Genomic DNA, 55,451 nt, shown 5'->3' on the forward strand with positions numbered 1-55,451 from the left:
GATGAGGGTCGATCAGCATGCGGTGATCTTCTCAGCTCCGCCGGCGTGCAGCCCACCCGGTTTTCGCGGATCGGGGCACCTGCTGATGTGGCCAACTGGGCTATTGGCTCGTTCTCGGCAGGGCCTTGCTGAGGACTGCCCGGATGTGGCCGGGGTCGGCTTCGTGATCGTCGAGCAGGATTGCCGTACAGAGGCCGTCGGACAGGGCGACGAAGGCTTCTATGGCGTCGGGGTCGTCGGTCCGTGTCCGGGCGAGTTCCGCGACGTTGTCGCGCCAGCGTCGCGCTACCGGGCGTAGGGCGGGCCGGCGGGCCGCCAGGGTCGACAGTTCGCGCTCGGCGAGGGCGCGCTCACGGCCGGGTCCGGCAGATTCGGCGATGAGCTGGGCAAGCCCGTCGACCGGGTCGTCCTCGCTGTCGATGAGTTGCCGGATGCGCTGGGTGTAGGCGTCGGTGACGCTGGTCAAGGCGGCTACCAGCAGGTCGTCCAGGGTGGCGAAGTAATAGAGCGTCAGGCTGGTGGTGATGCCGGCCTCCTTGGCGACGGTCCGGTGGGTGACGCCGGTCGCACCGTCGCGGCGGACGATCGTGAGTGTCGCCTCGATGATCTGGGCGCGACGGCGTTGGCCGCGCAGTTTGCGCCCATCCACCGTGCCTTGTGCAGCCGCCATCGTCTCACCAGCCATCGCCGCTCCCGCGAGTCGAGGCTATCGGCTCCGCCTCAGCGCCCCCAAGGGGCCGCACGTGGCGCAGGCTCACGAAGCAGGCCACCGAAGCAGCCGCTATGGCGATTCCTGCTGCGATGGCGGCGGTGTTGAGCCCGCTGGTGAACGCGGCTCGCGCGTTTTCGAGAACCCCGGCTCGCAGTGGGGTCACGACGGACGATGCTCTGGAGAGACTGTCGCGGTACGCCTCGGCTGCGGATGGGGCCAGCCCGGACGGAACCTCGACCGTGGTCCGGTAGATCGCCGTGGTGAGGCTGCCAAGGAGCGCCACCCCCACAGCGATGCCGAGCTCTTGGACGGTCTCCGATAGCGCGGCGGCAGATCCGGACTTCTCTGCTGGTGCCGCACCCACGACAATGTCGGTGCCAAGTGCGGCGATGACACCGAGCCCGAGGTAGACGAACGCGAATCCAGCGACCACGATCACCTTGTTGTCTGTGCCGGCCAGGGCAAGAAAGACGTACCCGAGCAGCGACAGCGCCAAGGTGGCGGCCATGACGACGCCAGGCGATACACGACCGGCCACCAGCGGCGCACCAATTGCCCCGACGAGCATGGCCAGCGCGGGCGGTCCCATCCACAGCCCAGCCACCGTCGGTGAGAGGCCCTCGACGAGCTGCAGGTACTGAGTGACCAGGAACATCACTCCCCCAAAACCGACAAGGCCGACCAACAGGACCGTCAAGGCCGCCGAGAAGGCCCGGCTGGTGAACAGCTTCATATCCAGCAGCGGCTCTTTCAGGCGCAGCTGGCGACGGACGAAGGCGACTGCCGAGCCGGCACCGGCAAGGACGGCGGCCAACGCCTGGACGTCGAGACCATGGGCCGCGACATGCTTGATCGCGTACATGATCGGCAGCATCGCCGCCAGGGACAACCCCACGCTCAGCAGATCGAGCCGGCCGACACGGGTCTGAAACTCCGGTAGCAGCGCCGGTGCACCGGCCAGCACGAGCACAGCGACCGGCACCGCGATGAGAAAGGCCGCGCCCCACCAGAAGCCGGCCGCCAGCACACCGCCCACGACCGGGCCTGCGGCCATTCCCAGCGCGAACATCGTGGCCCACACGCCGATCGCCAGGGCTCGCTGCCGCGCGTCGGTGAACATGTTGCTGATCAGAGACAACGTCGAGGGCATCAGCGTTGCCCCGGCCACCCCGAGCAGGGCCCGCGCCAGTATCAGCCAGAGGGCGCTGGGTGCGAAGGCCGCGCAGACCGAGGCCGCAGCGAACGCAGCCATTCCGATCATCAGCTGGCGGCGCCGTCCGTGGCGGTCACCCAACGTCCCCATTGTGATCAGGAAGCCGGCGATGAAGAAGCCGTAGGCGTCCATGATCCACAACGTCTCCGTCGCGGTGGGGCCCAGGTCCGCGGCAAGACTCGGAACGACGAGGTAGAGCGCCGTCACGTCGAGGCCCAGCAGCATGGTCGGCAACGCCAACAGTGCGAGGCCGCCCCACTCTCGCCACCCGGCACGTGCGGACTGCCCCGCCTTCATCGCAGCTCCCTCTGACGATAATTGAACTATCGTACTACTTGTACCATAGTACAAATATATGCCCGCAAAGGAGCCGGGGATTGCGAGACAGGAACGCGCCCCTCAGCGTGGGGAAGTCGGCAGCCGGTGGGAAAGGCACACAGGACTCGGCTGATCGCCACGAGCTTGCCGAGCCAGCCCGCCAGCCGGACGTGGCCATCCGCCAGCCCGACGTAGCCATCCGCCAGCGAGGTCTACGGATCGGCCAGCGGGGCGTGGCGGTCCGCCAGCAACGTGTAGCGATCGGCCAGCGGGGCGTGGCGATCGGCCAGCGGGGCGGCCAGCGAGGTGTAGTGATCCGCCAGCGAGGTGTAGCGATCCGCCAGCGAGGTGTAGCGATCGGCCAGCGAGTGTGGCGCTCGGTCACCGGGGTGCGCGATCGCCAGCCGGATGTAGCGATCCGCGCGCTCGGCGGCCGGGATCGCCGCGTCGTCTCTGACACCTCGATCAGGGCCAGATCTCCCCGCGCGAGGCCGAGGTTTCGGCCACCCCGGTGAGTCCGAAGAATGCCTGGCGCCGCCTGCTGTGATCGCCACGGCTTGCCTTTGACGTACGGGTCAAGGGTTAACGTCGCGCAGTCGTACGGACGCCCCGGACGTCCCCGCCGCCCGTCCAGAATCGAGATGCGATCATGCCCGACCTGCCCCGTACCCACCGAGAAGTTCGACTCGCCGGCAAGCCCGCCGGTGGCCTGCCGAGGCCGGAACACTTCGAGATCGTCGAGGCGGCGCTGCCGATCCCCGGGGAGGGCGAGGTGCTGGTCCGCAACCGCTTCTTCCATGTCTTCGCCGCCCTGCGCACGCTGATCGGCGGCGGCCAGGAAGGCGCGCCGTTCCCGCCGCTGCTCCCGGGCGACACTCTCTTCGGGGCTGCGATCGGGGAGGTCGTCAGCGCGCCGGAGGGCGTCGCGTTCGAGCCCGGCGACCTGGTCTCGCACTGGCTGGGATGGCGCGAGTACGCGACCCCGGCCGCCGGCCAGTGCACACCGCTGCCCGACACGTTGCCCGATCCCGTCGCGTACCTGGCGCAGGGGGCCACGGCGTACGGGGCGCTGACCCGCGGGGCCGGCGTGCAGCCCGGCGACACCGTGTTCGTCTCCGGCGGGGCTGGCTCGGTCGGCTCGATGGCCGGGCAGATCGCCCGGCTGCTGGGCGCCGGACGCGTGATCGGCAGCACCGGCTCGCGGGAGAAGGGCGACCGGCTGGTCAACGAGCTCGGCTACGACGCCGCCGTGATCCGAGGCGCCGGGCCGATCACCGAGCAGCTCGCCAAGGCCACGCCCGACGGCATCGACGTCGTCCTCGACAACGTCGGCGGCCAGGAGCTGCAGGCAGCCGTGATCGCAGCCCGGAAGGGCGCCCGGTTCGTCCTCGTCGGCGCGCTGTCCGGGCAACTCTCGCCGTCCGGCACGGGCACGACATCGCCGGTCGAGTTGGACTCGTACATGCTCATCGGCAAGCAGATCACGATGCGCGGCTACAGCGGGGGCGGCGACGAGGAGATCCGGTCGCAGTGGCTCGACCGGTTCGCCGGCTGGCTGGGCTCCGGCGACATCACCTTCCCCTACGTCAGCGTCCCGGGCATCGAAGCCGCGCCACAGGCGTTGCACGACATGATGAGCGGCCAGCACCTGGGCACCGTCGTGGTCGCCCTCTAAAGACTCAGGAGGTCCGATGCGGATCGGCGACGCCGCGGCGGCAGCTGGCACCACCCCGCGCGCCCTGCGGTTCTACGAGCAGCAGGGTCTGCTGCCCCCGCCCCGGCGCACCGCCACCGGGCAACGCCGCTACGGCTCCGAGGAGGTCGCCCGCGTACGCGTCATTCGAGAGCTCCTCTCCCTCGGCCTGACAGTCGCCGACCTGCGAGGCTGCGCCGACCGCCTGGCCTTGCTGAACGGCGACGCACTTCCTGCATACGGCGCTCCGGAGGGCGCCTGCTCCCGCCCCTCCGGCATCGCCGAACGCCGCCTGGCCACCCTCAACGCCGAGATCGCCCGCCTGACCGACCTGCGCAACCGCCTGGCCGCCCAACTACCTGGACCCGCCCAGCTATCCGGACCCACCCGACCGCCTGGAGCCGCCCGGCCATCCGGAGCCGCCAACCACCGGCAGCCGACCAACTAACGGCAATCTGCGAACGGCAGTCCCGTACGTGGGGAGAACGAACTGGCCACTGCCAACGTCGGCACCACCCGACTCTGGCCGCAGACCTGGGTCACAGCCGGGTCACAGTCTTCGGCACCGTGCTGTGACCATCCGTTGGCTAGAAAGTTTGCGGGGCGGAAGGTGATCACAAAGGAGAAGGCCGTGGCTGATGACGGAGAATGGGACCGGCGTTCGCTGTTGCGGGGCACCGCCGTGGTGGCCGGTGCCGCCGCGACCACACCACTGCTGGGCAAGGCGGCCACGGCGCAAGCCGACAGCGGTGACGCGGACGCGTTGTTCAAGGCCGGGAAATTCGAACAGGCCGGCCGCGCGTACGAGGAGATCCTGAAGAAAGACCCCAGCAACGTGCACGCGGCCCGCCGGCGCGGCCATGTCGGGCTACTGGCCAACAAGTTCCCCGAGGCTGAGAAATACCTCACGATGGCCCTCAACCTGGCCCCCAGCGACAAGGAAACCAACCAGCTCCTGGGCGACTGCTACATGCGGCAGGACAAATTCTCCCTCGCCATACCACGCTGGCAAGCGGTCGGCGGCGACGTCCGCGCCAAATGGTTCGGGGCGGTCCGCGGCACGCCGTACCAGATCCACGGCGACATCTCGCGGCTGCCATGGCTGCAGACGGACCCGACGCCCCTGGTAGAGGCCTCGGTCAACGGCGGACCGCCGAAGCGCTTCATGTTCTACACCGGCGCCCCGTGGCTGGGCATGTCCGCGGAAGTAGCCAAGGAAGCCGGGCTGACCGCCGTGGCCAAGCAACAGATCGACTACCTGAACGGCACCGCGTGGCAGTACTTCGGGGTGCTGGACTCGTTCAAGCTAGGCGACATCGAACTGCGCAACATCCCCGTGGAATGGTCGGAGACCGACCAGCAAGACCCCGGGGGACCCAACGACGGCATCATCGGCACGTGGGTCTTCTACCACCTGCTGACCACCTTCGACTACGCGGGCCGGTCGCTGATCCTGCGCCGCCGGACCCCCGAAACGGCCAGGAAGGCACGCTCCGCCGCCGCCCGTGCGGGCGCCAAGCCCTTGCCACTGTGGCTGGCCAATGAGCATGGGGTGCACAGCACCGGCAGTGTCGCCGGCTCCGGCCCACAGGTGGTGGGCTTGTCCATCGGCGGAGTCAGCGAAGCCGCCGCGGTGATGTCCGAGGAAACGGCCAAGCGGTTGCGGGTCCGCATCGACTACGACCGCCCATTGGAGACTTTTGGCCACAGCCACCCAGTCGTCGTCTACCCCTGCTACCCGAAGGAGATCCGCCTCGGCGACGCCGCCGCCAAGGGGATCTACTGCAGCGCGAACCCCGTCAGCAGACCTTCTCGCTCCGGCTTCGACACGCTGGGCGCCTTCTTCCACCCCTTCTACAAGCCTTACAACGTCACCCTCGACTTCACCGACATGAACCTCTACATCGCCCGCGGCAAGGCCACCTGATCACCGCGACCGCACGGGCGTCATGGGAGCTACCTGGAGCTGCCGGCTCGTACGGCCCCCTGCGCAATGCGCTGCTGTGAGGGTGAGATCGAGCCGCCCAGGACAACGAGGGTTGAGCCGATCATGGGCGCTGGAGAGGCTACGTTCGAGCGTCGGTTCACTGCCAGCGTCGGCCGCAGCTTCCTGCAGGAACTGAAGGAGGATCCGGGTCCGCTGAGCACCGACACACTGCTAGCCGAAATAACCCAAAGCTGGAGCAGGTGACGCGGATCGGTCCGCCGCTGCTCCGGGGCAGATCCGGCTGACATTGCGGGTCGCCGAGGCTGGGCTGAAGCTGCCGGAGGGGATCGTCCGGCAGGCCATCGCCCCAATGGTGGGCAAGCGGACGCTGGCGGACGAGCGGTATTCGAAGTGCCACCACTCGTTGTCGTAGATGCGGTAGAGCCCGTATCGTCCGCCGTGCTGTTCGAGCCACCGTGCGCCTTCGGTCGGCCGGACGTCGAGTGCGAGTCCTCGTACGTGGCTGGATTCCTGTGGTGGCAGCACCCGGCGCCGTGCCGCGGTCACCGAGCCGGTGCGGCGCACTTCGGCGGTGAAGATCTGGTGCTGTTGTGCCGCGTCGCGATATCCGGAGGTGAGGCCGATCAGTTGCCGGTCGCGCCAGAACGCCTCGGCCCGCGCGTGGGTGAACGCCGCCAGCGTTTCCGGTGTCAGCCCGCGCAGATCCTCGGCGGGAAACCGCAGGCCAGGAAGCGAGCGCGGCCCGGCGCACGGCAGAAGGCAATCGGCACCAGCAGCACCGTGACGAGCCGGGTGACGGCCAGGACGCGCGCTTTGATCACGGCCTCCCCGGTCGACGATCCGTGTGCCGCGTCGAGTGACCGGAATTCGATGGCTCCGTACCAGATCCGCACCCGAGTGAGCAGTCCACGGGCGGCACCGCGATCGTGGAGGCCATGTCGACGATGCTGCGGTGCGCGACGGACTGCGCCTCGTGTTGAGCCCAGCAGGGCTACTCCGTGCATGCCGTCGCCAGCGGAGAGCGCTGGCCTCGGTCTGCTCTCCGGCTCCTAGGTGGTGGGTGCTCGACCACGGCCTGCCGATCATCATGCTGACTCGTGGCGAATCCACCCAGTTGGAGATCGCCAAGGGTGGATTCGCCTCGACTCACTGCGGAAGGGTCAGGCGGTACGTAGGGCCTCGGTTGGCGAGAGCCGGGCGGCGCGCAGCGCGGGCATCAGGCCGGCGATCGCGCCGATGACGATGGCCGAGCCGATACCGCCCGCCCATGCCTCGGCGGGAATGACGACCGTCCAGTCCTTGGCGCCGGCGTACACCGCGGTCGCCACGGCCCCGGCGGCCACGCCGACCACACCGCCGAGCACCGCCAGCATGATCGCCTCCGCCAGGAACTGCGTACGGATCTGTCCCCGCGTCGCCCCGAGCGCACGGCGCAAGCCGATCTCCGAGCGGCGTTCCAGGACGGAGATGATCATGATGTTGGCCACGCCGACCGCCCCTACGATCAGCGCCACCACGCCGAGTCCCAGGAACAGGCTGTTGAACGCTCCCTTCGCTGCGGCACGGGCGGTGAGCGCATCGGAGGGCTGGCTCACGTTGACCTCGTTCGAAGCCTCCGGGTTCGCGGTCTGCGCGAGCACCGACTGCACCTCTTCGACCGCGTCGGTCGTCGACCGTACGTAGAGCGTGCTCGGCGGGCCGTCCGCCGGCTTGCCGCGAGCCATGCTGATGTGGCCGAGGTAGCGCCGCGCCGCCGGATATCCGACCAGGGCGCTTGTGTCGATGTCCGGCGCGAGCGTCGCAGGGGTGAGGATCCCGGCGACATAGAACCACTGCCCGTCCAGCCACACTCGCTGCCCGGGATAGACGCGGCTGAACCCCAGTCGCTCGGCGGCTGCCGCGCCGAGCACGACGGCGGGCTGCGTCGCCGTCGCCTCGTTGAGCCAGCGGCCATGGGCGACACCGGTGCCGGCCACCTGCGGCAGGTTCAGACTCGCCGCCTGGACATTCAGCCCGTTGGTACTGATCGGAGGTATCAACGGGCTCCGGTACACCTTCGCGTCGCTGACCGTGCCGGTATGCGCCACCTCCTCGACGGACCCGAGCCGCGACACCCGGGCGGGCGCGGCGACCGGCATGACCGCTTCCTCCTGGGTGAAACTCTGGCCGGTCTTGGCGGTCAGCAGGTTCGTGCCGAGCCGGTCGATCTCCGCCAGCAGACCGGCCTGGGACGACGACGACAGCCCGAGGACCGCGACGATCGCCGTGGTGCCGATCGCGATTCCGAGCGCGGACAGCCCCGCCCGCAGCGGCCGGGCACGCAGCCCTGCGCTCGCCACCCGGGCCTGGTCTCCAGCGCGCAAGCGTGCCGGCACGAGATGGGATGGGATCCGCATGTCACTCCACCTCTCCTGGTCCGCTGTACGCACCCGCACCCGCGAAGGAGGTGGGGCTGTCGTCGGAGATGATCCGGCCGTCCAGGACGTGCATCCGGCGAGGCAATCGCGCGGCCAGGTCGCCGTCGTGCGTGATCATGATGATCGTCGCGCCATCGGCGTTGAGCTCTCGCAGCAGTTCGAGGATCGAGGCGCCCGTGGTGCTGTCGAGGTTGCCCGTCGGCTCGTCGGCGAGCACGATCGCCGGCTTGCCCACCAGTGCGCGGGCGATGGCCACGCGCTGGCGCTCACCTCCGGACATCTTCGTGGGACGGAAGTCGCGGCGATGCGCGAGCCCGACTCGATCGAGTGCGTCGGCGGCACGGCGCCGTCGCTCGCCGACCTCAACTCCCGCGTACAGGAGGCCGTTCGCGACGTTCTCCAGGGCAGTGGAGTGCTCAGCCAGGAAGAACTGCTGGAAGACGAACCCGATGCTGCGGGCGCGCAATGCCGCGAGCTGCCGGTCGCCGAGCCCCGCCGCGTCGACTCCGTCGATCCGGATCAACCCGTCGGTAGGCCGCTCCAGGGTCCCCATGACGTGCAGGAGCGTCGTCTTGCCTGACCCCGACGGCCCGACGATGGCGACCAGTTCGCCGTGGCGGACGGTGAAACTCACGCCCTGCAGCGCGGGCACGGGTGGCTGTCCTCCGTAGATCTTGGTGACGCCTTCCAGCTCGAGCGCGGGAGCCCGGCCGTCTTGATCGTGAGCCGTGCTCATGAGGCCGGCACCACCACTTGATCGCCGGCGGACAGGTCCCCGGACACCTGCACGAGCCCGTTGTCGTTGTCGAACATGCCGAGCGTCACGGGAACCAGACGGCGCAGCCGGCCACCCGCCGGGTCGGCCACCTCGACGACGTAGCCGCCTCCGGCCTTGCCCATGAGCGCGGTGACCGGAACGGTCAGCGCCTTCTTGACCCCGCCGGTCGTGATCTGCACCTGAACCGGGGCCTCGTCCAGCTTCCCCGCGTCCTTGGGGCGATTGAGCGTGATGTACACCGGGAGCGTGGAGCTCGACGAGTCCTTCTTGTCGTCAACGGATTTGGCGACCGTCCCGATGCGGCTCACCTTGCCCGGAGTCGTCCTGTTGTCCGGAAGCGTGATCTGGACACGGTCACCGACCTTGACCTGGGACTGCTGACCGGCGTCGAGTTCCACCGTCACCTGGCGCCTGGCCGAGGCTGCCTGGGCCACCTGGGCTCCCGCCGCCGCCCGCGTTCCGGCCTTGGCCATCGCCTTCGTCACCCGGAGCGGACCGGGCAGGAACACGGCCTCCCCGAGGCCCAGACTCCCGGTCTCGTCGACGCCCAGCTGATCCTGCAGTTCGGTGACCGCCTCCGCGGTCTCCGATCCGTAGTAGTCCGAGTCGGGATCGAGCTCGGACTTCTCGGCGTACCCGAGCTTCACGAGGTTCTCGTTGAGGTAGCGCACCTCGCGGCCCTCATCGCCTACTGACAGAGCGCGGTAAGCCGGTGTGCCGCCGCAGATCAGCACCACCGGCTTCTCGTCCACCCGGTAGAGGGTCTTGCCGCAGTCGATCTCCTTGCCCTCGCTGGGGACCCAGGTGTAGACGCCTTCGGCCTGGTTGACCACGGCGTACGGGGTCCCGTCACCACGGGCCGCGTACGAGAGCGTCCCGCTCTGCGTCACCTGCGTGGACAGCGGTCCTTCCCGTACGGCAGCCAGCGAAGTGCCTTGGGTCGAGGACGCGGGCTGGGTGTCCCCGTCATCGAAGGGATCCATGACTGCGGCGGCAACACCCGCGGCGACCAGCAGCACCAGGGCCCCCGTCCCGGCGAGCGCCTTCCGCCGTCTGCGCCGGCGCGGCTTCCGGCGGTCCGGGGCGGGGATACCGGGGGCGGTGTCCTCGGCACCGGGCACACCGGAAGGCGCCTCCTTGGCCCCGGGCATACCGGAAGGCGCCTCCTTGGCATCGGTGCTCATCCGCCGCCACCCGCCGGCCGCAACGACTGGCATTTCTGCGCCGCAGCCTTGAACTGTGGCGAGTGGGGATTGGCGTCACCGATGTCCTGTGCTCCGCCCTGGGGGTCGGGGAACTGGGGCACCCCGTTCTTGCGCATGCACTGCGCGTACTTCAGCGCTTGGGCCTGCGCGGCCGGGTTCTTCTGGGAGGTCCATCCCGGCGGCCGCAATGACTCGCATTTCTGCGCCGCAGCCTTGAACTGCGGCGACTTGGGGTTGATAACGGGTCGGCCATCGCTCCCCCTCGGAAGACGGAACTTCGTCCCGTCAATGGGGTCAGGCCACTCCGGGACTCCGTTCTGGCGCATGCATTGCGCGAACTTCAGATACTGGTCGTTGCCCTTGCCAGTGGCACCACTGCCCGCTGCCACACCCGAACCGCTGCCAGAAGCCGCACCCGAACCGCCGGAAGAGTCGTCCGATCCACCGCAGGCCGCGAGCACCGGCAGGAAGATCGCGAGCGCCACCAGCGGCAGCGCCAGGGGCCGTTTCGGCTTCGCTATGTACATGCGTGGTCTCCTTCACAACAGTGGACTGGAGGCCTTTCTAGACAACGGACGGTCACACCACGGTCAGAGCTCCTGTGACCCGGCTGTGACCGCGGCGGGGGCATCCTGATCACACGATGAGAGTGCTGGTGGCCGAGGATCACGCCGAGCTCGCGGCGTCCGTGGCGAGAGTCCTGCGCCGCGAGGGGATGGCCGTCGACGTGGTCCACGACGGCAGGGCGGCGGTCGAACGGACCTCGCTGCTGGACTACGACGTCGTCGTGCTCGACCGGGACCTGCCCGCCGTCCACGGCGACGAGGTGTGCCGCTTGCTGGTGAGCCGGACGCGCCGTACCCGTGTCCTGATGCTCACCGCCTCCGGCACGATCGCCGACCGGGTGTCGGGTCTGAGCCTCGGCGCCGACGACTATCTGCCGAAGCCGTTCGCCTACGCCGAGCTCGTAGCCCGGATCCGGGCCCTCGGCCGCCGGGCGCAGCCGGCGCTGCCGCCGGTCCTCGTCCGCGGTGATCTGCGGCTGGATCCGGCGCAGCGGATCGCGACCCGGGCGGGAATGCGCCTGGCGCTGAGCCCGAAGGAGTTCGCGGTTCTGGAGTACCTGCTCGGCGCCGACGGCCGTGTCGTGTCCGCCGAGGAACTGCTGGAACGGGTGTGGGACGAGGCGACCGACCCGTTCACGACCACCGTCAAGGCCACGATGAACCGGCTGCGGTCCAAGCTCGGCCCACCACCACTGATCGAAACCGTCCAGCAGGGCGGCTACCGGATAGGTGATGCCCATGCGCCTTCGTGACCTGCTCCGCCCGAGCGTCTCCCCTTCTCTGTCACTCCGGACCGTGCGCATGCGTCTCACGGCCTTGTACGGCGCACTGTTCATGATCTCCGGCGCGGTCCTTCTCACGATCACTTACTTGCTCCAGCGCCGCACCAGGTGGGTGGTCTTGGACAACACCGGCAATGCGCGGGAAATCCGCAAGCACCTGAATCAAATGAAGGAAGCACAGCTGCGCGACTTGCTGACGCAGTCCGGGATCGCTTTCGCGATCATGGTGGTGATCTCGATCGCGCTGGGCTGGCTGGTCGCCGGACGTGCCCTGCGGCCACTGCGCACGATGACCACCACGATCCAGCAGATCTCCGCCCGTAACCTGCACGAACGGCTCGCCGTCATAGGACCTCGCGACGAGATGAAAGACCTCGCCGACACGGTCGATGGCCTGCTCGGCCGTCTGGAGACCGCCCTCAACGCGCACAAGCGGTTCGTCGCCAACGCCGCACATGAACTGCGCACGCCGCTCACCCTGGAGCGTGCGCTCCTGGAGGAGACACTCACCGACCGTGAGGCCACACTGGAGTCCTACCGGGCGACCGCAGAGCGATTGCTCGCGATCAGCAAGGACCAGGGGCAGTTGCTGGAAGCCCTGCTCACGCTCGCCAGCAGCGAGCGTGGTCTCGACCGCCAGGAGCCCTTCGATCTGTCCGATCTCGCCCGTCAGGCCCTCGACTCATCAAGCCTTGAGGCGGACGCGCGCGACGTGCGCATCTATACCCGGATCGCGCCCGCCCCGTCCGCAGGCGACCCCGCGCTGGCCGGACGCCTCATCGCCAATCTCATCGAAAACGCCGTGCACCACAACGTGACCGGCGGCCACGTGGAAGTCGCGACCCAGACCAGGACCGGGCGGGCGTCCGTCTCGGTGGTCAACAGCGGACCGGTCATCCCCCCGCAGCAGGTCGGCCGGCTCTTCGAGCCCTTCCAGCGGCTCGGCGGACGGACGGCGCGCGGCGACGGCCACCACGGCCTCGGCCTTTCGATCGTCCACGCCATCGCGACGGCGCACGGCGCTGACATCACCGCACACGCCCGCCCGGGCGGCGGCCTCTCCGTCGAGATCAGCTTCCCCGCGAACAGCCGCACCCAGGTGCCAGTACACGCACACGCCTGACAACCTGCGGCGACGCGCGACCCAGGCTGATGTTTGGCTTCGGGTCAGCGAAGGGAGGTGATGATGTCGGCCACCTCGTTGGGCATCGAGAGGAACGGCGAGTGGGAGGCGCCGACCGTGGCGAGGTCAAGCCGCAGCGCGCCTAGCTGGGCCGGGTCGCCCTGCAACAACGGCGCGACCTGGTCATCGGCGGCCTCGGGCATCCGCGTGTATGCCGCCGCCGACACGTCGGATGCCGGCATGTACGCAGAAAGGTACGCCGCGTGCGCAACCAGTTCGGGCGTCTGCTGGGCCACTCGCGTCAGTACGGGGCCGGCGGCGCTATGGGCGACCACCGTCACCGGCTCGCCACCGCCAATCCGCTTGATCTGCGAAGTCAGCAACTCGGCCGCATCGTCGAGGCTCACGCCCGCAAGGGGCGAAACCTCCGTGCTGACTGCCTCTGGGTTGTACGGGTGTTCGGCGAACCACCGAGGACGGCGGGCGTACAGCCCGTGCCCCGCCATGTCCACCGCAACGGCCAGGCGACCGGCGGCTGCCACATGGGGGATGACTTCGCTCCAGCACCAGGAGCCGTGCCAAAAACCGTGAACGAATACCAGCGTGGACATTTATTCTCCCTGTGATGTCTACGTCAAAGCCCGGAGGGCCTGGCGGGCACCCAGATCTTCGCCCGCGACCCCGCGGCGACCGCGGCGGACTGACCCCTTCCTCCCACGCTCGGCCAGCCGCAACGCAAGGTCAGTGAGGGCGAACATCCCGATGCCGGGGGCTCCGCTTCCCCGTACCCCCCGTCGGGGGTGGTTCGATACGCCGCACCTGGCGCGGGTTCACAGGTGACCTAGGCGCCATAGCCCCCTGGGGCCATTCGGCGATGGACCTGCGGCACCTACCCCGGGCGACCTGCGGATCGGCATAGTGGCTCGCGCCATAAGCCGATTTTGCGCCGATCCCCAGGAGAACGCCGTGCGTCCGATCCAGCGTTACCTCGCTGCCGGAATGATGACCGCCGCCACCCTCGGCACAACCGCCGCGATCGCCCCCGCCGCCCAGGCCACCGAGGCCGCCCACGCCGCCGAGGCCGCCGCTGGACCGTGCAACCTGAAGAAGCCCTACAAGTCCATTCCGGTCCCGAAGAGCAGCGACCCGGCGGTGAAGCTCAGCGTGGGCTTGGCCAAGGTCGACCCCCTGGACCCCAAGGACGTGAAGCGGACGAGGTTCAGGGTCCTGTACTGCCCCAACAAGGCCGACAAGAAGCACCTCGACGGCAGGTCGAATAAGGTCGTGCTCAAGGTCACCCTCACCAAGGGCAAGAAGACCTACACCAACAAGTGCGAAGTGGCTCAGTACTTCCGCCGCGACCTCCGGATCAACGACGGACGGCCGCTGGGCCATAACTGCTACCAGGTCGCCCCCAAGAGCCCGAAGGGCTGGAAGGCCACCGGGGTGCTGACCTACGACGTCGTCACCGACAAGCGCGGGCCGTTCACCTACAAGGTGACCAACTCCAAGCTCAAGTGAACGCCTGGGGGCATGAATCTCCTGCGTGAGTCAGCCAGCCGCATCTGGCACCGACAGCGCTCGGGAGCTGGAGTGCTCATCCGCGCGAGAGGGATCTCTCGCCGTTCCCGCCGATGAGCACTCCGGCCCGTCGCGACAGGTGGGTACCGCAGGTGCGTTGTGACATGCGGACCGGGGTGAGCTGGTCTGGCCCGATCTCGACGTCGCCCAGTTCGGCGTGAGCCGCCGGAGGAACTACCGCGTCAGGATCTCGCCGGCCATTTTCGTCGCTGGCAGTTGCGAGGCCGGTTCCAGGCCGGGCTCGTCGGCCAGCGGGTACGCCAGGTCCGGCACAGCCGTCAGCCGGCTCCTCAACGGCGGCGGCGACTGTGTCGAGGTCGCTCTCGCCTGGCGTAAGAGCAGCTACAGCGGCCAGGGCGGCGGGGACTGTGTCGAGGTCGCAGCCCCAGAGACACTGCACCTTGCGCGTGACTCCAAGGATCCGAGCGGTACGGTTCTGGCGTTCGCGCCCGCGGAGTGGTCAGCCTTCGTCGCCCGCGTGAAGCAGAACGAGCACGAGCTTCCCTAGGCGGCCGACCGCGCAGCCTCAGGACCCTGGCGCTTCGCGCTAGGGTCTGTCGCGTTCTCGCAGCTCCACGTGACCCGCACATCCCGTTCAGCTTCCCCCACGCGATCATGTCTACCCGGACAGCCCGCAAGCCGATCAACCGCAGTCCATGATCAGCGGCGAAGCCGCTTCCCTCTATCTCATTGTCGTTTCTGCCCGGGGGCGACCCCCGGATACGCGACCGCCCCGCCGGGCGCTGGCTCGGCGGGGCGGAGACTGGGCGTTCAGATGGTCAGGTCATCGGGTGTCCTGAGCGCGGCAGGGGGGTCAGGCGCGGCAGGCGAGCTTGGTCTTGTGAAGGCGCCCGTTCCACTCCGGCTTCTGCCCGTTCGCCTCGGCGTCCTCGTAGAGGGCGAAGATGCTGATGCAGAGGCCCTTGCCCTTCCACTTGCCCTGCACCTTCACCGGACCGGCGTACCGCCGGAAGTTGCCCTGGTCGGTGTCGACGTTGTTCTTCTGGCGGTCCTCAGCCCAGCGCGAGTTCATGATCTGCAGGTACATCGGGACCTTGTCGTTGTACCGCGCGTGCCCGGGACGCTTGACCATGACGGCGCAGTTCCAGCCACTCGCCGCGGGAGAGACCGCGGAGGTGAGGCCCACGACGGTGGCCGCCGCGACGAGCACCGTGACAATGCGCTTGAACATCTGCGTTTCTCCTGGTGGAAGGCTCCGCACGGCCCGTATTGAGAGTGCGGACGCTCCGCGATGAATCGTCAGTGGCAGGTGACACACTGTGGCGCGGGAGGTGAGAAACGTGACTGCAAGCCGCCGGGGTCTCGGGCGAGAGAAGGTCCGTAAGCTGCTGGAACTCGCAGTCTGGGAGGTGGAGCTGGCAGTGGAGACCGGCCTGCTGCGGCGCCTTCCCGACCGTACGTTCGACCCCGTCAGCGTCAACGCCGCAATGGCCGATATCGAGTACTTCCGGCGTGTGCTGGCCGGTGAGCGCCGGTGCAACGCCACCGAATCGGCTGCCAGGCTCGGTATCCCCGTCGAGCGTTTCAAGAAGCTGGCACTCGTCACTGGCCTGTCCCCGGTGGTCACCGAAGAGCTCCGGAAGTACGGACGGATCCTCACCGTCCGCTACTACCGCGCACGCGATGTCGACGCCCTGGCCGACCACGTCCGTGCCGACGTCGAGCTTCGCAGCGCCGCACGGGCGGTCTCCCGCTCGCAAGCGGCCAAGAAGGCCGCACAGACCCGCAAGCGGAACCTCGCACAAGCTGCTGCGGCACGGGAGAGGTCCAGACCGCCATGCCCACCCCCGAGGACGAACCGCTCCAGATCCTTCTGTGGTGCATCGCGTTGATGAGTGTCGCGGACAAGCATCCGAAACCGCTGCGGCGTCTGAGCGGCATCGAGGACCAGCGCGTCAAGGCGCTGAGCGCACTGCTGTGCCGTGCCCGCTACTCCGACCAGGAGCTGGAGACGATGCTCACCGCGCTCACCGGCAGGGCGGCCGAGTTGGCCGACGGCCTGGTCCCGCCTCGGGATGTCGAGCGCGAGCTGGGCGTGCCCGTCACCATGATCCCCGCGGATTCTCCTCGGCTCGGTGACCACCTGTTCGCCGACGATCTTCGCCGTATGGCCGCTTCACCGCCGTCCTGGCTGCTGGCGGCAAGGGCTCAGGTGGAGTTGGAACGAGCGGCGTACACGCAGGCGCGGCACGCCGCCGAGGAGTCCGAGCGCAGGCGGCGAGCCGAACAGGAAGCCATCGCCACGGCCGCTCGTGCCGCCTCCCAGCTCTCCGACGAGTCCGTGGCGGAGCTCTTCGGCCTACCTCCCGACGTGATCAACGGTCTTCGCCCGCGCAGCGGCCGCTGGTCGGCCGAGCACATCGCCCAGCTGCTCCGCAACACTCCACCCTGGCTGCGTGACGTGACCGCGGCTCAGGAGGAGATCAGTCGTCGCCGCGCCGCCGCTCGCCGAAGGCGACGCACCTGACCCGCGTCGCGGCGGGCGGACGCATGCCGTCCGCCCGCCGCACGCGCCCGTCCTGACGTCGGCGTGGTGGTCAGGCCGTCCGTGCCGGGTCGACCTCGAAGAACTTCGCGAGGTCGTCCAGCATGGAGTGGGCGCCTTGCAGGCCTACCGCGGTCATCCAGGTGGCGTCGTTCACCTGGCGCTTCTCACCCTTCATCCGGCCCCACAGCGGGTTGTTCTTGAACTTGGTCTCGACCTGGCGGGCCTTGCCGGAGTCGTCGATGAAGGTGGTGATGAAGATCTGGTCGGCGTCCAGCTCCCTGATCCGCTCCTCGCTCATGTCGACCGCGATCTTGTCGCTGGTCGGCTGGCCCTTCGGGCGGGGGAAACCCACGTCCTTGAGGACGATCCCCGAGTAGCTGCCCTCGGTGTAGAGGCGCACGGTCGGCTCATCGGTGAAGCGCACTACCGAGATCGACGGGAGCTTGCCGTTCTTCTTCTTGATTGCGGCGCCGATGGCCTGGGCGCGGGTCTCGTACGCCTTGACCCGCTGGTCGGCGAGCTGCTCCTTGCCCAGGGCCTTGCCGACCAGCCGCACGTTGTCCTTCCAGGTCGCGCCGGTGGTCTCGGTGAAGACCGTCGGTGCGATCTGGGAGAGCCGGCCGTACAGCGCCTCGTGTCTGATCTTGGCCGAGAGGATCAGATCGGGCTTGAGTGCGCTGATCTTCTCCAGGCTGGGCTCGGCGAGCGTGCCGACCGGCTGCGCGCTTGAGGCGTGTTCGCGACCGGCCTCGCCGAGGTAGTCGGGCAGCTTCTCGGTGATGGTCCGGTAGGTGGTGTAGCCGTACACGTCGGCGTCCAGGCTGATCGCGGCGTCCAGGAAGGACTGGTCGAGCGCGACGATCCGCTTCGGCTCCTTGTAGATCTTGGTGGTGCCCATGGCGTGCTGGACGGTGCGCAGTGGTGTCCCGCCCTCGCCGTCGCCAGATGAACCGCAGGCCGTCAGGCCGAGGGTGGTGAGTGCGGCGACGGCGATCCCGGCGGCCGCGCGCCGGAGCGGCGACGTCCTCATTTGAGTATCCTTCTCGATTTAGGTCAGCCTGGCCTGTTTTAGGCGAGCCTTACCTAACCACATCGTGACCTGCGACGAAAGAGACAGCCGGTGCTGCAGTGCTGATTGAGGCGGTCCAGCGAGGGGTTTTCCGGCACCGGCCGACCGTGCTGCTCGTCCTGGCGATGCTGACCGCCCTGGCGGCGCTGGCGAGCGTCATGATCGGGGCCAGGCACGTCCCGGTGGCTGGAGTCTGGGACGCGATCTTCGCCCCCTCGGGGACCGAGGAGGACATCGTCGTACGATCCCTGCGGCTCCCGCGCACCGCGTTCGGGCTGCTGGCCGGGACCGCGCTCGGCGTGGCCGGCGCGCTGGTGCAGGGCCACACCCGCAACCCGCTGGCCGATCCCGGGCTGCTCGGCGTGACGCAGGGCGCGGCGTTCGCGATGGTGCTGAGCATCTTCACCTTCGGCGTCACGGGCGTGGGCACCTATATCTGGTTCGGGTTCGCGGGTGCACTGGCCGCCAGCGTGCTGGTCTTCGTGCTCGGCGGCGCCGGGCGCGGCGGTGCCACACCGCTCACCCTCGCGCTGGCGGGCGCCGCCGTGACCGCGTTCCTGCACGGCCTGGTCGCCGGGCTGGTACTGCTCGACGAGCAGGCCATGGACACCTACCGGTTCTGGCAGGCAGGGGCGCTGGCGGGCCGGGACGCGGACGTGCTGCCCTTGCTGTTGCCGTTCGTGCTGGTCGGGCTGGTCCTGGCGATGGCGAACGCGCCTGGACTCAACGCCCTCGCGCTGGGCGAGGACGTGGCCCGCTCGCTCGGACACCGGATCGGGCTCGCCCGCACCATCGGCATCACCGCGATCACGCTGCTGACAGGGGCCGCCGTGGCAGCTTGCGGCGCGCTGGCGTTCCTCGGGCTGATCGTCCCGCATCTGGCCCGTGCCCTGTCGGGTCCCGACCATCGCTGGTTGCTGCCGTTCTCCGGGCTGCTGGGCGCGACGCTGCTGCTGGCCGCGGATGTGACCGGGCGGCTGGTGGCCCGTCCCGGCGAGGTCGAGGTGGGCATCATGCTCGCCTTGCTCGGAGGGCCGTTCTTCATCGCGCTGGTCCGGCGCAGAAAGGCGATGCGGCTGTGACCACCGTGAAGGAGACCCCCAGCCCAGGGCCCCGAGACCCGAGACCCGGGCCGCGGGCACTGCGGGCGGGCCCGGTGTCGTTCCGGGTACGGACCCGTCCCCTCCTGCTGGTCCCCGCCGGGCTCGCCGTCCTGGCGCTGCTGATGGCCCTGAACATCGGTCGCGGCGACTACCCGATCGGTGTCGGCGACGTCGTCCGCACGCTGCTCGGCAGCCCGGAGAACCGGTTCGTCGTGATGGAGCTGCGGCTGCCGCGTGCCCTCACCGGGGCACTGGTCGGCGCCGCGCTCGGGCTGTCCGGCGCCCTCACCCAGTCGATCACCCGCAACCCGCTGGCCAGCCCCGACACCCTCGGCATCGGCCAGGGCGCCAGCGTCGTCGTGGTCGCGCTCACCGTCGCGACCGGCAGTGCCGCCGGCGGCGCGGGCGGCGCGCTCGCCGGGATCGGCATCCCGCTCGCCGCGCTGGCGGGCGGCCTGGTCAGCGGCGTGCTCGTCTACATGCTGGCCTGGCGGAGCGGCCTGGACGGCTACCGGCTCGTCCTGGTCGGCATCGGCTTCGCCGGTGTGGCCTCCAACATCAAGTGGTGGCTGCTGGCCCTGGGCGACGTCAATGACGCAAGCCGCGCGATGGCCTGGATCACCGGCACCCTGAACGCGCGCGGCTGGGAGCATGTCCGGCCCGTCGCGCTGGCCCTGGCCGTGCTGGTCCCGCCCATTCTGATCGGCGCGTTCGCCCTCGGCTCGCTGCGGCTGGGCGACGAACCCGCCCGCGGCCTCGGCCTGCGGGTGAACCTGGACCGCTCGCTGCTGATCCTGGCCGCCATCGTGCTCGCCTCGATCGCCACCGCCTCCGCCGGACCGGTCGAGTTCGTCGCTCTGGCCGCCCCGCAGATCGCGCTGCGGCTGGCCGGCACGTCCCAGCCCCCGCTGGTCGGGTCGCTGGTCACCGGGGCCGTCCTCACCGTCGGCGCCGACCTCATCGCCCGCACCGCGTTCGGCGGCGTGGAACTGCCCGTCGGCGTCGTCACCGCGGTCCTCGGCGCGCCCCTGCTCGTCTACCTGCTCGTACGGTCCCGGCGAAAGGCGACCCTGTGACCCCGCCCCCTGTGACCCCCGCCCCGGACGCCCCCGCTCATTCTCTGGAGGCACGGGAGCTGCGGCTCGGGTACGGCGACCGGCTGGTCGTCGACGGCCTGTCCCTGGATCTCACCGGCGCCGGCATCACCGCGATCATCGGGCCCAACGGCTGCGGCAAGTCCACCCTGCTGCGCGGGCTGGGCCGGCTGCTGCGTCCCCGCGGCGGCCAGGTCGTCCTGGACGGCGCCGACATCGCCCGCCTCCCGACGCGGGAGGTCGCCCGGCGGATGGCGGTGCTGCCGCAGGCCCCGCAGGCACCCGAGGGCCTCACCGTCGCCGACCTGGTCGCGCGCGGACGGCATCCGCACCAGGCGTGGTACCGCCAGTGGTCCACCGGCGACGAGAGGGTCGTGAACGCGGCGCTGGCGAGGACCGACATGCTGGAGCACGCCGAACGGCCGATGGAGGAGCTGTCGGGCGGGCAGCGGCAACGCGTGTGGATCTCCATGGCGCTGGCCCAGGACACCGGCCTGCTCCTGCTCGACGAGCCCACCACCTACCTCGACCTGGCCCACCAGGTCGAGGTACTGGAACTGATACAACGCCTGCACGCCGACGACGGCCGCACCATCGTCATGGTCCTGCACGACCTCAACCTCGCCGCCCGCTACGCCCGCCGTCTCGTCGCGATGCGTGACGGCGCCGTGGTCACCCAGGGCACCCCGGCCGAGGTCCTCACCGAGGCGATGCTGGAGGAGGTGTTCGGCCTCCCCGCCCGCGTGATCGAGGACCCGGTCACCGGCGCGCCACTGGTCATCCCGCTGGGCTCGCACGCCACCCCGCGCGACCCCGCTCAGACGGGCACGTAGCACGGGGAGACAGGCACGTAGCGCGGGATCCTCGATCATCCTGTCAATGATCGCTGGGGCCTCACTTTCGTGACCTTGAGGGAGACTCTTAAGAACTTTTGATCCATCTCTCCGCTGGCCGCGTCGTATGCACCAAAAGGGGCGAATAGCCCATTGGGCAGGGAGCGGCCGGGGGAAGAGAGCGGAAGCGAGGCGTTTGCATGGCGGGCGACGGCGACAGGGTTCTGAGCGGGGACCGGCTGCGCGGAGTGCTCGACCTGTTCGAACGGCTCAGGGGGCGGCCGCCCTGGCGATGGCGCGAGCGGCTGCGCCCGCTGCTCCTCCTGCTCGGCCCCGGCAACCACACCGGCCAGGTGGCCGAGATCTTCACGAAGCGGTGCGAGGACGAGCGGGCACCGGTCTCGCACATCGCCGCGGACACCACCGCCACCGATGTCGCCGGCGTCCTGCGGGAGGCCAAGCGCGAGCTGTCCCAGCCCAGCAGCCGTCCCAGGGGCGAACCGCCGCTGCGGTTCCCGCTCCTGGAGATGGCCCTCTGGCTGCGCGATCTCCGCGAGATCCGGCTGGCCGGAGACAGGCCACCTCCCCGCAACGCCTCGGCAGCCGAACGAGAGAACCACCAACTCGTCCGGGAACTGACCCACCCTCCCATCGGCGACAACGAGAACGCCCGCCGCCGCGAGCTCAACCGGGTCATCCGCCGCCGCGGCCGCGACGTCCTGCGTGACGTGGACGAGGGGCACCGCAGCAGGCCTGCGACCTTCCTGGCCTTCCTCGAACAGATAGCCCCGATCGGGATCGCTGTCGTCGCGCTGGTCAGCGCCGGCACCGCGGCCGCCCTGGACCTCGCGGCGGCCGTGCTGGCGGCGGCGGTCGGGCTGGCGTTCGTGACCGTGCAGATCCTCGCGCGGACGCGCGGCTGGTACGGGGTGCGCAGGTTCGCCTGGTTCCTCAGGCAGCCCTACTTCGATCGCGACCCCACCGGCTTCCTCGGCTTCGCGCTCGGCGTCGTCGACCCGCGCCCGGTCGAACCCGACGACCAAGGGGAGCAGCTCGATCTGCTGCTGGTCGCCGCCTTCCTGGAGGACCTGCGCCGCAACTACCGGCGGGACGTCCGGCGTGCCGCCTGGGCACGGGTCCGCTACCCGGCCCTGGTCTTCGAGCACCTCTCGCCCGGCCATGCCGGTGTGACGTTCATCGAGCTGGCCGAGCGGGTCCGCGCCGACAACCAGCGCGACCGCGCCCTGCCCGACTTCGACCCGCTGGTGATCACGGCCGGCGTCGATCCGACCACGCCCGCCGACGACGCCCCCTCCGCCCCGTCCGGGCCCCGGCTGGTGGACCGGCTCGCGCAGGCCGTCCGCGTGGACCTGTGGCCAGGGGAGCCGGAGAACGTCATCGGCGCGCGTGGCCTGTGGGACCGCTATCGGCGCGAGCAGCAGCGCGTCGGGGCGCTCGGCTTCCGCCGGGAGCTGCGGGTCGACGTCACCCTGGACCCGGGCGGTGACCTCCCCCCGGTACGTCCGGCGCGGCGCCGCCCCCGAATCGCCCATCCAGCCCTGCCCTGGATCGCGATGGTCGCGGTGGCGGCATCGTCCATCTCGGTGATCTCCTTGCAGGCGGTGAAGTACTGCTCCCCCTTCCAGATCAAGCGGACGGAGGACGGCGAGTGCATCGGCATCACCGACGGCTCGTTCCACTTCGGCGAGAACTCCCGGGGCAAGAACAACGACAACCGGCTGTCCCCGGTGATGGCCCGCATCAAATCGCTGAACGACGAGGTCGCGCGGTCGGGCAAGCCCTATGCCACGGTCGTCTATCTCGGCCCCGTGACCGCCGACCCGTCGATCAAGAACCGGCAGATCGACCTGCTCGCCGGCGCCCAGGGCGAGCTGGTCGGGCTGGCCATCGCGCAGCAGCGGTTCAACGACGCCACTCAGAACCTGCGGCTGCGGGTGCTGGTGGCCAACGCCGGCGCCAAGTTCCGGCACGCCGGGCAGGTCGCCGAGCAGATCCGCGAGCTCGCCCTGACGGATCGCTCGATCGTGGCGGTGATCGGCTTCGAGCAGAGCCGCAGGCAGACCCAGGACGCGATCAAAGTGCTGGCCAAGTCGGCGCTGCCCCTGATCGGCACGGCCAACAGCTATAACGGCACAGCCCTGCTCGACCAGGGCGGGAGCTACTCGCCCTACTACTTCCGGCTGGCCCCGCCGAACGCCAGGCTCGCCCGCCACGCGGCGTACTGGGCCCGCAATGGCCAGGTGGGCGGCAGGCGCGCCCGCACCGCAGATGTGATCTATGACGGGGACCCGGACGACCTCTACAGCAAGGACCTGGCCGTCGGCTTCCAGAAGGCGTTCCTGCCCGGCAAGGCGACCATGCTCCCCTACCGCGACCCAGGTGAGCTCGACAAGGCCGTGCGGCAGGCCTGCCTGAACCCGCCGGACCTCTTCTACTACGCGGGCCGGTCCGACGAGTTCCGCTCGTTCGTCAACGTCCTGGAACTCGCCTGCCCCAAGCGGGGGCGGCTGGTGCTGGCCGACGACGAGATCGCCAAGTACGTCAGCGACAACGCCGTCGAGATCGGCCGCAAGGGCACCTTCGAGCTTTACTTCACCCCGCTGGCCGCCCGCGAAGCGTGGACACCCCGCTGGATCGGGGACCAGGCGCCGCAGACCTTCTACTCCGACTACGAGCCCGCCGTCGAGGAGATGGCCGGTAAGGACGCCCCGGCCGACCAGAGGCCGTCGGTGACACGGGCCGCGGTCAGCTACGACGCGGCAACGCTGATCGCGAACGTCGCCAACCGGGTCTTCTGGGAGCAGCGGGCACAGCCGTCGGCGGGCGCGGTGTTCGCGGCGCTGAACGACACCGAACGCGACGTGCTGCGCAACGGAGCGAGCGGCGTGCTCCGTTTCGGCCCTCTTTCCAGCGGCCACCAGGTGCGGGACAAGCCGGTGCTGCTCGCCACGGTGCGGCCCGACGGCACGACCGAGGTCAAGCAGGTCTGCGGCAAACTGGTCGCGAGCAACCAGAACAACAAGGCCGACTGCCCACCCGCAAGCTGAGCTCGCGCAGGCTGAGTTGACGCAACGCGGCCGACGAGCGGGCCCTCACGCATGGTTACAGAGGGCAATGGAGATATTGTAATTTGTAGTACATTTGACGGGCTCTGTTGTAGGTTATGTAGCCTGACCTGCGACAACCGGGGTCCCCTGCGAGGGCGGGAACGGGCAGCGATGGACACCTATAAGAGCATCGGGGGTTCCGGCACGGAGGTCGACGCCGCCGTTGCCGTGGTGGACGAGCGGGGCATCATCGTGTCCTGGAACAGCGCCGCCGAGCGCCTGCTGGGACACGCCGCCGAAGAAGTCATGGGACGTCCCGCTGCGGACCTGCTGGCAGCGGATCTTCCGGCGCCGGCCCGCCAGTGCCTGGCCGAGCAGCGAGCCTGGAACGGCCCCCTCCAGCTGCGGCACCGGGACGGCAGCCGCGTGGACGTGGAGCTGCTGGCCCAGCCGAGCCGCGACGGCGACGGCTCCCTGCGCTGGCTTCTGGTCACTCTCACCGCGCCGCCCGCCGGACAGGACGTGTCCCTCACGGACCGGGCGTTCACCCAGTCGGCCTTCGCCCTCGCGATCAACGCTACGGACCTGCGGTGCCTGCGGGTCAACGAACGCATGTGCCAGATGTGCGGGGTCACCGAGGACGCCCTCCGCGGACGGCGCGTCACCGAGGTCCTGCCCGGCCCTCAATGGGAGGCGCTGGAGCTGTACATGCGCTACGTCCTGCAGACGGGCGAGCCGGTGCACCGGGAGACCTACCGCCGGGTCCCCACCGAGACCCGCGAACGCGCCTGGTCCGTCTCGATCTCCCCGCTGAAGGACGAGACCGGCCGGACGCTGGCCCTGTGGATCGGGGTCCTCGACATCACCGAGCAGTACTGGGCCCGGCAACGGCTCACCCTGCTGAACGAGGCCGGCGCCCGCATCGGCACCACCCTGGACGTCACCCGCACCGCCGAGGAACTGGTCAACACGTTCGTGCCGCGGCTCGCCGACTTCGCGCTCGTCGATCTGCTCGGCGCCATGCTCAGCGGCGACGAGCCGATCCTGGGCCCGCTCACCGGCACGATCGCGCTGCGCCGCGTCGCCCACCAGTCCGTCCACGAGGGCGTCCCCGAGGCCGTGGTCGCCCCGGAGGAGATCGACTTCCATCCGGCGGACTCCCCGATGGCACGCTGCCTGGCCACCGGCACGCCATTGCTGACCACCATCGACGACCCGGCGTTCATGCCCTCGCTCAGCTTCAACCCGGCGCGGGCGGCCAGCGCCCGCACGCACGGGATCCACTCGGTCCTGGCGGTACCGATCCGCGCCCGCGGGGTCGTCCTCGGCGTCGCCGTCCTCGCTCGGGGCCGCCGCCCGGACCGCTTCCAGCAGGACGACGTGCTGCTCGCCGAGGAGCTCACCGCCAGGGCCGCCGTCTGCCTGGACAACGCCCGCCGCTACACGCGCGAGCGCGCAACCGCCCTGGCCCTGCAGCGCAGCCTGCTGCCGCAGCGGCTCCCGGAGCAGTCGGCCGTGGAGGTCGCCACCCACTACCTGCCCGCCAGTTCCCAAGCCGGGGTGGGCGGGGACTGGTTCGACGTGATCCCGCTGTCGGGCGCCCGGGTCGCGCTGGTCGTCGGCGACGTCGTCGGCCACGGCCTGCACGCCTCGGCGACCATGGGCCGGCTGCGCACCGCCGTGCGCACGCTCGCCGACGTCGACCTGCCACCTGACGAACTGCTCACCCGCCTTGACGACATCGTCGGCCGGCTCGGCGCCGAGGCCGAGGCCGACGGCGACGACGACGCCGGGGTGGACATCGGCGCCACCTGCCTGTACGCGGTGTACGACCCGGTCTCGCGCCGGTGCACCCTGGCCCGCGCCGGCCACCCGCTGCCCGTGCTGGTCACCCCGGAGGGCGACGTCGACTTCCTGGACCTGCCCGCCGGCCCTCCGCTCGGACTGGGCGGCCTCCCGTTCGAATGCGCCGAGATCGACCTGCCCGAGGGCAGCACCCTCGCCCTCTACACCGACGGCCTGGTCGAGTCCCGCCACCACGACATCGACGTCGGGCTCGAACGGCTGCGCCGCGCGCTGGCCCATCCGGGCCCGTCCCTGGAGGCCACCTGTGACTCCGTCCTCCAGGCCGTGCTGCCCGACCGTCCCCTGGACGACGTCGCCCTGCTTGTGGCCCGCACCCGCGCCCTGGACTCCGAACGCGTCGCCACCTGGGGTGTGCCCGCCGACCCCGCCCGCGTCGCCGACGCCCGCAAACAGGCGACCAAACAGCTCACCGACTGGGGCCTGGACGACTCCGCCTTCGTCACCGAGCTGATCGTCAGCGAGCTGGTCACCAACGCGATCCGGCACGCCGAGGGCCCGATCCAGCTGCGCCTCATCCGGGACCGGACCCTCATCTGCGAGGTCTCCGACGGCAGCGCCACCGCTCCGCACCTGCGCCAAGCCCGTGCCTTCGACGAGGGCGGGCGCGGCCTGCTCCTGGTGGCACAGCTCACCCAGCGCTGGGGCACCCGCCAGACCCCGCACGGCAAGACCATCTGGGCCGAGGTCGCACCGGCCCTCGGCTGAACAGGCGCGAAGCGCTGCTCAGTGACAGCTGCTCAGTGACAAATGGGGACGCTCACAGGAGGGACAACTCCTGTGCTCGCCGCACCGCCTCTCCTCTTCGCGTCACGGCCAGTTTGCGGTAGATGCTCTTCAAATGGGTTTTGACCGTGTTCGCGGACAGGTACAGGGTCGAGGCGATCTCTTCTGTCGTCATCAACTGCGCCACGGACTGCAGCACCTCCAGTTCCCGCGGGCTGAGCTGCTCCACCGGCGCCGCCCCGTGCCCGTCCGGAGAGACCGCCGACCCGGTTCTCACGGCCAGTCCCAGCGGCTCCAGCAGCAGGTGATACGAGTGCAGCACCTCGGGATCCTGGTCCAGGACGGGGAGCAGCCAGCTTCGTGACATCGCGAAGGGCCGCCTGATCTCCTCGCGTCGGGCCAGGCGGAGAGCCCGGTGCAGGGAGCGGCGGCCTCGACGCCGGTCACCGTTCCGGTAGCACAGACAAGCATCGAGCAACCAGGCCTCGACGAGCACGTCCATCGGCGCCCTGGAGGACTGACGCAGGGCGTCCCTGAGCATCGCGGACACGGCGCCGTCCGCGCCACTGCTCACCTCGACCCGTGCCAGCGCGAGTACCGATTCGAGGGTCGCCCGCCCTCCGGCACGTTCCGCATCCCGCCGTGCCGCCTCGATTTCGCCGCAGGCCACGTGAGCTTCGGCGGCCACAAGGGCCAGCCGGCGTTCGAGCCAGCCGGGCCGCTGGATGATCGCATCGGCCGCTCGCAGGTCTTCCAGGGCGTGCTCGGGCCGTCCCTGGCACAGGTCAGCGCGGGCTTTGACCAGGCGCTGGATGGCGTTCGAGAGGGGATCGGCGTAGCCGTTGAACGCCTGTGCCGCCCGGCCGAGCTCGATCCGGGCCTCTTCGAGGCGCCACCGTTCCACATCGCCCCAGGCACACGCCAGATGTGCCATCGCGACTTCACGGCCCTCCGGTGACGCCGACACATCGGGGAGCCGCCGGGCCCGGTTCGCCAGATGGGCGGCCCGCGCGACGTTGCCGAGCAGGGCCTCGGTGAGCGCCAGATCGCTGAGGCACCGCATCATCTGGGCGTCTCCTCCCGCCTGCTCGGCCGCGGTCAGCGCCTCGCCGAACAGGCGTGCCGCCTCGGGCAGTTCTCCGTGCCACACGTGAGCAGCCCCTTGTCCCGACAGCGCCAGCGCCCTCAGCTCCGGACGGTCGTCGATCAGCCGGCCCGGGCCCTTCCGCAGCAAGGCCGCCGCTTCACCGGAGGCACTGGCCGGGTCGGCGAAGGCGGTCACACCGGGTCGGCAGAGCTCGACGGCCGCCAAGCACAACCGCGCCAGCCCCGCGGCATCGCGCGGCGATCGCCGGAGAACCCTCTTGGCATGGTGCACCGCAGCCGCGCATGAGGCGCCGTCCCCGCGTCTCGCAGCGACCGCAGCGGCCACGATCGCCGGTTCCGGCTCGGCGCTCCTGAGGGCGGTTGCCTCCGGCATCCCTTCGAACAGGCCGGACAGCGTCTCCGGCGGCCTCAGGCCGAGGACGAGACCGATCGCGAGCCGGTCGACGACCATCCGCGTTGCGCACTGCCAGTCCCCCGTCTGGACGGCCTGTCGCACGGCCTCGAGCAGCAGCCCCGACCGCTCGAACCATGCCGCCGCTCGCTGATGCAGTACGGGGACCTTGCCAGGTGATTCATGCCGGAGGATCAGCCGTAGCGCTTCACCGAACATGTGGTGATAGCGATACCAGCCTTGTCCCAGCGGCACCACGAACGCGTTCTGCCGGACCATGTCCGGAAAGGCCCGGCCCGCCTCACCGGCCAGCACGCCTGCCAGCTCGGTATTGACGCGTTGCACGACGCTCGTCGACAGCAGTAGCCGCCGCACGTCGGGCGGCTGGGCATCGACGACCTCCTCCATCAGATAACCGACGACGGCCTGGTCGTCGCCGGCGAACCGGGTGGCGAACGCCTCGGGATCAGGGTGCTTCTCCATCGACATCGCGGCGAGCCTGATTCCTGCGGGCCAGCCGCCCGTTCGCTCGCGGAGCGCTCGTTGCGACGCCTGCGTCAGCCGCACACCGTGCTGGGCCAGAACCTCGGCGATCTCGTCGTCCTCGAAGGCCAGGTCATCGGCACGGATCTCGGTCAGTTCGCCTGCGAGCCGATGGCGGTGGAGCGGAAGGGGCGAATCACTGCGCGAGAGAACGACTGCCCGGAAACCCGGACCCGCATGGCGCAGCAGATGGTTCACCACCTCGGCGGGTGCCGTGCCGGGCCTCGCAGGGAAGTCGTCGACCACGACCGCGATGGGGGTGCCGGCGTCCAGAAGGGCCGCCGTGATCGCTGTGATCATGTCCTTCCCCTGGACATCGGTGTCGCAGGGACCTTGCAGCGTGGCGGCCACGTCGATGCCCGCTTGGGCCAGGCTCCTGCTCAGGGAGACGCAGAACCCCTGGACGGTCTCCGTCGAATCGTCACAGGCGACCCAGCAGGTGATCGGTTGCGGCGATCCCGTCCCATTGGCCGCCCACGCCAGCGCCGTGATCGTCTTTCCCGCCCCCGGAGGCCCGGTGATCACGGTGAGCTCGCCCCGGACCCCGGCGCGCACGCGTTCGGTCAGGCGGGGACGCGCGATGACCCAGTCGGGAAGGTGCGGCAAGGAGCCGGTCGGTTCGCGTCTCTTGTCCGTCGCCGGTTCATCCGTGGAAGCCCTCCCCGCGATCATGAAGCTCACCCCCGAGAGGGGTCGTTGTGCGATTCAGTGGCGCTTCGGCCAGGGTGACCCCCCGTATTCCCCTCCCTACCCCTCGGCGCTCCACCTCACCTTGTCTGGGTGATGCCGTCCCGTCGGGGCTCGAATAACCATGTGCAGGAAGGCGTCGGTCGCCCCGGGCACGAATCGGCGGAGGGGAATCGCAGCGCTGATGCCGGAGGGAGGAAGCTTGGATCTCCGGGTGCTTCCGCTGGCCGTCACCATGATGGTGGGACCGCAGATCATGTCCGCCATCATCCTGGTGACCACCAAGCAGGCCGTACGCGCGTCCCTGGCCTTCCTCCTGGGCGTGGCCACCGCCACGGTGGCCGGAGTCGCCATCAGCCGGGGCGTCTTCGCGCTGCTGGGCAGTGGCGTCTCGCTTGGCAGCCCTTCCGACACCGGATCGGCGGGGACCATCATCCAGCTCGCACTCGTCGCCCTCCTGCTCGCCGCGGCGGTGAAGAGCTATGTGAAGCGGGAGACGGCCACGCCGCCCAAGTGGCTCGGCACGCTGATGGACGCGGATCCCGGCCGGGCACTCACGATCGGCTTTCTGGTGATCATGCTGATGCCCTCGGACATCGTGATCATGCTGACGGTGGGTGCAAACCTGGAACACAACGACGCGGGCGTGACCGCGGCACTGCCGTTCATCGCCGCCACCGTTGTGATCGCAGCGCTGCCACTGCTGGCCCTGCTGATCTTCCGCAAGCACGCGGACCAGGCCATGCCCCGGGTCCGGGAATGGATCAACACCCACAGCTGGGTGGTCAACATCGCCGCCTACGTGATCTTCATCGTGCTCATCGTCTGATCGCGTGATCTGGAACCTGGTCGTTGCGAGGGGTGATCCCACATGAGCGAGTCCGACCGCCGGCCGGACGACGGACCCGGCCTGCGGGAATCCACGGCCGGCGACACCGCCGAGATGGAGCGGGAACTGGAGCGGCTGCGCGCCGAGACGGCGGAGCTGCGCGCTCGCCTCGCGAAGGCGGAAGCGAAGGCAGGGGCGGAGGCGAAGGCAGAGGCTCCCGTCCGCGCTGCCCGTCCCGCCCTGTTGCTCGTACGACAGGCGATCGCCGCGGTGCTCATCACTCTGGCCGCCTTCGGCGTTGTCGCGTCCGTCATCGGCATCTGGGGAGCGCGCACCACACTCGACACCGACCGATGGGTGGCCACCGTCGCACCGCTGCCCCGGAACCCTGAAGTCAACGCCGCCGTGGCGACCTACCTCACCGACGAGATCTTCAAACGGCTCAACGCGCAACAGCGGGTGGCCGAGGCGCTGCCGCCCAAGGCCGCCTTCCTGGCCGCGCCCACGACGGACGCCGTACGGAATTACCTGCGCGGCCGAATCCAGAACTTCATGGCGACCGAGCAATTCCAGACCCTGTGGAACAACGCCAGCCGCACCGCCCACAACGCCATCCTGGCCGTCCTGGAGGGCAGGAGCGAAGTGGTGTCGGCCGGGAACGACACCGTGACGTTGAACCTGCTGCCGATCGTCAACAACGCCCTCGTCAGAATCGAGAGCGAGCTGCCCACCCTGTTCGGCAGGCAACTCGACCTGCCGGCGCTGTCCTCCGGGGAGATCCCGCCAGGTCTGCGGGCGCGCATCGAAAAGGCCCTCGGTGTCTCGCTGCCCGCCGACTTCGCCCAGATCACGCTGTACGACCGGGACGAGCTCGGTCAGCTGCAGCAGGCGGTGCTGGTGTTCAAGCGCTCCGTCGTCCTCCTGGTGACCGGCACCCTGGTGCTCTTCGCGCTGGCCCTGGCGATCTCCCCGCGGCGTCGCCGCACCCTCCTGCAGTTCGGTGTCGCGCTCGCCGTCTTCGTGACCGTGATGTCGGCCGTGCTCCGGGCTGTGAGAGACCAGTTGCTCGCCCAGGTGCCCGAAGGGGTGTACCAGCAGGGTGCCTCGGTCGCCATGCACGAGGTGTTCACCACCCTGCGGGTGCGCGGCGACCAGCTGCTCTGGATCGGCGTCGCGATCGCCGTGCTGGCCTACCTCGTGGGCCCCGGGCGTCTTCCCGTCGTCCTGCGCCGGTACACCGTCTCCGGAGCACGCGAGGCTGCGCGGGCCGCGCGCAGGGTGGGCACGAGCGACGAGCTCAGGCGATGGGCGGCACACAACCTCGACCCGCTGCGGATCGGCGGAGTCGTCGCGGCGGTGTTGGTCGCCCTGCTGTTCTCCTCATGGACGGCGTTCCTGGTCATCGTGCTCCTGCTGGCCGGATACGAGGTCCTCGTCACCCTGCTCGCCCGGTGGGGCGGTCTCAGTGCGACAAGATCACCTTGAGGGCGACGATGATCAGCCCCAGGAACAGATTGACCAGGGCCGACGCGACAACCATTCCCGCTCGCGCGCCCGCCTGGAGCGAGGCCGCCATACCCCAGCCGGCCTGACAGGCCAGAGCCACCAGAAGCGCCAGCCAGGCGGTCGTGGCGTCGGCCAGCCCCAGGAGCCAGCCCGCGCAGACCATCGCGGCCGGAGGGAAAGCGGCCTGGACCAGCGGCCAGTCGGCGGCACCGACGGACCTGATCTCCGCCCACCTCCACGCCTTGCCCCGCGCGCGATCACCCGTCAACCTGGCGTAGACGTGCGCCAGCCAGAACACCAGTCCCGTGGCCAGCAGCAGTGCCACCAGCAACGGAGCCGGCATCGGATCCTCGCGCGAACCTGATCCGGCGATCACCGAAGCGGCCAGCAACGATCCGTACACCGCGTCCGTGTAGTCGGCGCGCGTCAGGGCGTCGGCGGTCGAGCTGTCCCCGACCTTCCTCGAATTCGAGGCGCCTCTCAATCCCAGGTGCCGCCGCTAGCAGCCCTATGCGAGTACTTCGCCAGACCCCAGATCACCGCGACGTCCAGCGCGATGATCACCATGGACCACACCGGGTAGTACGGCAGGAACATGAAGTTCGCGATGGCGCTCAGCACCGCCAGGGCCATGCCGACGGCGCGAGCCCAGGCCTGCCCGGTGAACACAGCGACTCCGGCCGCGACCACCACGAGCCCGAGCACCAGGTGGATCCAGCCCCACGTCGTCACGTCCCACTTGAAGGCGTAGTCGCCGCGGATCAGATACAGGTCGTTCTCGAGGATGGCGACGAACCCCGCGATCGCCCCGAAGACCCCGGCCATGATCATCATGACTGCGGCGAAGAGGGCGAGCCCGACCGCCCAGGCGCTCACCGGCGCACGGTCTACCTTCTCCTGAGGACGCGCTCTCTGAGTCATCTCAACTCCTGTTGCCATCGGAACGAGTGGAATCGGGCCCATCGTCCGCCCATTGGGACGGTGTCCATATCACCCTCTGCGGATGAGTTTGTAGAGGTGAGCCCGCGAACACCCCCGAAGCGATCTCGTCATTTCGCTCTCAACGGCCGGCCATTCACCCGCCACGGATGATGCGGCCCGCGCACCGCCGCTGGTGCGCTCTAGCCAAGACCGCACCAGCTCCATCAACGCATGTGCGGAACCGAGCGATCACCTGTGATCGAGGAGGACCTCATGACCTCAGCGATACCTCCAGGAGCGATCGGGTCGGCGAGCCCGCAGACGTCCGGCACGCTCATCACGCGGCTGGCGACCGGCGCCTGGGGCATCGGCGTGGCCGCCGGGACCATCTCGGCATTGCTGGGCCTGGCCATCGTGACGTGGCCGGACGCCACCATCGGGGTCGTGGCCGTCCTCTTCGGCCTGAAGCTGGTGATCCACGGTGTGTACCGGGTCGTGCAGGCCATCGCGGCCGACGAGGCGAGCGGAAGCACCCGCGTTCTGCTCACCCTGGTAGGCGTGCTGTCGCTGTCCATCGGCGTGCTCGTCATGCGCGACCCGCTCCAGACCGTCGAGCTCCTGGCCATCCTCTTCGGCCTGTTCTGGCTGATCAGCGGCACCGTCGGACTCGTCGCCACGCTGACGGAGCCATCCCTGCCGGGGCGCGGCGGGGCGGCTTCCCTGGCGGGCCTGTGCATCCTCGCAGGGCTCGTCCTGCTCCTCTGGCCCGGGATCACCCTGACCGCGCTGACGTGGCTCTTCGGCCTGTGGCTCATCACCTGGGGGCTACTGACCGTGGCCCTCACCCTGTGGATCCGGCACGCCGACAGGCAACTGGCGGGCACGGGCCGATGACCTGGCGGGCACGGGCCGATGACCGATCCTTTGCCCGGCCCTATGAGCTCATCCAGGCTCTACCGGGCTCAGGGGGCGGATTTCCTGCCGGCCGGGACCGACGATCCCGCAAGAGCTCTCAGGCACCTCGTTCCACGCGCCTTGGAGATCGCGCAGTGGCTCCGAGACGACGAACCGCGTGGCGGTCCCCAGCTCATGGAGTACTTCAAGCTCCGGATGGAGCTTCCGTAGCTGCACGACGTCGGTGGAGTAGAAAAGGGACCTCGATCGTCCTTCACTGGAGTAGCGGAAGGCCCAGATCGACTCGCCGTCGCTCGTGGCCACGGTCATCTGGACCGGAAGGGCGATGCCGTGGCGCCGGCCGGATGCCTCGACGAAGCCAATGGCGCGGGCGACCGCACCCGGGGGGTCATCGGTCAGCCCGTACGTGAGCGCCAGGTAGAACAGGGCCTCCGAGTCGGTCGATCCCTCGATCTCGGGGTACAGCGACGGGTCCACCGCCAGCATCATGTCGCGCTTGAGGTCGTGGAATCCCGCGATGGCCCCGTTGTGCATCCACAGCCAACGGTCGTACCGGAAGGGATGGCAGTTGCTGCGCTGCACCGGTGTGCCGGTGGAGGCCCGGATGTGCGCGAACAGCAGCGGAGTGCGGATCTGCCGGGCGATCTCACGCAGGTTCGGGTCGTTCCAGGCCGGATCGGTGTTCTTGAACACCGCGGGGACCGGACCGTCGCCGTACCAGCCCATTCCGAAACCGTCGCCGTTGGTCGTCTCCACCCCGAGACGGGCGTGCATGCTCTGGTCGATGAGGGAATGATGCGGTCTGAACAGCAGGTCCTCGGCGGGAAGGGGATCACCGAAATAGGCCATCCATCTGCACATCGCTACCTCGCATCGATCAGACGCCGACAGTGCGTCGCATGAGCTCGGTTGGGCCAGGCCAAGGTCGATGTCCTCGCCCTCATCTCATTCCAGGGCTGGAGCGCGGACCGTGCATCACCTCATCTGGGTGATGCGGACCAGACGCAATGGCGACGCAATAGCGACAAGTGTGTATGGGGAGGCCTGGCCATGACGACGACCCGTAGCGATCACCCGAGCCCTTCCGAGCGTGCCGGGTACGGCAAGGCCGCGCGTGTGGAAGTCCCCCGCAGCGGTCACGCCGGATTCGAGCCGGACGAGAAGCGTCCGGATCCCATCGACGTCCTCGAGCGGCAGTCCGCCGAGCGCGTACCGGAACTGGTGCCGATCCGGTATGGCCGCATGCTGGAGTCACCGTTCCGGTTCTACCGGGGCGCAGCCGCGATCATGGCCGCGGATCTGGGGGCCGTGCCCCACACGGGGATCACGACACAGCTGTGCGGCGACGCGCACCTGCTGAACTTCCGGCTCCTCGCCTCACCCGAGCGTCATCTGATCTTCGACATCAACGACTTCGACGAGACCCTGCCCGGCCCGTTCGAATGGGACGTCAAGCGGCTCGCCACCAGCCTCGTCATCGCCGCCCGCGCCAACGCCTTCACGGTGGGGGAGCGCAGCGCCATCGTGCAGAGCTGCGTCCGCGCCTACCGGCAGCGGATGCACGACTTCGCCGGCATGCGCACCCTCGACGTCTGGTACGCCCAGGACGACGCCGACCAGATCCAGGCGATCTTGTCGGACCGGCTGAACAAGACCCTCCGCCGGCGGGCCTCCCGAGCGATGGCCAAGGCCCGCACCCATGACAACGTTCAGGCATTCGAGAAGCTCACGCGGCTGACCGATGGCGGCGTGCGCCGTATCAACCCCGATCCGCCGCTGATCACCCCCATCGGGGATCTGCTTCCGGACGCGGAACGCGCCGAGCTCGAGCAGACGCTGCGAGGGCTGATCGACAGCTACGGCCGCAGCCTCTCCCTTGAGCGCCGGTATCTGCTCAGCCGGTTCCATCCGGTGGACATGGCACGCAAGGTGGTCGGTGTCGGCAGTGTCGGCACCCGCTGCTGGATCATCCTGATGCTGGGCAGGGACGACGAGGACCCGCTGCTGCTGCAGGCCAAGGAGGCCGGGGAGTCGGTCCTCGCCCCGTACGCCGCCGCCGGTCAGCACGACAACCAGGGCCAGCGCGTCGTGGCCGGGCAACGGCTGATGCAGGCGGCCGGCGACATCTTCCTGGGTTGGGACAGAGTCGCCGGTATCGACGGCCGCCGACGCGACTTCTATGTGCGGCAGTTGCGCGATTGGAAGGGAATCGCCCGGCCCGAGACGATGCCGCCGGACGTGATGGAGCTCTTCGCCCAGCTGTGCGGGGCATCCCTGGCCCGGGCCCACGCACGCTCCGGTGATCCGATCGCCATCGCCGCCTACCTTGGCAGGGGCGATGTCTTTGACCGGGCCCTGGTGAAGTTCGCCGAGAGTTACGCCGACCAGAACGAACGCGATCACCAGGCCTTGGCCGACGCCGTACAAGGCGACCGCGTCACCGCCCAGAGCAGCTGAGAGCAGAGAGGCCCACTACCGGTCCGTGGGCCCCGCAAGCTGATCCAGGGAACCGAACCTGCGGCGCCCCGCAGCCGGTGCGACAGGCATGTTCTCGCGGAGTCCCTTGGTCGTCGCCGTGGTCTTGCCGTACCAGCGGCCGTACCGTGCGGCGAGGGGCACGGCCGACACGCCGTGCAGCAGGACACTGAGGCCGACGGTGACCGCCACCACACGGCCCAGCACCTCCACCCCCTGAACCTGATCCTCCACCACCAGCAGCGCCAGCACGATCGACGCCAGGCCGCGCGGGCCGAACCACCCGATGTAGGCCACCGTCGGCGGCCGCAGCCCGCTGCCGACGAGAGCGAGGGCCACCGGCAACATCCGGACGACGGTAAGGCTGAGCAGCGCGTACAGGACGATCTGCCAGCTCAGATGCTCCAGCGCCGGACCGAGCAGCACCGCCCCGAAGACCAGCAGGCTGAGCGACGCCAGCAGCCCGCCCAGATCCTCGGCGAAATCGGCCGTGCGATCCGGCCCTTCCACCTCGCCGCCGGCTCGCGGGCGGCGCAGGGCGACGCCGAAGGCGAATCCGGCGACCCAGGCCGCGATGAATCCGCTGCCGTCCGTGACGACGGCGAGCCCGTAGGCCACGGCTGCGACGGCGGGCACGTAGAGCTGCTGCCATTCCCGAGTGACCCACGCTCGTGCCCGGGACCACTGCAGCAGCCAGCCGCCCAGACCGCCGACGAGCAGTCCCAGAACGGCGCTCAGCACGAGCGCGCGCCAGAAGACGCCGGTCACACCCTCCTCCGAGGCGGACGTGCCGGGGACACCGGCCAGGAACAGAAGGAAGAACGGCAGCACCATTCCGTCGTTAAGCCCGCTCTCGACGTTGAGGCCCTCGCGAACCAGCGGCGGAACGCGGGGGTCGGAAATGGCGATCTTGCCCAGGGCGGCGTCGGTGGGCGCGAGGATCGCGCCGACGAGCGCGAGTTCCCATCCGGTCAGGCCGGGCAGCAGGGGCCAGGCCAGCAGCCAGCCTGCGGCGATGCTCAGCGGCAGCCCGATGCCCAGCAGCCGGCTGGGCAAGAAGCCCCCGGTCCGAAGGTCCCGTAGGCGGACCGTCATGGCGTCGGTGAACAGCACCAGTGTCAGGGCCGCCTCGATCAGCACGAGAATCGGCGCGGCCTCGCGTTCCAGGTCGATGATGCCGAGCGCCGCGGGCCCGAAGAGAATCCCGGTGCCCAGGAAAACGATCGCCGACGTCACCGGCGTCGATGACAGCCGGCGCGATCCCAGCGCGTACGCGGCGGTGACCCCTGCCACCGCGACGCACGCCCAGGCTCCGCTGCTCATGACCCTGATCCGGGAGCCGTGGTGAGCGGTGGTTCAGGCAAGGATCTTGGTCTTGGCCCGCTCGTACTCCGCGTCGCTGATGTCGCCGTGGTTCTTGAGTTCGGCGAGCTTGGTCAGCTCCTCGGCGCTCGTGCGCTCCGGGGTTTCGGCGGCCTCGCGGACGTAGGCGCGGAATTGCTCGTCGCGCTTCTCCATCGCGCGCATGTCGCGTTCCCCCATGTGCTTGCCCCGCGCGATCAGGTACACGAAGGCACCGAGGAAGGGCAGCACGATGACGAAGATCGTCCACCCCGCCTTGCCCCAGCCGCTCAACCGGTCGTCGCGGAAGACGTCGGCGAAGATCCTGAAGATCAGCATCAGGAACACAACCCACAGGAAGAACCACAGCATGGTCCAGAAGATGTTCAGCAAGGGGTAGTCAGTCGCGGCGACGGGGTAGGCGAGGTCGTTCATGATCATCCTCCTGACGTCGGCCCCTCCTCATCCACTGCGGCCGACGCTCGTTGAACCCGGCGGCACCGGCATCACCCACGGCAGGTGATTCTCGTGATCGCAGTAGGCGCAACGACCGACAGTCCTGGGAGGAACGACAGGCAGGGCGGGCGATCGCCCGCCCTGCCTGTTGTTCACCGCGTCGCTGGTCAGCGGACGGGAAGCCGCTTCATGGCGAGGGCGGCGCCGTCCGCCTTGAACGGGCGGCCCCTGTAGTCCGGGGTGGACGTGAACTTCTTCGACTTGCCCTTGCCGCAGACGGCGCCGCGGTCGACGTCGAGGATCTTGGCCTTCTTCTTGCCGTCCTTGCCCTTCACCGCGATGGCCCACCAGACGGTCACCTGGACACACCGGCGGTCGTCCATGCGGTCGGTCATGACGCCCTTGATGGCCTTGAGGCTCGCGTAGCCGCGGACGGCGCCCCAGGACCTGACGCCGCTGAACTTCTTGGCGGCGACAGTGGCGGACGTCGAGTCCGCCTGGACGGACGCGACGCGGACGGCGTCAGTGGCCTGGGCGGTGCCGGTGGTGGCGACCATCGCGCCGCCGGCCACGGCGAACGCGGCGGCGGTGGTGAGGAGGCGGGTCTTCATATGTGTTCGTCCTCTGCACTCGATCTTGGTGGATCAAGGGACGAACTTAGATGATCTTAGCTCTCCGCGCATACGGAACGAGACGGAATGTTCACTCAAAACGAGACGCAACCGGGGCGGGGGGTTCGGGATAGAGGAGGGTGTCAGCCACCCCCGAGTCCCCGGAGGATCCACCTCATGAAGGAAGACGCCGGCCTATGGCCACGGCGAGAGCGGTGAGCGGTCATGCCGGGGAGAAGCTGGACGATCTCGGGATCGTCCAAGCCTCCCTGGATGATCCGGAGGCGTTCGGTGAATTGTTCCGTCGCCACGCGCCACGACTCCATGCGTACATCAAACGGCGTCTAGGGCTGCCGCTCGCCGACGACCTCGTGTCGGAGACGTTCACCATCGCGTTCAGGCAGCGCGAGCGGTTCGACGGGCGGGCGGAGTTCAGCGCCTGGCTGTGGGGCATCGCGAGCAACCTGATCGCGAAGCACCACCGGCAGGAGAGCCGCATGTACCGGGCGTTCGCCCGTACCGGCATCGACCCCGCTGAGGACGGCGTCGCGGAACTGGCCAGCGACCGCGCGGCGGCCTCCGCACTCGGCCCCTCCCTCGCGAAGGCCCTCGCCAGGCTGAGCGCGCAGGACCGCAGCGCCGTGTTGCTGCTCGCGTGGGGCGAGCTGTCGTACGCCGAGATCGCAGCCACCTTGGATCTGCCGCTCGGCACCGTCAAAGCCAAGATTCACCGGGTCCGGGCGAAGCTCCGCCAAGCCCTCCCGCAGGAGAAGCTCGAGGAGAAGAACGATGGATGAGCTCGACGCGCTACGCCAGATGCGGACGACGCTCGCACGCGAGGAAAACCCGGACCAGCTCGCCCTGCGCGCCGGGTGGCGGGTGGGCGCCTCGCCCCAGCGGCGACGGCGCGCCTTCAAACTGCCGATGGTGAGCCTGGCGGCGGTGACGGCCGTGGCGGCCGGCTCGGTGGCCGTTCTCACTCTGCCGTCGGATCCCGTCGGCACCGGTACGGGGGGCCCAGGCAAGGCGGGCACCGTTCCCGCGCCGGGCAACGCGCTCCTGGTCGCCGCTACCAGCGCGGAGAAGGGCAAGGTCGGGAAGTACTGGCACTCGAGACTGATCATCGGCGAGATCTTCGCGGTCGGGAAGAGCGCCGCGGATCATTACAAGGTCGATTATGTGCAGCGGAGCGAAGGCTGGGTCGGCCGGAACGGCAACGGCTGGTGGGGCAACCAGGACCTGCCTGCCCGACCCTGGACCGCCCAGGACAAGCAGAAATGGCAGGCGGCCGGATCTCCCGCGCAAGTGGAGGCCCCATCGGCCGAAGGACCCATCGTCCTGTTCCTGAAGAACGAGAACACGGGCATGGCGGTACGCCCAAACCCCGACCAGAGCTTCCATGGCCTGACACCCAAACAGTTCGCCGCGCTGCCGGCCGAGCCCGCGAAGCTGCAGGAGGCGCTGCTGGACCTCAAAGATCACTGGCAGGCGTACGCGCCCGACGGTCCGAAGCAACCGATGCGGACCCTGCGTGGCAAGGCGCGCATCCGGGCGCTGAGCGATGTGGCCGGCACGCTGCTGTCCACCGCGCCCGCTTCCCCGGCGGTACGGGCCGCCGCGTACCGGATGCTCGCCACCCTGCCCGGCGTCAAGGCCGAGGGCAGGACGACCGACCCCCTCGGCCGTACCGGAACGGTGATCTCGCTCCCGGTGGCGACGACCATGCCGCTCGGGCTCTACACCGCGCCCAAGCAGCTCGGCACCTACCGGCGCCAATGGATCATCGACCCCGCCACCGGAGCGCTGATGGCCATCCGGGACCTGGTGGCGACGCCGCCGCGGGGCAGCCGGAAGCTCCCTCCGGGCGATGACGGCAAGCCGCGCAGCCTGCAGGTCAAGGACATGCCCGACCGATTCCACAAGCCGGGCGAAATCGCCTCGTACAAGGCATACGAGCTCGGGGAGTGGACCGACACCGAGCCGAAGCTGCCACCTCAGTAACCCGGCGGCGACACCGATCAAGGCGCGGGGCAGATGGCCGTCATCAGCCCCGCGCCCTGCGGTGCGAAAAATCGATTCATGATCGTGGAGGCGGTATGCCAGGGTCGGTCCGATGAAGACCTCACGAAGTGATCTGCTGCGCTGGCAGTTCGAGCTGACCTGGTCGTTGTTCGAGTACCACTTGGAACGGCTCGTACCCGACGACTTCCTCTGGGAGCCATCGCCGCTCTGCTGGACCGTCCATCCCGCGGCCGACGGCACCTGGGTGCCGGACTTTGCGGAGACCGAGCCGGACCCCGTCCCCGTCCCGACGATCGCCTGGCTGACCTGGCATATCGGCTGGTGGTGGACCACGATCATCGATCACGCCGAGGGAAGGCCGCCGCGGGAGCGCACCGAGATCACCTGGCCGGGCGAGAACGCGGCCGTCGAATGGCTGCGCGGTCTCCGCAAGGACTGGCTGGCCGCCCTGGACCGGCTCACCGACGCAGACCTCGACGCCACCGCCCCGTTCCCCTGGCCGAACGACCCCGACCACACGATCGCCCACATGATCGGCTGGGTGAACGCCGAACTCATGAAGAACGTCGCCGAGATCGGCTCGCTCCGCCTCCAGCACGCGGCGCGCTGAGCCCGCCCGCCAGAGGTGGGGTTCGCTTCCGTTTTGACGGGCAGAGACCTTCGAGAGAACGCTCGGAGGAGGGCTCGATCATGACGAAGACCGGTAAGGCCGCAGGTCAGACCGGTCTGCTCGGGATCTATCTGAATGATCATCTGGCGGGTGCCACGACCGGGGCCGAGCTGGCGCGGCGGGTCGCCGCCGCCAAGCGCGACGCCCCGGGCAGCGAGGTGCTGCAGGGGCTGGCGAAGGAGATCGCCGAGGACCGTGCGGCGCTGCTGAAGATCATGGCTGCGCTCGGCGTCCCGGTCCGGCACTACAAGGTCATGGGTGCCTGGGCGGCCGAGAAGGCCGGCCGGTTGAAGCCCAACGGCAGGATCGTCCGACGGTCGCCGCTGAGCGACCTCGTCGAGCTTGAGATGTTGCGGCTCGGCGTGGAGGGCAAGTCCGCCCTGTGGGCCGCGTTGCGGACCCGGGCCGAGAGCCTTCCCGCACTGGACGGCGAACGGCTGGACGGCCTGCTCTCGCGGGCACAACGCCAGTCCGAACTGATCGAAGACCTGCGCCTGCGCGTCGCCGCCGAAGCGTTGCGATAACTCGGGGGAAGGGAAATCGTCATGCGGATCGTCGTCATCGGAGCCACCGGCAACATCGGAACGAGCACCATACGGGCCTTGAGCAAGGACCCGCAGGTCACCTCGATCCGCGGGCTGGCACGCCGGCTGCCGGAGTGGAAGGGCGACAAGACCGACTGGGCCGTCGCCGACGTGCGGAAGACCGATCTGGTCCCGTTGCTGCGTGGTGCGGACGTGGTCGTTCATCTGGCCTGGTTGTTCCAGCCGACGCACAACCGGGTCGCCACGTGGCGCAACAACGTGCTGGGCACCGAACGGGTGCTGCGTGCCGTGGTCGAGGCCAAGGTCCCGGCGCTCGTCTGCTCCTCATCCGTCGGGGCCTACTCTCCAGGGCCCAAAAACCGTGCCGTGGATGAGACCTGGCCGACGCACGGCTGGCCCACGGCGGCGTACGGACGGGAGAAGGCCTACGTCGAGCGGCTGCTCGACGTATTCGAGCGAGACCATCCGGAATGCCGGGTCGTACGGATGCGGCCTGGGTTCTGCTTCATGTACGAATCGGCACCCGAGCAGCGGCGCCTGTTCGCGGGGCCCCTCCTGCCCGGCCGGCTGGCCCGGCCGGGACTGATCCCGTTCGTGCCCGACCTGCCCGGCCTGCGGTTCCAGGTGCTGCACTCGGCCGATGCGGGTGAGGCCTTCCGGCTGGCGGCCACCAAGAAGGACGTGCGCGGGCCGTTCAACATCGCGGCCGAACCGGTCATCGACCCCGCCCAGCTGGCCGACCTCCTCAATGCCCGCTTGGTGCGGATCCCCCTGCGGGCAGCCCGCGCCGCCATGACCGCGGCCTGGTCAATGCACCTCATCCCGGCCTCACCCCAGCTGCTCGACCTCGCCCTGCAAGTCCCGATCATGGACACCGGCCGGGCGCGTGACGAGCTCGGCTGGACACCGGCACGCACCGCACGGGAAGCGTTGCAGGAGTTCATGAGCGGGCTGCGCGAGGGCGAGGGGATGGAGACGCCGCCATTGGCACCGGCCACGGGCGGGCCCACCCGGATCAAGGAGTTCGTCACGGGGGCCGGCCGCAAACCCTGACAAGTCCTGCGAGGCCATGCGAGGCATCGCCTTCGCTCCGCTCGGACAGCCTCATTGGGGCTCCGCCCCAAACCCGGTGTGGGGGCTCCGCCCCCACACCGCCGCCCCCTTCAATTCCCATGCCCGAGAGCGGCGGAGACCCAGGGCGTCAACCACGCGGCCAATTCACGTGCCGCTTTCTCGACGTCCGTGCAGGGGGCGAGGTAGGGGCCCGAGCACGCCATGAACCACCAATCATGGAGCTCTCGGACCACGGTCACGCGGTCTTCGGCGCGCTGCTGATCAGCGGGCTGTTCCAGACGGAGGCCTACTCTCGTGCCGTCCTCGGAGGCATGGGTGACCGCAACCTCGACGAGCTCGTCGCCCGACGGCTGGAACGTCAGGCGATCCTGGCCCGCGACAACCCACCCCACGTCACGCACACCATCGATGAGCGTGTGTTGCGCTACGTCATCGGGAGCCGGGACACCCAAAGGGAGCAGCTCCAGGCGCTGCTGGAGGCGAGTGAGCAGCCGAACATCACGATCAACGTCGTCCCAGACGGCCGGGGTTACTACCCAGGCCTCGCAGGAGGCTTCACCCTCCTCGGGTTCGACGACGGAGCTCAGGCCGTCTATACGGAGTCGGCAGGAGCGGGGATGCTGATCGAGCAGCCATCACGTGTCGCTGACTACGTCATACGGTTTGACTTGATCAGGGCCCGCGCGCTCCCCATCGAGGAGTCACGGACGCTGATCCGAACCGCGAGGGACGAAGTATGAGCATGTTGAATCTGTCTGCCGCGCAGTGGCGGAAGAGCAGCCGCAGCGCTCACCAGGGCGGCGAATGCGTCGAGGTCGCCTGGCTCTCCCTGGATCTGTCCACCGCCCAGTGGCGGAAGAGCAGCCGCAGCGCTCACCAGGGCGGCGAATGCGTGGAGGTCGCCGACCTCCACGCCGCCGTGGGCGTTCGTGACTCAAAAGCTCCTGAGGCGGGGCACCTGTCATTGTCGGCGGCAGGCTTCGCAGACCTCGTCGCCCGAGTGAAGCGGGACGAGCTGAACCTCTAGGCGCGATCCTTCCCGCTGAGCGAATTCCAATTAAGCCCCCTGGCCCGAGGCCAGGGGGCTTAGGGCTTGCTGGTCCAGAGGTGGGTTGTCGCGTGGTCGATCAACTGGCGGGTGAAGTCGGGGGTTGTGTAGCCGAGTGCCGCTTGCTGGGTGAGGCCGTCGGTCAACGCTTGGAGTGCCTGGGCTTCCAGGTCGGCGTCGAGGCCGGCGTGGATCTCACCGGTGGTCTGGCCGTGCTGGACGAGCCAGACGAGAAGGGCGCGCGCCTTGTCGTGGTAGTCGCGCAGCACCTGCGCGAAACCCTTCTGGACGCCCGCGCGAGTGAGGAAAGTCAGCCACACGCGGGCCTCGACACGGTGTTCGTCCGCCAGCGCCATCTCCTGCAGTGTGATGGTCAGCAACGCTCTCGCTGTCTTGCCGGCGGCCTCGATGCGGCGCTTGCCGCGTTCGTCCGTCTGAGCGATGACGTGTTCCAGCGCGAAGCGGAGCATGCCGTCCTTCGGGAACGCGCGCTGGACCGCACCCATTGACACCCCCGCGCGGTCCGCGACCTCGCGCAGTGTGGCGGCCTCGAAACCGCGTTCGGCGATCAGCTCGCAGACCGCCGTCGCGATCTGCTTTCGCCGGGCGTCGTGGTCGACATGTCGTGGCATGGCCGCCCATCGCTGTTGTGATGCACCTGTATCGGAACAATGATAACGTCGAACGTACCGATGCATCTGCATCACTACGAACGGAGGGGCGGCGTGCGCACAGCTTTGTGGTGGATGGGTCTGATCTTCACAATCCAGGGCTTCGGCTCCGGGATCACCGAGGCGCTGTGGCACGAGTCGTTCGGCGTCTCGGGCGTCCTGATCGGCTCTTTCGATGCACCAGCGGCCGTTTCCTGGCTCATCGGCGTGATCGGATCCGCCTTTCTCGTCTGGGCGGCGGCGCTCACCTTCAGCCGTGCCCGCTGAGGCTGTTAGCGTGATCAACTGATCGGAGGGCGATGAATGACATCCAGCACGTTTCGCATTGGTGAACGCAGTGTCCGGCGGCTCGGGTTCGGGGCCATGCGGCTCCCGACCGAGCCTGGACCGGCCCGGGAAGGCGCCATCGCGGTGGCCCGGCGGGCGGTCGAGCTGGGGGTCACGCTGATCGACACGGCGCACATGTACGGGTGGGGCGCCAACGAGGAGCTTCTCGCCGAAGCGCTCTATCCGTATCCGGACGATCTGCTCATCGCGACCAAGGTCGGGGTCGCGCCGCCGGACCCGCCGCGCGAGGCGGCACTCTGCGGGCGGCCGGACTTCCTGCGCGACCAGGTCGAGGAGGGCCTTCGGAGGCTTCGGGTGGAACGGCTCGACCTGCTCCAGTTGCATCGCGTCGACCCGGAGGTGCCGCTTGCCGACCAGGTCGGGGCCCTGCGGGAGCTCCAGGTGGCGGGCAAGATCGGCCACATCGGGCTGTCCGAGGTCACCGTCGCCCAGCTTGAGGAAGCGCGGCAGATCATCGACGTGGCGAGTGTTCAGAACCGCTACAACGTGCTCGATCGGGAGCATGAGCCTGTGCTCGACGCCTGTGACGCGGCGGGCATCGCCTTCCTGCCCTGGCGGCCCGTTCATCCGGCGGTCGGGTCGTCCGAGATAGGCGAGGTGGCGGCAGAGCTGGGTGCCACATCGGCGCAGGTCTCGCTCGCCTGGCTGCTCCATCGTTCGCCGGTCGTCCTGCCGATTCCCGGCACGGGCACGATCGCGCACCTGGAGGAGAACGTCGCCGCCGCGGACCTCCGGCTGTCCGATGAACAGCTCCGGCGGCTGGACCAGATGATCGCCGCCGGTCGGTAAGATCCCTTTTGTCCTCGTCGAGGGCTTGGGGGTCGGTTGCAGGGAAGTCTGGCGGCACGCGCCGAGGTGCATCCGCGTACGGCGCGGACGATCGCCATCGCCGTGCTCGGAAGCCTGGTGAGCGTGTACGCGCTCGGCGCGATCAGCGGGCCGGGCAAGGCGGCCGTCGTCGTGCCGCTCACCCTCGCGGTGCTGGGGCTGCAGTTCCGGTACGTGCTGTCGTCCCTCCGGCGGTTCCAGACCCGCGGCGTGACGGCGCTCCAGGCCCTCCTGGTGTACGTGGCGGTGCTGGCCTCCGGGGTCTCGGTCGGGATCATCGGGCTGCTGATCGGATCGCTGCTCCTCGCCTCGGCATGGCGGACCGCCCTGGTGGCCGGGCTCACCGTGCCCGTCATCCATGCGACACGAGCCGAGTCCATCCCGAACCTCCTCGACTTCACGATCACGCCGGTGCTGATCGCCCTCGTCACGTACGGGCTGTCCCGGCTGACGGACCGCATCGACGAGGTGCACGCCGCGCGCGTCACCCTGGCGCTGGTGGCGGTCGAGGAGGAACGGCTCCGGATGGCGGCCGAGCTCAACGAGAGCGTCGGCCGCGGGCTGGACACGATCGCCGCCGCCCGGCCTGAGAATCTCGAGGACGTGCTCGCGGTGGCCCGCCGGTCGCTGGCCACCGCCCGGTCCGCCGCCGCCGACCTGCGCAGCCTCTCGCTGACCCCGGAGATCTCCGCAGCGCGTGGGCTGCTGTCGGCGGCGGAGATCGAGGCCACGGTGCGGGTCGGGCATGAGGAGCCCCTCGGGCAGGCGGGCGCCCTGCTGGCCACCGTGCTGCGGGAGGCCGTCACCGACGTCGTACGGCAGGGCACGGCGCGGCACTGCGCCATCGAGACCACCGAGAGCGAGGGCCTCGTCGTCCTGCGGGTCACGAACGACGGGGTGCCCACGGCCGCGCTCGGGGCCGAGGCGCTCATCCCGCTGGCCGAACAGGTCGAGGCGGTAGGCGGTCACCTGCGTACCGGGCTGGGGCCCGACGGCCGGTTCACCGTCGAAGCCGCGATCATCTCTGCGCCCGCGCCCGCCGCCGAGGCGAGCCGTGAACACCGGCTGGCGGCGGGGCTGCTCGCCGTCGTGCTCGCCGGATTCTGCGCGAAGGCGTTCCTCCTGCTGACGACCCCCTGGACACTGCTGGCCGCAGTACCCTGCCTCACCCTCGTCGTGCTGCTCCAACTCCGCTGGACCCGGCCGCGTGGAGACCACTGGGTCTGGTTGCTGCTGTTGCAGGCCGTGCTGAGCTATGTGCCGCTGGTGTGGTTCGGTAAGGCGTGGGGCGGGCTGCCCGGCTTCTTGGCGGGCACGCTGCTGGTGGCGTTGCCCGCGGCGGTGGCCTGGCCGCTGGTCGTGGTCGTCATGACGAGCATGGGGCTGATCGCGTGGTCCCTGGATCTGGGCACCCCGGTGATCGTGAACTCCGTGGTCAGCGTGCTGGTGACCGGACTCGTCGTGTACGGGCTGGTCCGGCTCGCCCAGCTCGCCGACGAGCTACGGGCCGCCGGTGCCGGGGTCGCGCGCGCCGCCATCGTGCAGGAACGGCTGCGCGCCGCCCGCGACCTGCACGACCTCCTCGGGCACAGCCTCGCCGCGCTCCTGCTCAAGGGCGAGCTCGCCCGCAGGCTGTTCGCCGTCGACCGTGACCGTGCCCAGGCCGAGCTCGCCGACGTGGTCGAGATGGCCGTACGGGCCCGCGCCGACATGGAGACCGTGACCGGAGCCGCCCCGCGTCTGGAGCTCGAACCCGAGCTGGCATCGGCCCGTTCCGTACTCAGCGCGGCGGGGATCGACGTCCGGGTGGTCCGGGACGGCGCCCCGCCGTCCGCCGCCGAGGGCGTGCTGAGCACGGTCCTCCGGGAGGCCGTCACCAACATGCTCCGGCACAGTGCGGCCCGCCACTGCGAGATCACAGTGGGCGCGGACCGGCTGGTCGTGGAGAACGACGGCAGCCCGTCCGAGGTCACACCGCCCGGCTCGGGCATCGGCAACCTCACCACCAGGTTGGGCGCCCTCGGCGGGCAGCTCGACGCGCGCCTCGTCGGCGACGGGCGATTCCGGGTCACGGCGATGCTGGAGCCCGCCGCTGATCCAGTCACCGGTTCCGTCACAGTCGCACCCATGACGACGTCATAGGTGATCGGTGATCACATCTCTGTTGACTGAAGCCGCAGGTCAGCAGAGTAGAGGGCATGAGCGAAGCAGTTGAGATCAACGAAGCGGTGCGGATGAACGCCGTCAGCAAGGTCTACGGCAAGGGGAAGAGCGCGGTGGCCGCCCTCCGGGAGGTCTCGGTCACGCTGCCCAAGGGTGGCTTCACCGCGGTGATGGGCCCCTCGGGTTCCGGTAAGAGCACGTTCCTGCACTGCGCGGCCGGCTTGGACAAGCCCACCGCGGGCACCGTGCGGCTGGGCGGCACGGACCTGTCCGGGATGAACGAGACGAAGCTGACCGAGTTGCGGCGCGAGCGGGTCGGTTTCGTGTTCCAGGCGTTCAACCTCGTTCCCTCGCTGACCGTCGAGCAGAACGTGACGCTGCCGCTGCGGCTGGCGCGCGGCCGCACTGACAGGGCATGGCTGAACGAGACGCTGGAGCGGGTCGGGCTTGGCGGCCGGACGACCCACCGGCCTGCCGAACTGTCGGGTGGGCAGCAGCAGCGGGTGGCGATCGCCCGGGCGTTGATCACCAAGCCGGAGGTGGTCTTCGGCGACGAGCCGACCGGTGCGCTGGACACCATGACCGCCCGGGACGTGCTGACCCTCCTGCGCGAGACCGTGGACACCCTTGGCCAGACCGTCGTCATGGTGACTCACGACCCGGTGGCCGCCTCGTACGCCGACACCGTGCTCTTCCTGGCGGACGGCCGCATCGTCGACTCGTTGAGCGCGCCGACCGCCTCCGCTGTGGCCGAGCGCATGACCCGGCTGGGGGCGTACGTCTGATGTTCTCTCTCGCACTGAGCACCCTGCGGCACCGCCGCGCCGCGTTCGCGGGCGCCTTCGTCGCCCTCTTCTGCGCCGCCGCGCTCGTCACGGCCTGCGGCATGCTGATGGACACCGGCCTGCGCGGCAAGGTGGCCCCCGAACGGTACGCGGGCACCCCGGTCGTGGTCGCCGGAGACCCCCAGTCGCACTTCCTCAAGGACAAGGGCGACGGCGAGTTCAAGCGCAAGTCCAAGCCGAACACCGCCCGCGCGTGGATCCCCGAATCCACGGCCGCCCGGCTCCGCGCCGTCCCCGGTGTCCGCACGATCGTCACCGAGGTCAGCTTCCCCGTCATGGTTCCCGGCGCGGGCGCGGTCGAGGGGCACGGCTGGGAGTCCGCCGCGCTGACCCCGTTCACGCTCAAGGCCGGCCGTGCACCTGCGGGCCCCGACGAGATCGTGGTGGACGCATCGGCAGGACGGCCCGTCGGCGCGAAGGTGAACGTTCTGACGTCCCTGGGCGCGGGCACCTACCGCGTCGTCGGCGTCACCGCCCAGCGCCTCGACAACCAGACCGTGATGTTCTTCGCCACCGCCGAGGCACGCCGCATCGCCGGCCACGCCGGGAAGGTCAGCGCGATCGGCGTCTGGCCCGCTAGCGCCGACGCCACCGCGGCCACCGCCACGGCCGTACGGAACGCGGTACGCGAGTCCGGCGCGACCGTTCAGACCGGAAAGGACCGCGGACGGGTCGAGTTCCTCGGCAGTGACAGCGGGCGCGTCAAGCTCATCAGCATGGGCGCCGCCCTCGGCGGCACCTCGCTCATCGTCGCCCTCCTCGCCGTCGTCGGCACGTTCGGCCTGGCGATCCAGCAGCGGGAACGCGAGATGGCTCTGCTGCGCGCCATCGCCGCCACGCCCCGGCAACTCCGCCAGATGATCGGCAAGGAGGCCCTGCTCGTCGGGCTCGGGGCGACGATCCCCGGCGCCGTGACGGGACTGCTCCTCGGCTCCTGGCTGCACGGCGCGTTCGCCGACCTCGACGCCATCCCCGCCAACCTGCCGCTCGTGGTCGGCCCGTTCGCACCGATCGTCGCCATCACGGTGACGGTGGCGGCCGCCTGGCTCGCCGCCCGCATCTCGGCCCGCCGCGTCGCCCGCCTCCGCCCAGTCGAGGCGCTGGGCGAGGCCGCGCTGGCCCCGGCACGCACGCCGTGGACCCGGGTCGTCGCCGGTGTGGTCGTGTTCGCAGGCGCCGTCGTGCTGACCTTCGTGCTGCGGGGCATCCACTCCGAGGCGGGCTCCGGGCCGCTGACGCCGCTGACGGCGCTCCTCTACGCGACCTCGATCGGGTTGCTGGGACCGGTCCTGGCCCGCGTCACCGTCGGGCTGGTCGCGCTGCCGCTGCGCGCGGTGGGCGGCGTCGGCGGGCTCGCCGCCGCCAACCTGAACACCGGCGCGCGCCGCCTCGCGGCCGTGATCACCCCGCTCACCCTCATGATCGCGCTGGCCTCGACGCTGCTGTTCGCGCAGACCACCGTCAAGGGGGCCGCGGACTCCCAGGCCCAGGCGGGCAACGTCGCCGACTTCATCCTGGGCCCGGCAGTCCCGGCCCCGGCCGCGGAGTCCGTGCGGCGCGTGCCCGGTGTACGAGCGGTCACCGAGATCCTGCACAGCCGGGTGCGCTCCACCAACAGCCCCTACAGCGTCCAGGGCGTCACGCCCGCTGGGCTCAACCTGACCATGGACCTGGACGTGCGATCGGGTTCCCTCGCCGAGTTCGGCGACGGCACCATGGCCGTACGGGAGAACCTCGGCCTCAAGGTCGGCGACAAGAAGTCGTTCTCCATGGCCGACGGCACACCCGTCACCCTCCGCGTGGTCGCCGTCTACAAGCGCGGACTGGGATTCGGGGACTTCACCCTGCCGCACGCCCTCGTGGCCGCCCATGTGGATGTGCCGATGGGGACCGTCCTGGTGTCCGCACCGGGCGTGAACCGCGACGCGCTGAGCAAGGCCACGGCCGCCTTCCCCGGCCTCAACGTCCAGGAGCGCGCCACGGCACCGGACAAGGCCGACGGCGGCACCGCGGTCAACTACCTGTCGCTCGCGCTGATCGTCGCCTTCGCCGCCATCTCGATGGTCAACACCCTCGCCATGGCGATCGCGGGCCGCGTCCGCGAACTCGCCCTGCTCCGGCTCGCCGGTGCGACCAAGCGCCAGGTGCTGCGGACGCTGAGCCTGGAGACCTGGGCCGTCACACTGATCGCCGCCGTGCTCGGCACCGCGATCGCGCTCGTCACGCTCACCGCGTTCAGCGCCGGCATGACCGGCTCGGCCATGCCGCACATCCCACCGGCGGGGTACGCGGGGATCATCGGCGGATCGGCGCTGCTGGCCCTGCTGGCCACGACCGTCCCGGCCCGCGCCGCCCTCCGTTCCGCTCCGGCTGGTGTCATCGCCGCCCGCGAGTGAACGAGGCGCGCCCCTCCCGCCAAGACAGGCCCCGCGTAAGACCAGCACCGCGCCGACGCCACCAGCGTTGGCGCGGTGCGGCGTTTGGGAAGCCACCGTGATGTTGGGCCCGCCGTGGCGTAGAGCCCTCCGTGGCGTAAGGCCCGCCGTGGTGTTGGGGTCGCTGTGGCATTGGGGCTGCTTTGGCGAAGTACGCTCTTGCCTCGCGACGATCTGTGGAGGGCCGGTGGAGACCTGGGAGCTGGTGGCGCGCGAGCGTGTCCGCGACACGCTGGCGGCCTACACGCACGCCGGTGACCGGGGTCTGGTCGAGGAGCTGGTCGCGACGTTCACCGAGGACGGCGTCCTGGAGATCCGCGGTGGCGAGACCCACACCGGCCGGGCCTCGATCGCGGGGATGTTGGCGGAGGCGGTTGAGCGCGGCTCGGCGCCAGGTCGCGAAGAGCGGCCCGGCGTCATCCGGCACTTCGTCACCAATCTGCGGTTCGACGAGGTCACCCCGCTCCGCGCACGGACCTCGGCGTACTTCCTGGTGATGAACGCGCACGGCCCGGACCACTGGGGACGCTACCGCGACACCCTGGTGCCGGTCGGCGACCGGTGGTTGTTCGAGCGGCGCCTGGTCGGCGTGGACGGATGGGCCCTGGACTCCACGATGGTCCGTTAGAGCCAGCCGTTGTCCTTGGCCAGGCGGAAGGCCTCACCTCTCGTGCCCACGTCGAGCTTGGCGACGGCGCTGGCCAGGTAGTTGCGCACAGTGCCGCTGGACAGGTGGGTCCGCTTGGCGATCACCGCGACCGGGGTGTCGTACTCCGCCAGGCGGAGCACGTCCAGCTCCCGCTCGGTGAGCGGGCATTCCGGAGCGGTCAGCGCGTCGGCCGCCAGCGCCGGGTCGACATAACGGCCGCCCGCGTGCACCCGCCGGATCACGTCCGCGAGCGCCCCGCCTGGGGAACCCTTCGGCAGGAACCCCTTGGCCCCCGCGTCGAGCGCCCGCTTGAGCAGCGGGGCCTTGCGGTGCCCGGTGAGGATGACCACCGCGCATGACGGCAGGGCGCTCGCCAGCTCCGTGCTCACCTCCAGACCGGTGAGCCCGGGCATGTCCAGATCGACGACCGCCACATCCGGGTGGTGGGACAACGCCAGCTCCACCGCCGCCCGGCCGTCGCCCGCCTGGGCGACCACCTCCAGATCGTCTTCGAGCCCGAGGAGCGCGGCCAGCGCGGTCCGGATCAGCTCCTCGTCGTCGGCGAGCAGCACCTTGATCATGCTTGCACCGGCAGTACGGCCCGCAGCGTGAACCGGCCGTCCACGGCCTCCGTGCACAGCTTGCCGCCGCCCTCGGCCATCCGTTCGGCAAGCCCCCGCAGTCCCGAGCTGTACCGGTCCGGCTCCGGCGTCCCGGCCCCGTCGTTCGTCACGGTCACCCGCACCTCGCCCTCCCGCTGGACGATCTCGATGTCACACCAGGCCGCCCGGCTGTGCCGGAGCACGTTCGTGCTCGCCTCCCGCAACAACGGGACGAGCCGTGCGGCGACCTCGGGCGGCAGTTCCTCCGCCGGATGTGTGACCGTACAGCGAACCCCGGACGACTCGAGGACCTGCCGGGTCGCGTCGAGCTGGGCACGCAGGTCGACCGTGCGGTAACCGTGCACCGTCCGCCGTAGATCGTCGAGCGCTGACACGGCGAGACGGCGCAGCTCTGCCACCTCGGCGGCGGCGCGTTCGGGTGAGACCGGGCCGAGCCGTTCAGCCAGCTCGGCCTTCAGCGCCAGTACCGACAGATCATGGCCAAGGTTGTCGTGCACGTCCCGCGCGAAGCGCAGCCGTTCCTCGGCGGCTGCCAGCCTGGCCTGCGCCGCGCGCCCGGCCTCGGCCTCCACGAGGAGGTTCCACAACCACACGTGCAGCCCCGCACCAAAGATCAGAGTCAGGCCGACGCTCAGGGCCAGCACGACCTGATCGACGATCTCCCCGCCGGTCCACCACGCCACCCCCGCCACGGTCGCGAGCGCCGCAACCATGACCGGCACCGCCAGCCAACGGTCGGCGAGCAGGGGTGCGGTGGCGATGACGGCGGCGCCGATCCAGGCCCACGTCTCCCATCCCTCGCCGAGCGGCCCGGCCAGCGGAACGGTCAGCAACGCGGCGGCTCCGAAGGCCAAGGCGAAACGACGATGCAAGGACCTCGACAATGACGGCGTGACCGCCGAGTAGAGCACACACGCCTGCGCCGCCGTGAACGCCACGATGGATGCCAGGCCGGTAACGACGCGCGCAGGACTGGGCTCGCTCAACGCGCCGAGGGCGGGCATGGCCAAAGTGGTGGCCACGCCCATGCCCAGCATGGCCAACGTCGCCATCCTGGCCGTGCGCATCCGGGGGTCGGGCACATCGGCGATTGTACGAACGCACGGCCGGACCATGCGATCCGCACGGGCGACCGATGACAATCCGCATCTGTGGCTTGCACCGCGCCCGCCGGAATCTAAAGCCATGACAACAATGACGCAGATCCCACGGCAGGATTCCCTCGAAAACCACACACCCTCGCGTCGCCGCAGTGCACTCCGCTTCGTCGGGCACTACGTCGAGATGGTCATCGCAATGATCGTCGGCGAGTTGCTCTTCGCGGGCGTCTGGAACACCGCCTCCGTGATCCTCGGTGAACCCGCCTTCCTCACCCGGCCCGACGTGGATTCCCTGATGATGGCCACGAACATGAGCCTCGGCATGGCGATCTGGATGCGGGTCCGTGGTCACGCGTGGCCGGGCATCGCGGAGATGAGCGCTGCGATGTACGTGCCGTTCCTCGTACTCTTCCCAGCCCTCTGGACCGGAGCGCTTTCCGCCTCCGACTTCATGATGTGGGGCCACATGCTGATGCTGGTGGCGATGCTCTTGGTAATGCTGCGCCGCCGTACGGAATACGCAGGCTCCCACCACGAGCATGGCCACGGACGGGCGAAGGCGGTCGCGACGGCGGCACCAGAGACCACCCCGGCCTCCACGGGGCGTCGCGTCCTGACGGAGCTCAAGCACCGCTGGCCGACGGGCTTGGCACTCCTGATGACCATCGATCTTTGGGTCCAGCCCGCAGTCCCGCCCGCGTGGACGCTGCTCGTTCTCCCGGGTGCGTACCTGCTGATCGGCGCCGTACGCCGGACGTTGACCGGTTCCCGCGACCTGGCGATCCAGTTGGGCGGCCTCCTCGCCTACCTCGCCCTCGCAGCGGTGGCGATGTCGGTGGACCCGGGCCTCACGCCCTATCTGGTGGCGGCCGGATGGCTCCTCCACGCGGTCTGGGACGTCGTTCACCACCGGACCGGCAAGGTCGTCCCGCGGGGCTACGCCGAGTGGTGCACGGTCTTCGACGTGGCCATCGGCGCGACGATCCTCCTCGCGGTCGCCTGGTGACCCCCGACCCCGGCGGACCGGGACCCCGGGCCCCGTGCCCGGGCTCCGGCGGACAGGACCGGTCTTGTCTCGGACAGGACCGGTTTTGTCGTAGGCGTTCGAAAGGATCGTCCTGACGGTGAGCGAACCGGTTCTGGCATCCGCCGGGGCCGCCTCCAGATAGGTTGCCGACCGCATTGTCGAGTGCGGTCGGCGGGTTCGTGCGGGCACCGGGCTAAGGAGGATCGTGGACGCGGACGAAGACGCGTGGGAACGGGGCAGCGGCGTACGGGTGGTGCCGCCCGTCCAGCCCCGCAAGCTGGCGAAGGTTCCCTTCGTCGAGATGGCGGACGGCCGGTTGCAGGGAGTCGTGTCGAGCGGGTCGGACATCGCCCGCGTGTACGTCTCGTCGATCACCGCCGGGACGCACGGTTTCAACTGCAGCACCAACAACAACCGGCCGTGCGGCGGCCTGGGCGGCTCCTCGCCCTGCAAGCACCTCCGGTCGCTCGTCGACGAGGCGGTGCTGCAGTACGGACGGGAGCGCGTGGCCCGCTATCTGCAGATCGAGGTCGATGAGACCGACCATCTGATCATTGGCCTGGAGGGCACGCGCGAGTCCGCTCCGGCAGCGGTGGTCTTCAGCAGGTTCCTGCGTTACCTGGCCTACCTGGAGCTGCCCGTCACGACGGAGCCCCTGGCGGAGATGCACTGGTTCCCGGCCACGAGGGCGGTCCTCTGATGCTAGGCGTACAGCTCTCCCAACTCCTCGACGGAGACCGGCCGGGCGTCGCCGAGGCGCTCGATCTGGTGGCGGGATTCGATGACGCCCTCGTGCACGGGTTCGCCAGGCTGGGCGAGGAGCGTGCCGCGGCGCTGACCGCGCTGGCCGGAGCCGTGGCGACGAGCCCGCTCGGGCCCGCCGCGAGCGAGGCCGCGGACAAGGTCACCGCCGGTTCCATCGGTGAAGAGCACCTCACCGCCCTGGCCGGGGCGCGCACCGCCCTTCTCGGGGCCGTGCACGACGAGCTGCTCGACCGGCTCGACACCGCGCTCGGACGT

General features: G+C 69.7%; 57 protein-coding genes (2 of these 57 only partly in view). 34 read left to right on the forward strand and 23 right to left on the reverse strand.

The genetic code is table 11. From position 1 onward, the window contains the following. From ACH34W_RS25920 to ACH34W_RS25935, 4 genes are all read right to left on the reverse strand, one after another. A protein-coding gene (locus ACH34W_RS25920; RefSeq protein ID WP_395963638.1) for a LysE family translocator crosses the window boundary here: on the reverse strand, positions 1-19 show its 5' end (the start). It extends 611 nt beyond the left edge of the window; only the first 19 of its 630 coding nucleotides appear in the window; the start codon lies at positions 17-19; its stop codon lies off the left edge, out of view. Between the two features lie 81 nt (positions 20-100). Then, complete coding sequence (locus ACH34W_RS25925; protein ID WP_395963639.1) at positions 101-670, reverse strand: TetR/AcrR family transcriptional regulator; 570 nt, start codon at positions 668-670, stop codon at positions 101-103. Between the two features lie 4 nt (positions 671-674). Continuing rightward, a complete protein-coding gene (locus ACH34W_RS25930) occupies positions 675-2,222 on the reverse strand; it encodes an MFS transporter (protein WP_395963640.1) in 1,548 nt (515 codons plus the stop codon). 233 nt (positions 2,223-2,455) lie between these two features. After that, complete coding sequence (locus tag ACH34W_RS25935) at positions 2,456-2,797, reverse strand: hypothetical protein (RefSeq protein ID WP_395963641.1); 342 nt, start codon at positions 2,795-2,797, stop codon at positions 2,456-2,458. A gap of 95 nt (positions 2,798-2,892) precedes the next feature. Here ACH34W_RS25935 and ACH34W_RS25940 point away from each other — a divergent pair, with 95 nt between their 5' ends. The 3 genes from ACH34W_RS25940 (at position 2,893) to ACH34W_RS25950 (ending at position 5,863) form a co-directional block, all read left to right on the forward strand. Continuing rightward, positions 2,893-3,918 carry an MDR family NADP-dependent oxidoreductase gene (locus ACH34W_RS25940; RefSeq protein WP_395963642.1) on the forward strand — a complete coding sequence of 342 codons (1,026 nt, stop codon included), beginning with the start codon at positions 2,893-2,895 and terminating at the stop codon, positions 3,916-3,918. A 16-nt stretch (positions 3,919-3,934) separates the two neighbouring features. Next, positions 3,935-4,384, forward strand: a complete 450-nt coding sequence (locus ACH34W_RS25945; protein WP_395963643.1) for a MerR family transcriptional regulator — start codon at positions 3,935-3,937, stop codon at positions 4,382-4,384. Between the two features lie 183 nt (positions 4,385-4,567). Beyond that, positions 4,568-5,863, forward strand: coding sequence for an aspartyl protease family protein (locus ACH34W_RS25950; RefSeq protein ID WP_395963644.1), 1,296 nt, complete (start codon positions 4,568-4,570; stop codon positions 5,861-5,863). A gap of 231 nt (positions 5,864-6,094) precedes the next feature. Here ACH34W_RS25950 and ACH34W_RS25955 read toward each other — a convergent pair whose 3' ends face one another. The 6 genes from ACH34W_RS25955 to ACH34W_RS25980 all read right to left on the reverse strand — a co-directional run bounded on the left by ACH34W_RS25955 (position 6,095) and on the right by ACH34W_RS25980 (position 10,811). After that, entirely contained in the window at positions 6,095-6,640 is a 546-nt protein-coding gene (locus tag ACH34W_RS25955) for a M15 family metallopeptidase (RefSeq protein WP_395963923.1), read from the reverse strand. After that, positions 6,574-6,777: a hypothetical protein gene (locus tag ACH34W_RS25960; protein ID WP_395963931.1), complete on the reverse strand. Its 204-nt coding sequence runs from the start codon at positions 6,775-6,777 to the stop codon at positions 6,574-6,576. The genes ACH34W_RS25955 and ACH34W_RS25960 overlap by 67 nt, the downstream gene beginning before the upstream one ends. A 267-nt stretch (positions 6,778-7,044) precedes the next feature. Next, the gene (locus ACH34W_RS25965) at positions 7,045-8,280 is read right to left on the reverse strand and encodes an ABC transporter permease (RefSeq protein WP_395963645.1); all 1,236 of its coding nucleotides are present in this window, start codon (positions 8,278-8,280) and stop codon (positions 7,045-7,047) included. Position 8,281: 1 nt separating this feature from the next. Then, positions 8,282-9,037, reverse strand: coding sequence for an ABC transporter ATP-binding protein (locus tag ACH34W_RS25970; protein ID WP_395963646.1), 756 nt, complete (start codon positions 9,035-9,037; stop codon positions 8,282-8,284). Further along, positions 9,034-10,263, reverse strand: a complete 1,230-nt coding sequence (locus ACH34W_RS25975; protein WP_395963647.1) for a peptidoglycan-binding protein — start codon at positions 10,261-10,263, stop codon at positions 9,034-9,036. Before ACH34W_RS25975 ends, ACH34W_RS25970 begins: the two co-directional genes overlap by 4 nt. After that, positions 10,260-10,811 (reverse strand): hypothetical protein, encoded by a 552-nt coding sequence (locus ACH34W_RS25980; RefSeq protein ID WP_395963648.1) that lies wholly within the window; start codon positions 10,809-10,811, stop codon positions 10,260-10,262. The genes ACH34W_RS25975 and ACH34W_RS25980 overlap by 4 nt, the downstream gene beginning before the upstream one ends. A 116-nt stretch (positions 10,812-10,927) precedes the next feature. Here ACH34W_RS25980 and ACH34W_RS25985 point away from each other — a divergent pair, with 116 nt between their 5' ends. Together ACH34W_RS25985 and ACH34W_RS25990 are read left to right on the forward strand one after the other, a co-directional pair. Then, a complete protein-coding gene (locus tag ACH34W_RS25985) occupies positions 10,928-11,602 on the forward strand; it encodes a response regulator transcription factor (RefSeq protein ID WP_395963649.1) in 675 nt (224 codons plus the stop codon). Beyond that, on the forward strand, positions 11,589-12,755 hold the full coding sequence (locus ACH34W_RS25990) for a sensor histidine kinase (protein WP_395963650.1): 1,167 nt from the start codon (positions 11,589-11,591) through the stop codon (positions 12,753-12,755). The genes ACH34W_RS25985 and ACH34W_RS25990 overlap by 14 nt, the downstream gene beginning before the upstream one ends. Before the next feature lie 44 nt (positions 12,756-12,799). On the opposite strand, the gene ACH34W_RS25995 is transcribed toward ACH34W_RS25990, so the two are convergent. Further along, complete coding sequence (locus ACH34W_RS25995; RefSeq protein ID WP_395963651.1) at positions 12,800-13,366, reverse strand: alpha/beta fold hydrolase; 567 nt, start codon at positions 13,364-13,366, stop codon at positions 12,800-12,802. Between the two features lie 355 nt (positions 13,367-13,721). On the opposite strand from ACH34W_RS25995, the gene ACH34W_RS26000 reads away from it, so the two are divergent. Continuing rightward, on the forward strand, positions 13,722-14,276 hold the full coding sequence (locus ACH34W_RS26000; protein WP_395963652.1) for a hypothetical protein: 555 nt from the start codon (positions 13,722-13,724) through the stop codon (positions 14,274-14,276). A gap of 217 nt (positions 14,277-14,493) precedes the next feature. Beyond that, the gene (locus ACH34W_RS26005) at positions 14,494-14,844 is read left to right on the forward strand and encodes a DUF397 domain-containing protein (protein WP_395963653.1); all 351 of its coding nucleotides are present in this window, start codon (positions 14,494-14,496) and stop codon (positions 14,842-14,844) included. Positions 14,845-15,150: 306 nt separating this feature from the next. Here ACH34W_RS26005 and ACH34W_RS26010 read toward each other — a convergent pair whose 3' ends face one another. Next, a complete protein-coding gene (locus tag ACH34W_RS26010; RefSeq protein WP_395963654.1) occupies positions 15,151-15,528 on the reverse strand; it encodes a hypothetical protein in 378 nt (125 codons plus the stop codon). 109 nt (positions 15,529-15,637) lie between these two features. Here ACH34W_RS26010 and ACH34W_RS26015 point away from each other — a divergent pair, with 109 nt between their 5' ends. Together ACH34W_RS26015 and ACH34W_RS26020 are read left to right on the forward strand one after the other, a co-directional pair. Continuing rightward, positions 15,638-16,189, forward strand: coding sequence for a hypothetical protein (locus ACH34W_RS26015; RefSeq protein ID WP_395963655.1), 552 nt, complete (start codon positions 15,638-15,640; stop codon positions 16,187-16,189). Further along, positions 16,135-16,824, forward strand: a complete 690-nt coding sequence (locus tag ACH34W_RS26020) for a hypothetical protein (protein WP_395963656.1) — start codon at positions 16,135-16,137, stop codon at positions 16,822-16,824. Before ACH34W_RS26015 ends, ACH34W_RS26020 begins: the two co-directional genes overlap by 55 nt. Positions 16,825-16,894: 70 nt before the next feature. Here ACH34W_RS26020 and ACH34W_RS26025 read toward each other — a convergent pair whose 3' ends face one another. Further along, positions 16,895-17,875, reverse strand: coding sequence for an ABC transporter substrate-binding protein (locus ACH34W_RS26025; protein ID WP_395963657.1), 981 nt, complete (start codon positions 17,873-17,875; stop codon positions 16,895-16,897). Between the two features lie 98 nt (positions 17,876-17,973). Here ACH34W_RS26025 and ACH34W_RS26030 point away from each other — a divergent pair, with 98 nt between their 5' ends. From ACH34W_RS26030 to ACH34W_RS26050, 5 genes are all read left to right on the forward strand, one after another. Continuing rightward, complete coding sequence (locus tag ACH34W_RS26030) at positions 17,974-18,996, forward strand: FecCD family ABC transporter permease (protein WP_395963658.1); 1,023 nt, start codon at positions 17,974-17,976, stop codon at positions 18,994-18,996. Further along, positions 18,993-20,093 carry a FecCD family ABC transporter permease gene (locus tag ACH34W_RS26035; protein WP_395963659.1) on the forward strand — a complete coding sequence of 367 codons (1,101 nt, stop codon included), beginning with the start codon at positions 18,993-18,995 and terminating at the stop codon, positions 20,091-20,093. Before ACH34W_RS26030 ends, ACH34W_RS26035 begins: the two co-directional genes overlap by 4 nt. Further along, positions 20,090-20,944: an ABC transporter ATP-binding protein gene (locus tag ACH34W_RS26040; protein WP_395963660.1), complete on the forward strand. Its 855-nt coding sequence runs from the start codon at positions 20,090-20,092 to the stop codon at positions 20,942-20,944. Before ACH34W_RS26035 ends, ACH34W_RS26040 begins: the two co-directional genes overlap by 4 nt. 200 nt (positions 20,945-21,144) lie before the next feature. Beyond that, complete coding sequence (locus ACH34W_RS26045) at positions 21,145-24,012, forward strand: ABC transporter substrate-binding protein (RefSeq protein ID WP_395963661.1); 2,868 nt, start codon at positions 21,145-21,147, stop codon at positions 24,010-24,012. A 171-nt stretch (positions 24,013-24,183) separates the two neighbouring features. Next, positions 24,184-26,583 carry a SpoIIE family protein phosphatase gene (locus ACH34W_RS26050; protein ID WP_395963662.1) on the forward strand — a complete coding sequence of 800 codons (2,400 nt, stop codon included), beginning with the start codon at positions 24,184-24,186 and terminating at the stop codon, positions 26,581-26,583. A 52-nt stretch (positions 26,584-26,635) separates the two neighbouring features. Here ACH34W_RS26050 and ACH34W_RS26055 read toward each other — a convergent pair whose 3' ends face one another. Further along, complete coding sequence (locus tag ACH34W_RS26055) at positions 26,636-29,314, reverse strand: LuxR C-terminal-related transcriptional regulator (RefSeq protein ID WP_395963663.1); 2,679 nt, start codon at positions 29,312-29,314, stop codon at positions 26,636-26,638. 217 nt (positions 29,315-29,531) lie between these two features. Between ACH34W_RS26055 and ACH34W_RS26060 the strand changes: the two genes are divergently transcribed. Further along, positions 29,532-30,158, forward strand: coding sequence for a GAP family protein (locus ACH34W_RS26060; protein WP_395963664.1), 627 nt, complete (start codon positions 29,532-29,534; stop codon positions 30,156-30,158). Between the two features lie 42 nt (positions 30,159-30,200). After that, entirely contained in the window at positions 30,201-31,643 is a 1,443-nt protein-coding gene (locus ACH34W_RS26065; RefSeq protein ID WP_395963665.1) for a hypothetical protein, read from the forward strand. Here the strand turns inward: ACH34W_RS26065 and ACH34W_RS26070 are convergent. Then, positions 31,621-32,007: a hypothetical protein gene (locus ACH34W_RS26070; RefSeq protein ID WP_395963666.1), complete on the reverse strand. Its 387-nt coding sequence runs from the start codon at positions 32,005-32,007 to the stop codon at positions 31,621-31,623. The two genes, ACH34W_RS26065 and ACH34W_RS26070, sit on opposite strands and share 23 nt — an antisense overlap. Positions 32,008-32,144: 137 nt before the next feature. Continuing rightward, positions 32,145-32,585, reverse strand: coding sequence for a hypothetical protein (locus ACH34W_RS26075; RefSeq protein WP_395963667.1), 441 nt, complete (start codon positions 32,583-32,585; stop codon positions 32,145-32,147). Between the two features lie 273 nt (positions 32,586-32,858). On the opposite strand from ACH34W_RS26075, the gene ACH34W_RS26080 reads away from it, so the two are divergent. Continuing rightward, positions 32,859-33,479 carry an HdeD family acid-resistance protein gene (locus ACH34W_RS26080; protein WP_395963669.1) on the forward strand — a complete coding sequence of 207 codons (621 nt, stop codon included), beginning with the start codon at positions 32,859-32,861 and terminating at the stop codon, positions 33,477-33,479. A gap of 48 nt (positions 33,480-33,527) precedes the next feature. Here ACH34W_RS26080 and ACH34W_RS26085 read toward each other — a convergent pair whose 3' ends face one another. Then, positions 33,528-34,349 carry a class II glutamine amidotransferase gene (locus tag ACH34W_RS26085; protein WP_395963670.1) on the reverse strand — a complete coding sequence of 274 codons (822 nt, stop codon included), beginning with the start codon at positions 34,347-34,349 and terminating at the stop codon, positions 33,528-33,530. Between the two features lie 201 nt (positions 34,350-34,550). Here ACH34W_RS26085 and ACH34W_RS26090 point away from each other — a divergent pair, with 201 nt between their 5' ends. Continuing rightward, positions 34,551-35,957 carry a DUF2252 domain-containing protein gene (locus tag ACH34W_RS26090; protein WP_395963671.1) on the forward strand — a complete coding sequence of 469 codons (1,407 nt, stop codon included), beginning with the start codon at positions 34,551-34,553 and terminating at the stop codon, positions 35,955-35,957. A gap of 15 nt (positions 35,958-35,972) precedes the next feature. On the opposite strand, the gene ACH34W_RS26095 is transcribed toward ACH34W_RS26090, so the two are convergent. From ACH34W_RS26095 to ACH34W_RS26105, 3 genes are all read right to left on the reverse strand, one after another. Next, complete coding sequence (locus ACH34W_RS26095; RefSeq protein WP_395963672.1) at positions 35,973-37,298, reverse strand: cation:proton antiporter; 1,326 nt, start codon at positions 37,296-37,298, stop codon at positions 35,973-35,975. A gap of 33 nt (positions 37,299-37,331) precedes the next feature. Next, positions 37,332-37,751, reverse strand: a complete 420-nt coding sequence (locus tag ACH34W_RS26100; RefSeq protein ID WP_395963673.1) for an SHOCT domain-containing protein — start codon at positions 37,749-37,751, stop codon at positions 37,332-37,334. A gap of 188 nt (positions 37,752-37,939) precedes the next feature. Continuing rightward, complete coding sequence (locus ACH34W_RS26105) at positions 37,940-38,383, reverse strand: hypothetical protein (protein WP_395963674.1); 444 nt, start codon at positions 38,381-38,383, stop codon at positions 37,940-37,942. A 197-nt stretch (positions 38,384-38,580) separates the two neighbouring features. On the opposite strand from ACH34W_RS26105, the gene ACH34W_RS26110 reads away from it, so the two are divergent. From ACH34W_RS26110 to ACH34W_RS26140, 7 genes are all read left to right on the forward strand, one after another. Next, a complete protein-coding gene (locus ACH34W_RS26110) occupies positions 38,581-39,180 on the forward strand; it encodes an RNA polymerase sigma factor (RefSeq protein WP_395963676.1) in 600 nt (199 codons plus the stop codon). Then, positions 39,173-40,384 (forward strand): CU044_5270 family protein, encoded by a 1,212-nt coding sequence (locus tag ACH34W_RS26115; RefSeq protein WP_395963677.1) that lies wholly within the window; start codon positions 39,173-39,175, stop codon positions 40,382-40,384. Before ACH34W_RS26110 ends, ACH34W_RS26115 begins: the two co-directional genes overlap by 8 nt. Before the next feature lie 112 nt (positions 40,385-40,496). Further along, positions 40,497-41,015, forward strand: coding sequence for a DinB family protein (locus ACH34W_RS26120; protein WP_395963678.1), 519 nt, complete (start codon positions 40,497-40,499; stop codon positions 41,013-41,015). An 80-nt stretch (positions 41,016-41,095) separates the two neighbouring features. Continuing rightward, positions 41,096-41,599: a hypothetical protein gene (locus ACH34W_RS26125; RefSeq protein WP_395963679.1), complete on the forward strand. Its 504-nt coding sequence runs from the start codon at positions 41,096-41,098 to the stop codon at positions 41,597-41,599. Between the two features lie 21 nt (positions 41,600-41,620). Beyond that, the gene (locus ACH34W_RS26130; protein ID WP_395963681.1) at positions 41,621-42,673 is read left to right on the forward strand and encodes an NAD-dependent epimerase/dehydratase family protein; all 1,053 of its coding nucleotides are present in this window, start codon (positions 41,621-41,623) and stop codon (positions 42,671-42,673) included. Positions 42,674-42,909: 236 nt separating this feature from the next. Then, positions 42,910-43,434 carry a DUF5753 domain-containing protein gene (locus tag ACH34W_RS26135; RefSeq protein WP_395963682.1) on the forward strand — a complete coding sequence of 175 codons (525 nt, stop codon included), beginning with the start codon at positions 42,910-42,912 and terminating at the stop codon, positions 43,432-43,434. A gap of 2 nt (positions 43,435-43,436) precedes the next feature. Then, positions 43,437-43,721 (forward strand): DUF397 domain-containing protein, encoded by a 285-nt coding sequence (locus ACH34W_RS26140; protein ID WP_395963683.1) that lies wholly within the window; start codon positions 43,437-43,439, stop codon positions 43,719-43,721. Positions 43,722-43,780: 59 nt separating this feature from the next. Here the strand turns inward: ACH34W_RS26140 and ACH34W_RS26145 are convergent, their stop codons facing one another. Further along, complete coding sequence (locus ACH34W_RS26145) at positions 43,781-44,374, reverse strand: TetR/AcrR family transcriptional regulator (protein ID WP_395963684.1); 594 nt, start codon at positions 44,372-44,374, stop codon at positions 43,781-43,783. A 93-nt stretch (positions 44,375-44,467) separates the two neighbouring features. On the opposite strand from ACH34W_RS26145, the gene ACH34W_RS26150 reads away from it, so the two are divergent. The 6 genes from ACH34W_RS26150 (at position 44,468) to ACH34W_RS26175 (ending at position 51,660) form a co-directional block, all read left to right on the forward strand. Continuing rightward, positions 44,468-44,680, forward strand: coding sequence for a hypothetical protein (locus tag ACH34W_RS26150; RefSeq protein WP_395963685.1), 213 nt, complete (start codon positions 44,468-44,470; stop codon positions 44,678-44,680). Positions 44,681-44,716: 36 nt separating this feature from the next. Next, a complete protein-coding gene (locus ACH34W_RS26155) occupies positions 44,717-45,550 on the forward strand; it encodes an aldo/keto reductase (protein ID WP_395963686.1) in 834 nt (277 codons plus the stop codon). 36 nt (positions 45,551-45,586) lie between these two features. Beyond that, complete coding sequence (locus ACH34W_RS26160; protein ID WP_395963688.1) at positions 45,587-47,731, forward strand: sensor histidine kinase; 2,145 nt, start codon at positions 45,587-45,589, stop codon at positions 47,729-47,731. A 56-nt stretch (positions 47,732-47,787) separates the two neighbouring features. Beyond that, the gene (locus ACH34W_RS26165; protein ID WP_395963689.1) at positions 47,788-48,537 is read left to right on the forward strand and encodes an ABC transporter ATP-binding protein; all 750 of its coding nucleotides are present in this window, start codon (positions 47,788-47,790) and stop codon (positions 48,535-48,537) included. Next, entirely contained in the window at positions 48,537-50,993 is a 2,457-nt protein-coding gene (locus ACH34W_RS26170) for an FtsX-like permease family protein (RefSeq protein WP_395963690.1), read from the forward strand. The genes ACH34W_RS26165 and ACH34W_RS26170 overlap by 1 nt, the downstream gene beginning before the upstream one ends. A gap of 226 nt (positions 50,994-51,219) precedes the next feature. Beyond that, positions 51,220-51,660 (forward strand): nuclear transport factor 2 family protein, encoded by a 441-nt coding sequence (locus ACH34W_RS26175; RefSeq protein ID WP_395963691.1) that lies wholly within the window; start codon positions 51,220-51,222, stop codon positions 51,658-51,660. Here the strand turns inward: ACH34W_RS26175 and ACH34W_RS26180 are convergent. Then, positions 51,657-52,262 carry a DNA-binding response regulator gene (locus ACH34W_RS26180; RefSeq protein ID WP_395963693.1) on the reverse strand — a complete coding sequence of 202 codons (606 nt, stop codon included), beginning with the start codon at positions 52,260-52,262 and terminating at the stop codon, positions 51,657-51,659. The two genes, ACH34W_RS26175 and ACH34W_RS26180, sit on opposite strands and share 4 nt — an antisense overlap. Further along, entirely contained in the window at positions 52,259-53,386 is a 1,128-nt protein-coding gene (locus ACH34W_RS26185) for a sensor histidine kinase (RefSeq protein WP_395963694.1), read from the reverse strand. Before ACH34W_RS26185 ends, ACH34W_RS26180 begins: the two co-directional genes overlap by 4 nt. Positions 53,387-53,489: 103 nt before the next feature. Here ACH34W_RS26185 and ACH34W_RS26190 point away from each other — a divergent pair, with 103 nt between their 5' ends. The 3 genes from ACH34W_RS26190 to ACH34W_RS26200 all read left to right on the forward strand — a co-directional run. Next, on the forward strand, positions 53,490-54,410 hold the full coding sequence (locus tag ACH34W_RS26190; RefSeq protein ID WP_395963696.1) for a DUF6010 family protein: 921 nt from the start codon (positions 53,490-53,492) through the stop codon (positions 54,408-54,410). A gap of 226 nt (positions 54,411-54,636) precedes the next feature. Then, a complete protein-coding gene (locus ACH34W_RS26195; RefSeq protein WP_395963698.1) occupies positions 54,637-55,131 on the forward strand; it encodes a hypothetical protein in 495 nt (164 codons plus the stop codon). Then, positions 55,131-55,451: the 5' portion of a hypothetical protein gene (locus ACH34W_RS26200; protein WP_395963699.1), read on the forward strand. Its footprint extends 1,068 nt past the window's final position; the window shows 321 of its 1,389 coding nt (coding positions 1-321); its start codon is at positions 55,131-55,133; its stop codon lies off the right edge, out of view. Before ACH34W_RS26195 ends, ACH34W_RS26200 begins: the two co-directional genes overlap by 1 nt.

It is taken from the genome of Actinomadura sp. 6N118, assembly GCF_044326415.1.
GTDB lineage: Bacteria > Actinomycetota > Actinomycetes > Streptosporangiales > Streptosporangiaceae > Spirillospora.

What these genes read in the sequence shown, in the direction of transcription:
- ACH34W_RS26135 (WP_395963682.1), top strand. Translation starts at nt 42,910, where the DNA reads ATGGAGCTCTCGGACCACGGTCACGCGGTCTTCGGCGCGCTGCTGATC.
- ACH34W_RS25970 (WP_395963646.1), bottom strand. Translation starts at nt 9,037, where the DNA reads ATGAGCACGGCTCACGATCAAGACGGCCGGGCTCCCGCGCTCGAGCTG.
- ACH34W_RS26155 (WP_395963686.1), top strand. Translation starts at nt 44,717, where the DNA reads ATGACATCCAGCACGTTTCGCATTGGTGAACGCAGTGTCCGGCGGCTC.
- ACH34W_RS25930 (WP_395963640.1), bottom strand. Translation starts at nt 2,222, where the DNA reads ATGAAGGCGGGGCAGTCCGCACGTGCCGGGTGGCGAGAGTGGGGCGGC.
- ACH34W_RS26085 (WP_395963670.1), bottom strand. Translation starts at nt 34,349, where the DNA reads ATGGCCTATTTCGGTGATCCCCTTCCCGCCGAGGACCTGCTGTTCAGA.
- ACH34W_RS26105 (WP_395963674.1), bottom strand. Translation starts at nt 38,383, where the DNA reads ATGAAGACCCGCCTCCTCACCACCGCCGCCGCGTTCGCCGTGGCCGGC.
- ACH34W_RS26010 (WP_395963654.1), bottom strand. Translation starts at nt 15,528, where the DNA reads ATGTTCAAGCGCATTGTCACGGTGCTCGTCGCGGCGGCCACCGTCGTG.
- ACH34W_RS25975 (WP_395963647.1), bottom strand. Translation starts at nt 10,263, where the DNA reads ATGAGCACCGATGCCAAGGAGGCGCCTTCCGGTATGCCCGGGGCCAAG.
- ACH34W_RS26130 (WP_395963681.1), top strand. Translation starts at nt 41,621, where the DNA reads ATGCGGATCGTCGTCATCGGAGCCACCGGCAACATCGGAACGAGCACC.
- ACH34W_RS26115 (WP_395963677.1), top strand. Translation starts at nt 39,173, where the DNA reads ATGGATGAGCTCGACGCGCTACGCCAGATGCGGACGACGCTCGCACGC.
- ACH34W_RS26100 (WP_395963673.1), bottom strand. Translation starts at nt 37,751, where the DNA reads ATGAACGACCTCGCCTACCCCGTCGCCGCGACTGACTACCCCTTGCTG.
- ACH34W_RS26045 (WP_395963661.1), top strand. Translation starts at nt 21,145, where the DNA reads ATGGCGGGCGACGGCGACAGGGTTCTGAGCGGGGACCGGCTGCGCGGA.
- ACH34W_RS26075 (WP_395963667.1), bottom strand. Translation starts at nt 32,585, where the DNA reads ATGACTCAGAGAGCGCGTCCTCAGGAGAAGGTAGACCGTGCGCCGGTG.
- ACH34W_RS26190 (WP_395963696.1), top strand. Translation starts at nt 53,490, where the DNA reads ATGACAACAATGACGCAGATCCCACGGCAGGATTCCCTCGAAAACCAC.
- ACH34W_RS25985 (WP_395963649.1), top strand. Translation starts at nt 10,928, where the DNA reads ATGAGAGTGCTGGTGGCCGAGGATCACGCCGAGCTCGCGGCGTCCGTG.
- ACH34W_RS26140 (WP_395963683.1), top strand. Translation starts at nt 43,437, where the DNA reads ATGTTGAATCTGTCTGCCGCGCAGTGGCGGAAGAGCAGCCGCAGCGCT.
- ACH34W_RS26065 (WP_395963665.1), top strand. Translation starts at nt 30,201, where the DNA reads ATGAGCGAGTCCGACCGCCGGCCGGACGACGGACCCGGCCTGCGGGAA.
- ACH34W_RS25940 (WP_395963642.1), top strand. Translation starts at nt 2,893, where the DNA reads ATGCCCGACCTGCCCCGTACCCACCGAGAAGTTCGACTCGCCGGCAAG.
- ACH34W_RS26050 (WP_395963662.1), top strand. Translation starts at nt 24,184, where the DNA reads ATGGACACCTATAAGAGCATCGGGGGTTCCGGCACGGAGGTCGACGCC.
- ACH34W_RS26110 (WP_395963676.1), top strand. Translation starts at nt 38,581, where the DNA reads ATGGCCACGGCGAGAGCGGTGAGCGGTCATGCCGGGGAGAAGCTGGAC.
- ACH34W_RS25990 (WP_395963650.1), top strand. Translation starts at nt 11,589, where the DNA reads ATGCGCCTTCGTGACCTGCTCCGCCCGAGCGTCTCCCCTTCTCTGTCA.
- ACH34W_RS26095 (WP_395963672.1), bottom strand. Translation starts at nt 37,298, where the DNA reads ATGAGCAGCGGAGCCTGGGCGTGCGTCGCGGTGGCAGGGGTCACCGCC.
- ACH34W_RS25945 (WP_395963643.1), top strand. Translation starts at nt 3,935, where the DNA reads ATGCGGATCGGCGACGCCGCGGCGGCAGCTGGCACCACCCCGCGCGCC.
- ACH34W_RS26170 (WP_395963690.1), top strand. Translation starts at nt 48,537, where the DNA reads ATGTTCTCTCTCGCACTGAGCACCCTGCGGCACCGCCGCGCCGCGTTC.
- ACH34W_RS26070 (WP_395963666.1), bottom strand. Translation starts at nt 32,007, where the DNA reads ATGCCGGCTCCGTTGCTGGTGGCACTGCTGCTGGCCACGGGACTGGTG.
- ACH34W_RS25965 (WP_395963645.1), bottom strand. Translation starts at nt 8,280, where the DNA reads ATGCGGATCCCATCCCATCTCGTGCCGGCACGCTTGCGCGCTGGAGAC.
- ACH34W_RS26090 (WP_395963671.1), top strand. Translation starts at nt 34,551, where the DNA reads ATGACGACGACCCGTAGCGATCACCCGAGCCCTTCCGAGCGTGCCGGG.
- ACH34W_RS26080 (WP_395963669.1), top strand. Translation starts at nt 32,859, where the DNA reads ATGACCTCAGCGATACCTCCAGGAGCGATCGGGTCGGCGAGCCCGCAG.
- ACH34W_RS26165 (WP_395963689.1), top strand. Translation starts at nt 47,788, where the DNA reads ATGAGCGAAGCAGTTGAGATCAACGAAGCGGTGCGGATGAACGCCGTC.
- ACH34W_RS26180 (WP_395963693.1), bottom strand. Translation starts at nt 52,262, where the DNA reads ATGATCAAGGTGCTGCTCGCCGACGACGAGGAGCTGATCCGGACCGCG.
- ACH34W_RS26020 (WP_395963656.1), top strand. Translation starts at nt 16,135, where the DNA reads ATGCCCACCCCCGAGGACGAACCGCTCCAGATCCTTCTGTGGTGCATC.
- ACH34W_RS26055 (WP_395963663.1), bottom strand. Translation starts at nt 29,314, where the DNA reads ATGATCGCGGGGAGGGCTTCCACGGATGAACCGGCGACGGACAAGAGA.
- ACH34W_RS25925 (WP_395963639.1), bottom strand. Translation starts at nt 670, where the DNA reads ATGGCGGCTGCACAAGGCACGGTGGATGGGCGCAAACTGCGCGGCCAA.
- ACH34W_RS26145 (WP_395963684.1), bottom strand. Translation starts at nt 44,374, where the DNA reads ATGCCACGACATGTCGACCACGACGCCCGGCGAAAGCAGATCGCGACG.
- ACH34W_RS25995 (WP_395963651.1), bottom strand. Translation starts at nt 13,366, where the DNA reads ATGTCCACGCTGGTATTCGTTCACGGTTTTTGGCACGGCTCCTGGTGC.
- ACH34W_RS26120 (WP_395963678.1), top strand. Translation starts at nt 40,497, where the DNA reads ATGAAGACCTCACGAAGTGATCTGCTGCGCTGGCAGTTCGAGCTGACC.
- ACH34W_RS25980 (WP_395963648.1), bottom strand. Translation starts at nt 10,811, where the DNA reads ATGTACATAGCGAAGCCGAAACGGCCCCTGGCGCTGCCGCTGGTGGCG.
- ACH34W_RS26125 (WP_395963679.1), top strand. Translation starts at nt 41,096, where the DNA reads ATGACGAAGACCGGTAAGGCCGCAGGTCAGACCGGTCTGCTCGGGATC.
- ACH34W_RS26025 (WP_395963657.1), bottom strand. Translation starts at nt 17,875, where the DNA reads ATGAGGACGTCGCCGCTCCGGCGCGCGGCCGCCGGGATCGCCGTCGCC.